Genomic DNA, 55,763 nt, shown 5'->3' on the forward strand with positions numbered 1-55,763 from the left:
CCAGGTCATCCCGGCTCATCAAGAGCGCCGCCACCAGCAACTCCAACTTGCGGCACTCACCCGCCATGGCCGCCAGCAATACCCGCGGCACGGTTGAAGCACACGCCAGTTGCAGGCGCTCCAGGGCACGCACTCGCAGGAAGTTGTCGAAGAACAGCCACTCGCTGGCCTGGCCGAAACGCCCCTGATGACGCAACAGCTCATTCCACAGGGGCATCAGAATGTCCTGGAACACCACGTCAAGTGGGTAGGTAGCCAGGACCTGCCCATACACACGCTCCAGTTGACGGTCATCGAAGTCGCTGACGGCCTGCATCAGCCGCGCCTGCCACTGCGGCCATTCGCTTTCCTCGACCGCATTGCGCTGCGCACGAACGGCTTCGGCCTGCTGATCGTCGCGAGCGAGGATCTTGCCCACTTTGCTTACGGCGACGCCGCGTTCGATCCAATCGAGAATACGATGGACTGTCTGTATATCGGCCTTGGAATAGAGGCGATGCCCGCTTTCAGTGCGCGTGGGCTGTATCAGCCCATAACGGCGCTCCCAGGCACGCAGGGTGACCGGGTTGACGCCTGTCAATCTCGAGACTTCACGGATCGGAAACAGCTCATCGGAATCAGTGGAATCCAGATGCGAAACACTTTCAAGCGGAGCAGTAATCACGGGCATTTTTGACCAAAAAACCAACGTTAACTGGGCGCTCATTTAACGCCTTTACACCTGTCTTTTTCAAGTTTCCCGCTTTTCGGACCAATGTCGCTGGTGTATTCGGGTAAAACAGGAATAATCCTTGCCTGCTTTTTACGCGTCGCTGCAACACCCCGCAGCTTCGTCTGTGCGCCACCTACACGGTCCAGTGCACCCGTACATTTGGAGATACACAATGTCTACCTCTCCCGTCACCTTGATGGTTGCGCGCCGCGTGGCCAAAGGGCGCTATGAAGAACTGATGGCCTGGCTGCGCGAAGGCGAGCAATTGGCCACCGACTTCCCCGGTTACCTGGGCTCCGGCGTGCTGGCCCCACCGCCCAATGACGATGAATTCCAGATCATTTTCCGCTTCGCCGATGAGAAGACCCTGCACGCCTGGGAGTTTTCCGCTTCACGCAGTGCGTGGTTGAGCCGTGGCAGCGATTTGTTCGCCGACCCGTCCGAGCACCGTGTACGGGGCATCGATGGCTGGTTTGGCGCAGCGGGTGCCCGTCCGCCACGCTGGAAGCAGGCGGTGGCGATCTGGCTGGCGTTTTTCCCGGTGTCGCTGCTGTTCAACTTCGTCCTGGGGCCGCTGCTCAGTGAACTCGAGCTGGGGCCACGGGTGCTGGTCAGCACAATGGCACTCACGCCCTTGATGGTGTACTGGTTCATTCCGCTGTCGACCCACCTGCTGGCGAACTGGCTGCACCCAGCGCCAGCCCCGCGCAAGGCCTCCGAAGCGGCGGCGTGAGTACAGGGGCGGCCCGTCGCTGGTATGATTTGCGCCTGCCAGCGACGCGAGCCTCCCATGACTGCAACGAACGCCCCGATCCTGATCACCGGCGCCGGCCAGCGCGTCGGCCTGCATTGCGCCGAGCGCCTGCTGGACGAAGGCCAGCCGGTGATTTTCAGCTACCGCAGCGAACGCCCCGGCGTGCAGGCCCTGCGTGAGCGTGGCGCAGTCGGCGTGTTTGCCGACTTTTCCACCGAAGCCGGGATTCTCGCGTTTATCGCTGAACTGAACAGCCACACCCAAAGCCTGCGTGCGATCATCCACAACGCTTCGGCTTGGGTCGCGGAGGCGCCGGGCGACGAAAGCCGTGCCTTTACCGACATGTTCAGCGTGCACATGCTTGCGCCATACCTGATCAACCTGCATTGTTCACCCTTGCTGCAACGCTCGACACCTGCCGACATCGTGCATATCAGCGATGACGTGGTACGCAAGGGCAGCCGCCAGCACATCGCCTACTGCGCCACCAAGGCCGGGCTCGACAGCCTCACGCTGTCGTTCGCCGCGCAGTTTGCGCCGCTGATCAAGGTCAACGGCATCGCCCCGGCGATGGTGATGTTCAACGAAGGCGACGACGCGGCCTATCGCACCAAGGTGCTGGCCAAGTCGGCCCTGGGCATCGAGCCTGGCCCCGAGGTGATCTACCAGAGTGTGCGTTACCTGCTGGACAACCCCTATGTCACCGGTACCACCCTGACCGTCAACGGCGGGCGGCATATCAAGTAAGCCGTTTGTGAGGATGTTGTATGACCTTATCCCTGCCCCACCATTACCGCGAGATCCTCAAGGGCCTGGGCGAAGACCCGGAACGCGAAGGCTTGCTCGACACCCCCAAGCGCGCCGCCAAGGCCATGCAGTACCTGTGTCATGGCTATGAACAGAACCTCGAGGAAATCGTCAACGGCGCACTGTTCGCCTCCGACAACGACGAGATGGTGATCCTCAAGGACATCGAGCTGTATTCGCTGTGCGAGCATCACCTGCTGCCCTTTATCGGCAAGGCCCACGTGGCCTATATTCCGACCGGCAGGGTACTGGGCCTGTCGAAGCTGGCGCGCATCGTCGACATGTTCGCCCGGCGCCTGCAGATCCAGGAAAACCTCACCCGGCAAATCGCCGATGCCATCCAGGACGTGACCCAGGCCGCTGGCGTGGCCGTGGTGATCGAAGCCAAGCACATGTGCATGATGATGCGCGGCGTGGAAAAACAGAATTCAACCATGAACACCTCGGTGATGCTCGGCGCGTTCCGCGAGTCGAACACCACGCGCATGGAGTTCCTGCAACTGATTGGACGGAGCAAGTAGCAATGCCACAACTTCAACCAGGCATGGCGCGCATCCGGGTCAAGGACCTGTGCCTGCGCACCTTCATCGGTATCAATGAGGACGAAATCCTCAACAAGCAGGATGTGCTGATCAACCTGACCATCCTGTATGCCGCCCAGGAAGCCGTGCGCGACAACGACATCGACCACGCGCTGAACTACCGCACCATCACCAAGGCCATCATCGCCCACGTGGAAGGCAACCGCTTTGCCTTGCTGGAGCGCCTGACCCAGGAACTGCTGGACCTGGTGATGAGCAACGAATCGGTGCTGTACGCCGAAGTCGAAGTGGACAAGCCCCATGCGCTGCGCTTTGCCGAGTCGGTGTCGATTACCCTGGCGGCCAGCCGCTAACCCCTGAATTGTCAGTGAGCCCTATGAACGATCAACAACGCCTCGAACTCGAAGCCGCCGCCTTCCGCCGCCTGGTGGCGCACCTGGACAGCCGCAAGGATGTGCAGAACATCGACCTGATGAACCTCGCCGGTTTCTGCCGTAACTGCCTGTCCAAGTGGTACAAGGCCGAGGCCGACGAGCGCCAGATCGAGCTGAGCCTCGATGACGCCCGTGAAGTGGTGTACGGCATGCCGTACGCCGAGTGGAAAGCCCAATACCAGCAAGAAGCCAGCGCCGAACAACAGGCGGCGTTCGCCAAAGGAAAAACCCATGACTGATTTGAACACCCTGCGCGCCAGCCTCGACAGCGGCGCACACGTTTTTGCCGACACCCTGGCGTTTATCGCTGCCGGTTACGATTACCAGCCGCAGCCCTTCACCAACGGCGATGTGGAAAACGCTGCCGGGCAGAACGAAGGTTCGTGCAAGACCTTGGGCCTGGCGCTGCTGGAAGGCTTGAGCGACCAGGAAGCGCTGCTGGCGTTTGGCGAGCATTACCGCTCGGTGGTGGCCACGCCTGAGGGCAGTGACCATGGCAATATCCGCGCGTTGATTGCCCATGGGTTGGCAGGTGTGAAATTCGCCGCCCAGCCACTGACCCGCAAATCCTGAGTCAGATGCAGATCAAAATGTGGGAGAGGGCTTGTCCCTCCCAGATTTAAATTGCACCCATAAAAAAACCGGCCTCGTAGCCGGTTTTTTTATTTCAACAATTTAGAACGCAGCGTCCTTCAAACCGTCGAGGTAACGCTCGGCGTCCAGGGCCGCCATGCAACCGGCGCCGGCCGAGGTGATGGCCTGGCGGTAAACGTGATCGGCCACGTCGCCGGCAGCGAAGATGCCTTCGATGTTGGTCGCGGTGGCGTTGCCTTCACGACCGCCTTGCACCACCAGGTAACCGTCTTTGGCTTCCAGCACGCCTTCGAACAACGACGTGTTCGGGGTGTGGCCGATGGCGATGAACACGCCGTCGACTTTCAGCTCGTCGAAGCTGCCGTCGTTGTTTTTCAGGCGAGCACCGGTCACACCCATGTTGTCGCCCAGGACTTCATCCAGAGTGGCGTTGAGCTTGAGGATGATCTTGCCTTCGGCGACACGGGCGTGCAGCTTGTCGATCAGGATCTTCTCGGCGCGGAACGTCTCGCGGCGGTGAACCAGGGTCACGGTGCTGGCGATGTTGGCCAGGTACAGCGCCTCTTCCACGGCCGTGTTGCCGCCACCGACCACGGCGACCGGCTTGTTGCGGTAGAAGAACCCGTCACAGGTGGCGCAAGCGGAAACACCCTTGCCCATGAACGCTTCTTCCGATGGCAGGCCCAGGTAGCGAGCGCTGGCACCGGTGGCGATGATCAGTGCATCGCAGGTGTAGACGCCGCTGTCGCCGGTCAGGCTGTAAGGCTTCTTGGAGAAGTCGACCTTGTTGATGTGATCAAACACGATCTCGGTTTCAAAGCGCTCGGCGTGCTCTTTCATACGCTCCATCAACACCGGGCCGGTCAGGCCGTGGACATCGCCCGGCCAGTTGTCGACTTCAGTGGTGGTGGTCAACTGACCGCCCGCCTGCATGCCGGTGATCAGCAGCGGCTTGAGGTTGGCCCGGGCAGCGTAGACGGCAGCGCTGTAACCGGCAGGGCCGGAACCGAGAATAATCACTCGCGAATGACGGGTATCAGACATGACTCACTCCTATCGACCGCCCGGACTACAAGACGGCTGGAATAAAAAAGGGACCACGAAGCACTTGGGGAAGGCTTTAACTCGCAGGCCCTGAAAAATAATGGGTGCAGCGTATCGAGGGGGGCAAGATTAAGGAAATACGCAATAACAATCCAGCTCATAGGCGGTCTCTATGCAGTCAGGCCGATTAATCGACGCCTTTGTTACCGTTGATGTCGTCACACCGACCACGCTTTCGCCTTGAAGGCAAAGCCGGTAAGGTCGGCGCGTTCGTCATCCTGCTCGGAGTTCTCCATGCCCGCCCCTGTTCTTTCCGGCCCGCAATACCTGCGTGAAGGCCTCAAACTGGTGCTGAGCCCCGGCCTGCGGCTGTTTGTGCTGCTGCCGCTGGCGATCAACCTGGTGCTGTTCGTCGGCTTGATCTACTTTGCCGGCCATCAGTTCAGCCTGTGGGTCGACCACTTGATGCCGACCCTGCCCGGCTGGCTGAGCTTTCTGAATTACCTGCTATGGCCGCTGTTTGTAGTGCTGGTGGTGCTGATGGTGTTTTTCACCTTCACCATGCTCGCCAATATCATCGCGGCACCGTTCAATGGCTTTCTTTCCGAGAAAGTCGAAGTGGTGGTACGGGGTACCGATGACTTCCCGGCCTTCAGCTGGGGCGAACTGATTGAAATGGTTCCGCGTACCCTGGCCCGGGAAATGCGCAAGCTGGGCTACTTCCTGCCACGGGCCATCGGCCTGTTTATCCTGTCTTTCATTCCGGTGGTCAACCTGATCGCCGCGCCACTGTGGCTGCTGTTCGGCGTGTGGATGATGGCGATCCAATACATCGACTACCCGGCCGATAACCACAAGCTGGGCTGGAACGAAATGCTCGCCTGGCTGCGCCAGAAGCGTTGGCAGAGCATGAGCTTCGGCGGCATCGTCTACCTGGTGCTGCTGGTGCCGGTGGTCAACCTGTTGATGATGCCGGCGGCAGTGGCCGGGGCGACGTTGTTCTGGGTGCGTGAACAGGGCGCCGAGGCCATGGCGACGCCGAAAGTGGCCAAGTCATAAATCCATCATCTGCATGACACAATGGCGACATGGCCCACGGCGACACTGTGGGTCATGACGACAGCTTCGCTCCACATCACTCTCATCACCGAAACCTTCCCGCCAGAGATCAACGGGGTGGCCAATACCCTTGGCCGCCTGTGCGAAGGTTTGCGCGCGCGCGGCCATCAAGTCGAACTGGTTCGCCCGCGCCAGGGCGCCGATGCAAGCCGGCCCAGCGATGATGGCTTGCTGCTCTGCCGTGGCTGGCCGCTGCCGGGTTACCCCGGCCTGCAATGGGGCCAGTCGTCGATGCACAAGTTGCTGCGCCGCTGGACCCGCCAGCGCCCCGACGTGCTCTACATCGCCACCGAGGGCCCGCTGGGGCTGTCGGCGCTGCGGGCGGCACGGCGCCTGGGAATCAGTGTGGTCAGCGGTTTTCACACCAATTTCCAGCAGTACTCCAACCAGTACGGCCTGAGCCTGTTAAGCCGCATGGTCACGCACTACCTGCGCTGGTTTCATAACCGTTCGACCTTGACCCTGGTGCCCAGCGCCAGCCAACGCCTGGAACTGGAGCGTCGGCATTTCGAGCGCCTGGGGATGCTGGCGCGCGGGGTGGACAGCCAGTTATTCCACCCGGCCAAGCGTGACAACGCACTGCGGGAAAGCTGGGGCCTGGAAAACGACGATATTGCCGTGCTGCACGTGGGGCGCCTGGCCCAGGAGAAAAACCTCGGGCTGCTCAAGCGCTGCTTTGACGCGCTGCTGGCAACTTATCCACAGCGTCGGCTGAAGCTGATCATCGTCGGCGATGGCCCGCAACGCCCGATGCTCGAGCGCGACCTGCCCGACGCGGTGTTCTGTGGCACCCAGCGCGGCGAAGAACTGGCGCGGCATTACGCATCAGGGGATGTGTTCCTGTTCCCCAGCCTGACCGAAACCTTCGGCAATGTGGTGCTCGAGGCCATGGCCTCCGGGCTGGGTGTGGTGGCGTACGACCAGGCGGCGGCGACCCAGCATATCCGCCATGGTTACAACGGTGTGCTGGCCATGCCGGGTGATGAGGACGCGTTTTGCGATGCGGCCAGATGGTTGCTGGAAGACAGCGAACATTTGCGCAGGGCCCGCCTCAATGCACGCCAACATGCGAGCCGCCAGGGCTGGCCGGCGATTATCGAGCAGTTCGAGAACCAGTTACGCGATGTGTGCGCAGAACATTCGGCAGCTCCAACACTGCCTGACATTCGTTGAACGCTCTACGAATGACGTAGGCCAATTCCCCGCCCTGCCTGCCTACCCATTGAATACTGGTTTCAACGGTAGGAATCCCTCCCTGAGACTGCCTGAATCGGTACGCCACAACAGGATATTTCCGGAACGTCGAGCGAATTATCACCACTGATATGACACCTGCCGTAAGAGGGGGTGTGTCCCTGTGAAACACACTCGAACGAGGCAGGTCATTCATGCTGAAAAACTAATAGAGAGCACTATGTCGACACTGATAAATGGATCAATGGCGCTGAGATTCCAACCATTCAACCCCTCCGCATGGGCATCCCCATCCGGAAGCGGTCACAACCACCAGAACCACGCAAACACTGGCTGGAACCGCCCGCAACCTTCGCGCCCGCAAAACAACTGGCAAACGGCGCAGAATGACTGGCAACGCCCACCGCACACCCCTGACAACCGCCCGCAGTCCACACGCCCGCAAAACGCCTGGCGGCCGGCGCAGAACGACTGGCAACGCCCACCGCACAACCCTGACAACCGCCCGCAGTCCACACGCCCGCAAAACGCCTGGCGGCCGGCGCAGAACGACTGGCAACGCCCACCGCACAACCCTGACAACCGCCCACAGTCCACACACCCGCAAAACGCCTGGCAACCGGCGCAGAACGCCTGGCAACGCCCGCAGCCCACTGACGGCCTCCCACGACCTGGCGGTACGCGCCCAAACCAGGAGCAATGTTCCGTCAGGCCACCTCAATGGGCACGTTCCGACCAGACGGACAGCACTTCTAGCTTTAACCAATATGGACCAAGGACAAGGCAATAAGCATTGAGGCGAATGATGGTCTGAACACAAGCGGAAGGCCGGGTACTCAATACCCGGCCTTTCGCCTGAAACAGCTAAACCTTCACGCTCAGCCGTCGATAGTGACCGCAGGCCTGGGCTCCCCCCTACACCAGGGTCGTCAACGCCTCGCGACTGAACGGCAGAATGTCGCCTTCACGACCTTCACGCACCTTCACGGCCCAATCCGGATCTACCAGCAGCGCACGGCCAACAGCGACCAGGTCGAACTCGTCGTTGTTCAAGCGCTCCAGCAGTTTTTCCAGACTGGCCGGTTGGGCGACCTTGTCGGTATTGACCATGAACTGCAGGAATTCGCCATCCAGGCCGACACTGCCCACGGTGATCGTCGGTTTACCCGTGAGTTGGCGGGTCCAGCCGGCGAGGTTGAGGTCGGAACCTTCGAACTCCGGCTCCCAGAAACGGCGGGTAGAGCAGTGGAAAATATCCACACCGGCATCAGACAACGGCTTGAGGAATTCACCCAACGCCTCGGGGGTTTGCACCAGGCGTGCGGTGTAGTCCTGCTGCTTCCATTGGGAGAAACGCAAGATGATCGGGAAGTCCGGGCCGACGGCGGCGCGGGTGGCCTGGATCAGTTCGATGGCAAAGCGCGACCGGTTGGCCAGGCTGCCGCCGTATTCGTCGGTGCGCTGGTTGCTGCCTTCCCAGAAGAACTGGTCGACCAGATAGCCATGGGCGCCATGGATTTCCACGCCGTCCATGCCGATGCGCTGGGCATCCTTGGCGGCCTGGGCAAACGCGGCAATCACCTCCTGGATGTCCTGGGCGGTCATGCCGTGGACGACCACGTTGCCATCCTTGAGTTTTTCCATCGGGCCGTAGGCCGGCACACTGGCGTCAGGCTCGGTACCGATGCGGCGCACACTGCCCACGTGCCAGAGTTGCGGGACAATCTTGCCACCTTCGGCGTGCACGGCATCGACGACCTTCTTCCAGCCGGCCAGCGCCGCCTCGCCGTAGAAATGCGGGACATTCGGGTAGCCATTGGAGGCCGGGTGACCGACCACGGTGCCTTCGGTAATGATCAGGCCCACGCCGGCAGCGGCACGGCGGCGGTAGTACTCGATGACCTTGGAATCAGGCACGCCACCTGGGGAAAACGAACGGGTCATCGGCGCCATGACCACACGGGTCGACAGCTGCAGTGCACCGAGCTGGAACGGTTTGAACAGGGCTTGGACAGGCATGGGAGCACTCCGCGGAAAACGAGGTTTATGATGCGGATAATATGGGGAGTGCAGCGTGCCGAATAGCACTATTGATTTGGGTGATTAAGGGGTATGAAAGCAGCGGCTAGCTGCAGGTTTAAAGCTGCAAGAGCCGCGCATGTGCTTCTACTTGCAGCTTCAAGCTTACAACTTGAAGCTGCACCGGCAGGTGTTCAACTCAGGGCTTTTTCGATGGCCTGCACGACCGTCGGATCATCCGGTGCAGTGCGCGGCGAGAATCGCGCGAGGACCCGGCCATCCTTGCCCAGCAGGAATTTCTCGAAATTCCAGGTGATATCCCCTGGAAACTCTGCACCCTCGCCCGCCAGCAAACGGTACAGTTGGTGACGCTCAGGGCCGTTCACATCGAGTTTGCTGCCCAGGGGGAAGGTCACGCCGTAGTTCAGGCTGCAGAACTCGCGGATTTCTTCCTCGGTGCCCGGTTCCTGGCCAGCAAACTGGTTGCACGGCAGGCCAAGCACGGTAAAACCCTGGTCCTTGTACTGCTGATAGAGGTTTTCCAACGCAGCGTACTGCGGGGTCAAGCCACATTTGGAGGCTACGTTGACCACCAGCACAACGTGCCCCTTGAAGGGCGCCAGCGGCAGCTCTTGTCCGTCCAAAGCTTTGAGTTTCAGGTCGTGGAAAGCACTCATGACGAACTCCAGATTTCCCATGTTCTTAGCAAAGCAGCGCTTCGAGATTACAACCCGCAAGCCTGCAATCATAGACGCCGATTGCAAAACTCGCCTGCGGATTACTGAGCGGTCGGCCACGGCAGAATAGGAATCGCCGTCACCGCGTTCTGCGGGCTGCCTTCGATCAAGCGGTCACTGTAGACCAGGTACACCAGGGTATTGCGCTTCTTGTCGAGGAAACGCACCACCTGCATGGTCTTGAACACCAGCGAGGTGCGCTCCTTGAACACTTCGTCGCCGTCCTTGAGCTCGCCCTTGAAGCGAATCGGGCCGACCTGACGGCAGGCGATCGAGGCTTCGGCACGGTCTTCGGCCAGGCCCAGGCCGCCTTTCACGCCACCGGTCTTGGCGCGCGACAAATAGCAGGTCACGCCGTCGACCTTGGGGTCATCGAACGCTTCGACCACAATCCGGTCGTTGGGGCCGACGAACTTGAACACCGTCGACACCTGGCCAACTTCTTCGGCCGAAGCCAGCAGCGGCAGGGCCAGCAGCAGGCCGAGCAATCCCTTCATCACGCGCATCGTGTATTCCCTTTGTTTAGACCAGGATCAGGTTATCGCGGTGAACCAGTTCCGGCTCCGCCATGTAACCCAAGAGTCCGACAATCGCGTCAGACGATTGTCCGATGATTTTCTGCGCTTCCAGGGCGCTGTAGTTGGCCAGGCCCCGGGCGATCTCACGACCGTCGGGCGCCACGCACACCACCATCTCGCCACGGCGGAAGCTGCCCTGCACCAACTTGACGCCCACCGGCAGCAGGCTCTTGTTGCCCTGGGACAACGCCGACACCGCGCCATCGTCGAGCACCAGGGTGCCACGGGTTTGCAGGTGCCCGGCCAGCCATTGCTTGCGCGCCGCGAGCATGCCGCGTTCGGGCGACAGCAGCGTACCGATGCGCTCACCCGCCTTGAGGCGATCCAGCACACGCTCCAGGCGCCCACCGACGATGATGGTGTGGGCCCCGGAACGTGCTGCCAGGCGTGCTGCGCGCAACTTGGTCTGCATGCCGCCACGCCCCAGGGCGCCGCCGACGCTGCCGGCCACGGCGTCGAGCGCCGGATCATCGGCGCGCGCTTCGTAGATCAGTTGGGCATCGGGGTTATGGCGTGGGTCAGCGTCGAACATGCCGTCGCGGTCAGTGAGGATCACCAGCAGGTCGGCCTCCACCAGGTTGGCCACCAGCGCGGCCAGGGTGTCGTTGTCGCCGAAACGGATTTCGTCGGTGACCACGGTGTCATTCTCGTTGATCACCGGGATGACCTTGAGCTCCACCAGCGCACGCAAGGTGCTGCGGGCGTTGAGGTAGCGCTTGCGGTCGGACAGGTCGTCGTGGGTCAGCAGGATCTGCGCCGTGTGGCGGCCGTGCTCGGCAAAGCTGGATTCCCAGGCTTGCACCAGGCCCATCTGGCCGATGGCGGCGGCGGCTTGCAGCTCATGCATCGCGCTGGGTCGCGCGGTCCAGCCGAGGCGGCTCATCCCGGCGGCAACTGCCCCGGACGACACCAGCACCAACTCGACACCTGCTTCATGCAAGGCCACCATCTGCTCGACCCAGACGCTCATGGCTGCACGATCCAGGCCTTTGCCATCTGCCGTCAGCAGCGCACTTCCGATCTTTACGACCCAGCGCTGCGCACCTGTCACTTTGCTCCGCATCATCTTCAACCTTAGATTGAGGGCCGCGCGACCCAGCGCCGCCCATAACGTTATACCCGGATACCAAAACGCCGCTCCTGGGAGCGGCGTTCAAGTTTATCGCAACGGATCAGTCGCGCACGTAAATGATTTCCGGACCGTCTTCGTCATCCACGTCTTCTTCGTCCCAATCATCGTCGCCAATGTCATGGACCGACTTCACGCCGCTGCGGCGCAGGGCACGCTGGTCGTCCAGGGCTTGCAACTGGGCACGGGCCTCGTCTTCGATCTGCTGATCGAGTTCGGCGAGTTCGGCCTTGAATACCGGGTCGGCCGCCAGACGGTCGGCACGGTCTTCCAGGTAGCGCATGATGTCGCGGGTCAGGCGCTCGGTGCCTTCTTTGGCGATCGCCGAGATCACGTAGACCGGACCGGTCCATTCCAGGCGATCGACGATTTCCTTGACGCGCTCCTCGTGCTCTTCCTCGAGGATCTGGTCGCACTTGTTCAGCACCAACCAGCGATCACGCTCGGCCAGGGCCGGGCTGAACTTGGTCAGCTCGCTGACGATCACTTCGGCGGCGTCCGGTGCACTGGTGTCATCCAAGGGCGCCATGTCGACGAGGTGCAGCAGCAAACGGGTGCGGGACAAATGCTTGAGGAAGCGAATCCCCAGGCCTGCGCCGTCGGAAGCCCCTTCGATCAGGCCGGGAATGTCGGCGATCACAAAGCTTTTCCAGCGGTCGACGCTGACCACGCCCAGGTTTGGCACCAGGGTGGTGAACGGGTAGTCGGCGACTTTCGGCTTGGCGGCCGACACCGAGCGGATGAAGGTACTTTTGCCGGCGTTCGGCAGGCCCAGCAGGCCCACGTCAGCCAGTACTTTCATTTCCAGCTTCAGGTCACGCTGCTCGCCCGGCTTGCCCGGCGTGGTCTGGCGCGGTGCACGGTTGGTACTGGACTTGAATCGGGTGTTACCCAGACCGTGCCAACCGCCCTGTACAACCATCAGTTTCTGGCCGGCCTTGGTCAGGTCGCCAATCACTTCCTGGGTCGCGGAGTCGATGATCGTGGTGCCGACCGGTACGCGCAGTACCAGGTCTTCGCCTTTTTTACCGGTGCAGTCTGTGCTGCCGCCGTTGGAGCCACGCTCGGCATCGAAATGCCGGGTGTAACGGTAGTCCACCAGGGTGTTGAGGTTTTCGTCGGCCATCATGTAGATGGAACCGCCGTCACCGCCGTCACCGCCGTTGGGGCCACCGTTTTCGATGAATTTTTCGCGACGGAAACTCATGCAACCGTTACCGCCGTCGCCTGCTTTTACTCGGATGGAAACTTCATCAACGAACTTCATAACAAAACGCCTCTCGCCGCACGGACGAGCTTAAGAAACCAAGACATAAGACTCTTGCAAAAATGAGCGCAGCGACCTCAATCAACAGCCGCAAATCCAGCTGCTTGAGCCCATTACAAACAGCTTTGCAAGAGACTCACTCCACAAACGAAAAAGCCCCGTCGCAAGACAGGGCTTTTCCAGCGATCGCGCAATTAAGCGGCGACAACGCTCACGTAACGGCGGTTGAACGCGCCTTTTACTTCAAACTTGATCACGCCTTCGATTTTCGCGAAGAGGGTGTGATCTTTACCCATGCCAACACCGTAACCGGCGTGGAATTGGGTGCCGCGCTGACGCACGATGATGTTGCCCGGAATGATTTTCTGGCCGCCATACATCTTAACGCCAAGGCGTTTGGCTTCTGAGTCGCGACCGTTACGGGTACTACCACCAGCTTTTTTGTGTGCCATGAGTCAATTCTCCTAGTGAGGAATTAGGCTGAAATTAAGCCTGAATACCGGTGATTTTGATCTCGGTGTACCACTGGCGGTGGCCCATACGCTTCATGTGGTGCTTACGACGACGGAACTTGATGATGCGGACTTTATCGTGACGACCTTGGGAGATCACTTCAGCCACAACGGTAGCGCCAGCAACAACTGGAGCGCCGATGTTCACGTCATCGCCATTGGCGACCAACAGAACGCGATCAAAGGTAACGGATTCGCCGGTAGCGATTTCCAGTTTTTCGATCTTCAGGTATTCACCTGGGGCGACCTTGTATTGCTTGCCACCAGTAACAATTACTGCGTACGACATGGTATTTCTCCGATAATCCTGCTCACCCAGCGCTTTATAAGAAGAGGTATTGGCTGGCATGGCTGCATGGGATGGACGTCCCGAATGCAATTGCGTAAGGCAGGTGCTGCCCAGGAAGTTCAGGGTGCGCGATTGTACGCAAGGTAAATGGGTGTTGCAAGTGGCCGTCTATCGCGCCTTGACACCCGGGGGTCAGGGTCCTAGCATGCCGCGCAACCCTTCTGGAGCGACTGTCGCTGATGCAACCCCAAGCTTTCTACCGCGCGGTCGCGGACGATTTTAGCGCCGTCGACGGCATCATCAAGCAGCAGCTGACGTCTAAAGTGCCGCTGGTCTCCAAAATTGGCGACTACATTACGTCGGCGGGCGGTAAACGCCTGCGTCCTTTATTAGTGCTGCTGTGTGGCAAGGCCCTGGGCCGCGAAGGCGATGACCTGCGCCTGCTGGCCGCCACCATCGAATTCCTGCACACCGCGACCCTGCTGCATGACGACGTGGTCGACATGTCCGGCATGCGCCGTGGCCGCGAGACCGCCAATGCGATGTGGGGCAATGCCCCGAGCGTGCTGGTGGGCGACTTCCTGTACTCGCGCTCGTTCGAAATGATGGTCGAGCTGGGCTCGATGCCGGTGATGAAGATTCTTTCCCAGGCCACGCGCATCATCGCTGAAGGCGAAGTGCTGCAGCTGTCCAAGGTTCGCGACGCCAGCACCACCGAAGAAACCTATATGGAAGTGATTCGCGGCAAGACCGCGATGCTCTTCGAAGCCTCCACACACAGTGCCGCCGCGCTCTGTGGCGCGACCGCCGAGCAGGCCGAAGCCCTGCGGACCTTCGGTGATCACCTGGGCGTGGCATTCCAGCTGGTGGACGACCTGCTCGACTACCGTGGCGATGCAGAAACCCTGGGCAAGAACGTCGGCGACGACCTGGCCGAAGGCAAACCGACCTTGCCGCTGATCTACACCATGCGCGAAGGCACGCCGGAACAGGCGGCCCTGGTGCGCAAGGCGATCCAGAAAGGCGGGATCGAAGACCTGGAGGCCATCCGCGCTGCCGTGGAAGCGTCCGGTTCCCTGGAGTACACCGCGCAACTGGCGCGTGACTACGTGGCCCGTGCGATCCAGTGCCTGCAAGCCCTGCCGGCCAGCGAGTACCGGGATGCCCTGGTTGAGCTGAGTGAGTTTGCGGTCGCGCGTACTCACTAAAACATACCTGCAAGACCAATGTGTGAGGGGGCTTGCTCCCGGATAGCGGTGGATCAGCCGGTCGATGTATCGACTGGAACACCGTCATCGGGGGCACGCCCCCTCCCACATTTGGATTTCATACAGCCTGCAACATCACAAAACCCTATATAATGTGCGACTTTTAGTCATCCCTGAATCTCAAGGAGCTTTAGTGAGCACGTTGCCACCCTGCCCGAAATGCAATTCCGAATACACCTATGAAGACGGCGCCCAGCTGATCTGCCCGGAATGCGCCCATGAGTGGTCCGCCAATGGCGAGGCCGAAGTGGCCGGCGATGAAACCGTGAAGAAAGACTCTGTGGGCAACGTCCTGCAGGACGGCGACACCATCACCGTGATCAAAGACCTCAAGGTCAAGGGTACGTCCCTGGTCGTGAAGGTCGGCACCAAGGTCAAGAACATCCGCCTGTGCGACGGCGACCACGATATCGATTGCAAGATCGACGGTATCGGCCCGATGAAACTCAAGTCCGAGTTCGTGCGCAAAGTCTGAACCTGCTGCATCCATCCCGCGCCCGCGCGGGATGGCGTTTTGCCCTCCCCGTTGACCCCTCGCAATATCCACACAGAAAAACCAGGAAACTGCCAATAGGCACTTGCTATTCTACGAATAAGAATTATTCTCATTGAAACCCATCAAGGAGATGTACCCATGACTTATTTGATAGATGCCTGGCTCGACCGCCCACACCCTTACCTGCGCATCCTTCATCGGGAAACCGGCGAAGTCTGTGCGGTGCTGGAAGAAGAAGCGCTGAATGAATTGCAGGATCAGGGTGACCTGGACGTCAACGGCCTGAGTTCGAGTGAACCAGGAGTGCTCAAGGAAGTGGTGCGTAATCTGTTTCTGTTCTGCTATGCCCGAGCGTTGCGCCCGGCGACGGAGCTCAATGGCAAGTTCCATCCATGAACACACCGGCAAAACACTGTGGGAACGAACGACCCCGTTCCCACAGGTAACCAGCAGGTCTTACAGAACGTCGAGCAGTTCGACGTCGAATACCAGCACGCTGTGCGGCGGAATGCTGCCAACGCCTTGAGCGCCGTAAGCCAACTCGCTCGGCACGTACAGGCGCCATTTGCTGCCGGCATTCATCAGTTGCAGGGCTTCGGTCCAGCCGGCGATCACGCCGCCTACCGGGAATTCTGCAGGCTGGCCACGCTCGTAGGAGCTGTCGAACACAGTGCCGTCGATCAAGGTGCCGTGGTAGTGAGTACGAACCTGGTCTTCACGGGTCGGCTTGGCGCCGTCACCAGCGGTCAGCACTTCAAATTGCAGGCCGGAAGCCAGGGTGGTGATGCCATCACGCTTGGCGTTTTCAGCCAGGAACGCCAGGCCAGCGCCAGCGGCGGCTTCAGCCTTGGCAGCAGCCTCGGCTTGCATGATTTCGCGGATGACCTTGAAGCTGGCGGCCATTTGCTCCTGGTCAACACGGCTTGGTTTGCCGGCGAATGCATCGGTCAGGCCAGCCAGGATCGCGTCCAGGCTCACACCCGGTGGTGGGTTGTCGCGCAGTTGGTCGCCCAACTGACGGCCGATACCGTAGCTGACGCGGGTTTCGTCGGTGGACAGATTAACTTCGGACATGAAGAGGCTCCGCTGTAGGGCAGCACTGGAAACAGTGATGTGCGCGCCGCCCTGAACTAAAAGGGCCAGCAGACTAGCACACAAGACCTGCTGGTGATGAGCCCCCCACCGCGGCACGGCACCGGGATCGCGACCCTTCGTCGCACGCGCAATAAAAGCGCTTCAGATTCAACCCTCCCCGCCGATACAGCGCTACACACTTTGGCTGGCTCAAACAACAACACCGTCCAGCAGACAAAAAATCACCTTCGCGGAGCATTCGATGAACAGCTGGTTCGGTAACATCAGCGTCAACCTCAAACTGGGCCTGGGCTTCGGCCTGGTACTGGTTCTCACCTCAATCCTGGCCTTCACCGGCTGGACCAGCCTGGGCAGCCTGATCGACCGTAGTAACTGGATGAGCGATATCACCCAGCTCAACGCGTCGCTGACCAAACTGCGCATCGTGCGCCTGCAATACATGTTGGCCAACGGTGATGAAGCCGTGGCGCAGAACGTGCAGACCAGCCTGGATGCCTTTGCTGCCCAGCAACAGAAACTCCTGGACAGCTTCAAGAGCCCGGAAAACGTCAAGCTGCTCAACGAGCAGAAAGCCATCATCACGGCTTATCAGCAATCCCTGAACAAAATGCGTGAGGCTTACCGTAACGGCAACGCTGCTCGCCAGGTCATGGGGGACAAGGCCGATATCGCCAACGCCCAGATCGATGCGCTGGACACCAGCGTGCAGCAGATACCCGACAGCCCGGAGCGCTTCACTCAGTTCCAGGCGGTGACCAACGCCAAGCAGGCGTTCCAGTTGGCCCGCTACGAAGTGCGTGGCTACACCAACAACGTCAACCCGGACACCGAAGCCCGCGCTGCGGCACAAATCGAGAAAGCCATCGGCGGCTTGAAAGGCCTCAGTGTCGCATTCGGCGCCAGCCAGCAAAGCGCGCTGAGCGCCCTGGAAACCGCCCTGGGCGCCTATCGCACAGCCGTTCAAAACTACAAGACGGCCAACGCCAATATCGTGGCTGCCCGTGCCGAAATGACCACCCAAGGCGCCGATATCGTCACCATCAGCGACAAGCTCTACGACATCCAGCTGGATCGTCGCGACGCCGAAAGTGCCCAGGCCCGTAGCCTGCAGTTGATCAGCACGCTGCTGGCACTGCTGGTCGGTATCATCGCGGCACTGGTGATCACCCGCCAGATCACCCGTCCACTGCAGGAAACCCTGGCTGTGGTTGAGCGCATCGCCTCCGGCGACCTGAGCCACAATATCCAGGTCACCCGTCGCGATGAACTGGGCGTACTGCAACAAGGCATCCAGCGCATGGGCACCACCTTGCGTGAACTGATCAGCGGGATTCGCGACGGCGTGACCCAGATCGCCAGTGCCGCCGAAGAGTTGTCGGCCGTCACCGAGCAGACCAGCGCCGGTGTGAACAGCCAGAAGATCGAGACCGATCAGGTCGCCACGGCAATGCACGAAATGACCGCCACCGTGCAGGAAGTCGCACGCAACGCCGAGCAAGCCTCTCTGGCTGCCGCCGACGCTGACGGCCAGGCCCGCGCAGGCGATAAAGTGGTAGCCGAGGCCATCGCCCAGATCGAACGCCTGGCCGCCGAAGTGGAACGTTCCACCGATGCCATGGCGCACCTGCAACAAGAGAGCAACAAGATCGGCAGCGTGATGGACGTGATCAAGGCGGTGGCCGAACAGACCAACTTGCTCGCCCTCAACGCAGCGATCGAAGCGGCGCGTGCCGGTGAAGCCGGTCGTGGCTTTGCCGTGGTCGCCGACGAAGTGCGTGGCCTGGCCCAGCGCACGCAGAAATCCACCGAGGAAATCGAAGGCCTGGTCGCCGGTTTGCAGAACGGCACCCAGCAAGTTGCCAACGTGATGAACAACAGCCGCAGCCTCACCGACAGCAGTGTCGAACTGACGCGCAAGGCCGGTGTGTCCCTGGAAAACATCACCCGCACGGTGTCGAACATCCAGTCGATGAACCAGCAGATCGCCGCCGCTGCCGAACAACAAAGCGCCGTGGCCGAAGAGATCAGCCGCAGCATCGTGAATGTGCGTGATGTGTCCGAGCAGACCGCCACCGCGAGCAATGAAACGGCGAAATCGAGCGTGGAACTGGCGCGTTTGGGTAGCCAGTTGCAGCAGATGGTCAGTCACTTCCGGGTGTAAGAAATCAAAAAGCCGCCTCGGCATATACCGAGGCGGCTCCACCTCTCAGACGTTAGCAGTCATCGAAGCTGTCCCGCAGGAACTTCCATACGTGATAAGCACGTAGGCAGTTCACTACGAGGTTCCATGTACGTCGTGCAAACCTAGACATACTCGGCCCTCCGTGAGTTGGGCCTTACCTCCAGCACACTTACCGGAACATGTGGGCCTTAGGATGCTGGTCATAGCTTCCGATGAGGCGGCCGGGCTTTGGTTCCTCCCGCATAAATCCGGCACGGATTACTAGCCCGTGGCGTTCGGTCCATAATTCCGCGCGCATACCCAGCCACCTACAAAACGACATACTTGGAACGGGGTGATACTAACCAACATCCTCATCGAAGGTGTGACGGGAGATGAGAAAACCCTCCGCGGAGGTCCGCTAATTTATTGCCAATTCTTGCCACCGTTTTTTATAACATTCAGTGAAATGCGTGAAAACCGTCGGCCTTGGCCAGTCCTTGCGGGGCGCGACAATCGGCAGTAGTATTCTTCTCGCTGGTCATAGCTTCCGCTGAATATGCAACCCCAGCTACTAACCGGGATTGCAATAAAAAACCGCCTACCAAGGCGGTTTTTTATTGCCTGCGATTTACCTCTCAGCCCTCACCTTCCTCAACAAACACCACCCGATTCCCAAACGGATCCTTGATGCTCATCTCCCGCGATCCCCAAGGCGTTTGCTCAACCCCAGGCTTGGCGTAACGGTAATCCTTGCCCGCCAACTGCTGCTGGTACGTGTCCACCCCTTGCGCCTGGATCCGCACCGCCGCGCCCGGCGAAGCATCGCCATGATGTTCGGACAGGTGCAGCACACAATCGCCCAGCGAAACCTGCAGATAGAGTGGATAGTTCGCCTCGAAACGATGCTGCCAATCGACCTTGAACCCCAGAAAGTCGACGTAGAACTCCAAGGCCTTGGCCTCATCGAAAATCCGCAGGATGGGGGTGACTTTTCCTAAGTGCATGACAATCGCTCCGTGTATGAAAGCGCCCACTATAGAGTCGAAAACCCACCACGCAAATCCCCACTGCGCGCCAGGAAGCGCCCCGGTCGCTGACCGTTCGCTTGGCCATCGCTGTAGCTCAATACGCCGTTGACCCACACGCCGTCAATGCCTTGCGCCGCCCGCTGTGGCTCATTGAAATCCGCCACATCCCGCACCCGCAACGGGTCGAACAACACCAGGTCGGCCCAGTGCCCTTCACGAATTTCACCACGCTCGGATAACCCAAAACGCGCTGCCGACAAGCCGGTCATCTTGTGCACGGCGGTGTGCAACGGGAACAACCCGACATCCCGGCTGAAATGTCCCAGCACCCGTGGAAACGCCCCCCACAAGCGTGGGTGTGGAAACGGATCTTCGGGCAACCCATCAGACCCCACCATCGACAATGGATGCGCAAGGATGCGTCGCACATCCGCTTCATCCATCCCGTAGTACACCGCCCCCGCAGGCTGTAGACGACGAGCGGCGTCCATCAACGAGACGTCCCATTCGCCGGCAATGTCCTGCAAGTCGCGCCCTCCCACTTCCGGGTGCGGCGTCGACCAGGTAATCGTGATGCGAAACGCGTCGGTCACCTGCTTGAGGTCCAGGGTCGAAGAACTGGCCGCGTAGGGATAACAATCACACCCCACCGGGTGGGTGTTCGCCGCTGATTCCAACGCTGCCAACAGCTGCGGACTACGCCCCCAGTTCCCCGCGCCCGCACATTTGAGGTGGGAAATAATCACCGGTACCTGTGCGTGCCGGCCGATCAGAAAAGCCTCGTCCATGGCCTCCAGCACCGGTTCGAATTCGCTGCGCAAATGGGTGGTGTAAACCGCACCGAAGGCCGTGAGTTCTTCACTCAGTTGCAGCACCTCATCGGTCTCGGCATTGAACGCGCTGGCGTAGGCCAGGCCGGTGGATAAACCGAGGGCGCCGGCCTCGAGACTCTCGTGCAACTGCACACGCATGGCGGCGATTTCATCCGGTGTGGCGGTGCGATGCAGGTCGTCCATGTGGTTACTGCGCAGCGCCGTGTGACCGATCAATGCCGCGACGTTGACCGCTGGATGAGCGCTTTCAACGGCGCTGCGATAGTCGCTGAACCGGGGATAAACAAACGCCGCAGCGCTGCCCAACAAGTTCATCGGGTCCGGCGGATCGCTGCGCAAACTCACCGGTGAGGCGCTGATGCCACAGTTGCCGACAATCACAGTGGTCACACCCTGGCTGAGCTTGGGCAGCATCTGCGGCTGGCGGATGACCACCGTGTCGTCGTGGGTGTGGACATCGATAAAGCCTGGCGCCAGTACACGGCCAGTCCCATCGATTTCATGCAAGGCCACCGCCGTCGACAAGTCACCGATCGTCTCGATGCGCCCGTCACGCAGCCCCACATCGGCGACAAACCCTTCGGTGTTGCTGCCATCGATGATCAGCGCCTGGCGAATCAGCGTGTCGTACGTCATGTCAATCTCCAAGCGGCAGGCGGTCAGGGCCGCCGCGATAATCGTCGAGGGCCAGCTTGATCCGGCGCAAGCGTTCCTGGTTGTCGTCGGGCAGGGCCAGCGCCAGTTCGGTGGCGAGCAGGTCGATGGCCAGCAGCATGCCGTAGCGCGCCGCCGTGGGTTTGTAGATAAAACTGGTTTCGGCCGGTTGCAGCGGCAGCAGCACATCCGCCAACTGCGCCAGGGGTGAGTCGGCCAGGGTGATGGCGACGATGCGCGCGTCGTAGTTGCGTGCCAGCGCCACCACATCGAGCAACTCAGGGGTGAGGCCCGTGAGCGAGCAGACAATCAGCGCGTGTTCCGGCCCCAGGGTTGCCGCCGTGACACGCATCATCACCGGGTCGTGGCTGGCGGCAATCGGGTAGCCCAGGCGAACCAGGCGCACCTGCAATTCATCGCTGCACAAACTCGACGGCCCGCCCATGCCGAACGCGTGGATCATCCGCGCCTTGCCCAGCAGGTTGACCGCATCGACAAAGCTGGCCTGGTTGAAACCCGACAAGTGCTGGCGCAACGTCGCTTCGATATCGCCGAGAATCTGCCGATGAAATGCCGACTGTTCAGGCAGCCCCGCCGGGTCCAGGAAGCGGCTGCCGACGCCGCTGGCCTGGGCCAGTTGCAGGCGCAGGTCGCGCAAATCCCGGCAACCGACACTGCGGGCAAACCGCGACAACGTCGCGGTACTGACCTCGGCCCGTTGGGACAGCTCTTCCAGGCTGGCCGAGGCGGCAAAGCCCACATCCTCCAGCATCAGCCTGGCGATACGCCCTTCGCCGGCGCTGAAGGAATCCTGACGGGCGCGGATCTGGTAGAGGATGTCCATGAAGGCTCCGGGTTACAAAATACAGGACAGACCGTAAGTCAGACCGAAGGCAACCACAGAGATCAGCGTCTCCAATACGGTCCAGGTCTTGAAGGTCTGGATCACCGTCATATTGAAGTATTCCTTGATCAGCCAGAAGCCGCCGTCGTTAACGTGGGAAAAGATCACCGAACCCGCGCCAGTCGCCAACACCAGCAATTCCGGGTGTGGATAACCCAGGCCCAGGGCGACCGGCGCAACCACGCCGGATGCGGTAGTCATGGCCACCGTGGCCGAACCTGTGGCGATGCGCATCAAGGCCGCAAACAGCCACCCCATCACCAGCGGCGACAACTGAAACGCGTGGGCCAGGCCGAGGATCTCATGAGTGACGCCTGCATCCACGAGGATCCGGTTCAGGCCACCGCCCGCGCCCACCAGCAAGGTGATGCTCGCGGTCGGCGCCAGGCATTCATTGGTGAACCTGAGGATCGACTCACGGTTGAAGCCCTGCGCCAGGCCCAGGGTCCAGAAACTCACCAGGGTTGCCACTAGCAGCGCAATCACCGAGTTGCCGATAAACAGCAGAAACTGATTGAAGCCGCTGCCCGGGGTGGAGATCACGTTGGCCCAACCGCCGATCATCATCAGCACCACCGGCAACAGGATGGTGCCCATGGTCAGCGTAAAGCTCGGCAAACGCTCACGAGGTTCACGCTCGATAAACTGGCGTTCCAGCGGGTTTTCCGCCGGCAGGTGAATACGCGGCACGATGAATTTGGCGTACACCGGGCCGGCGATGATCGCCGTGGGTATACCGATGAGGATCGCATAGAGCACGGTCTGCCCCACCGACGCGTTATACGCCAGCACGGCCATCATCGCCGCCGGGTGCGGCGGCACCAGCGCATGCACCACCGACAGGCCGGCAACCATCGGCAGGCCGACCATCAGGATCGACACCCCCACGCGCCGCGCCACGGTAAAGGCGATTGGCACCAGCAGCACAAAGCCCACTTCGAAAAACAGCGGCAGCCCCACCAGGAAGGCGATGCACACCATGGCCCAATGGGCATTACGTTCGCCGAAACGGTTGATCAGGGTGCGCGCCACCTGCTCGGCGCCACCGGACTCGGCCATCATCTTGCCGAGCATGGTGCCCAGCGCCACGACCAGGGCGATATGCCCCAATGTTTTGCCGACGCCCGCCTCGTAGGAGCCCATGATGGTGTCAGCCGGCATCCCGGCCATCAGCGCCAAGCCGATGGACACCAGGGTGATGACGATAAACGGGTTGAGCCGGTAACGTGCGATCAGCACGATCAAAGCAATGATGGCGATGGCAGCGTATGCCAACAGCCCGAAGCCCGGTGATGCGGCCATGCGGTACTCCTCGGAAAGGGTCACGTCGAATTGGTTGTGAAACTCATAAATCATTACCGAGGAGCATTTTCAAATTTTATGAAAGTAACTTTCGCCCACGGATAAGCGCTGTCGCGTTGGGGTATGCCCAAGGGCCGTGCATGAAAATCCGGGGGGTGTTCTTACATGAAGATCAGAGAAGGCTGGAAACTCAACGAATACCCTTGAGTCATAGAATGCACATCCACCGTTGCCAGGAAAATCGAGCATGATTCGTACGACACTCGCCGCCGGCGCCCTGCTTCTCGCCGTGTGCGGCACTGCCGCCGCCGCCGACAACCCGGCGCTGAAAAAATGCATGGACGGCGCCAACACCACTGCCGACATGGTCAGCTGCAACATCAAGGAAACCAAGGTGCAGGACACGCGCCTGAACAAAGCCTACAAAACCGCCCTCGCCGCCCAGGAAGGCAACCGCAGGCAGCAACTGCAGGACCTGCAGCGCCTGTGGATCAAGTACCGTGACGCCAATTGTGCCTTCGCCGGCTCGGCTACTGGCGGCACCATCGACCAGGTCAACGGCACCGGCTGCGTGCTGGACATGACCCAGACCCGCGCCCAGGAACTGGAAGACCTGGTCGGGCCATAAAATCAGTCGTGATGCACCCTCGCACGCTTGAGCAGCTTCTTGCAGCGTTCGGACAAATGCAGCACGCGCAAATGCTTGCCGGCCTTGCTGTAGCGCTCGCGCAGGGTCATCAGCGCGGCAATCGCCGAGTAGTCGACAAAGCTCAGGTGACGACAATCCAGCGTCACCTGGGCGGGGTCGTTGGCCGGGTCGAACTGGTTCAGGAACGGCGTCGTCGAGGCAAAGAACAGCGTGCCGTGCAGGCGATAGAGCTTGCTGCCATCCGCTTCCAAATGCGCATCGGCGTACAGCTCACGGGCCTGTTGCCAGGCAAAGTTCAGTGCTGCGATCACGATGCCGCACAGCACGGCGGTGGCCAGGTCGGTGAACACCGTGATCACGGTCACTGCGATGATCACCAGCACATCATTGAGCGGCACCTTGTTGATCACCCGCAGGGACGCCCAGGCGAAGGTCTGCTGGGACACCACGAACATCACCCCCACCAGCGCCGCCAGCGGGATCCGCTCGATCAGCGGTGACAGAAACAAAATAAACAGCAGGATCATCACCCCGGCGAACACCCCGGAGAAACGTCCGCGCCCGCCGGAGCTGAGGTTGATCACGGTTTGCCCGATCATCGCGCAACCGCCCATGCCGCCGAACAGGCCCGAGAGCATATTCGCCGCGCCCAGGGCCACGCTCTCGCGGTCAGGATAGCCACGGGTCTCGGTGATTTCGTCGGTGAGGTTCAGGGTCAGCAGGGTTTCCAGCAGGCCGACCATGGCCATCAGGAACGCATAAGGGGCGATGATGCCGAGGGTTTCCAGGGTCCAGGGGATCTGCGGCAGCGCGAAGGCCGGCAGGCCGCCGGCGATGTGGGCCATGTCGCCGAGGGTACGGGTCGGCAGGCCGAGCAGGTACACGGCCAGGCCCACGCCAAGGATCGCCACCAGGGCTGGCGGCACCGCACGGGTGATGCGCGGCAGCAGGTAGACGATGGCCATGGTCACCAGCACCAGGCCCGTCATCACGTACAACGGCATGCCGCTGAGCCAGCGTTCACCGTTCTTGAAATGTTCCAACTGGGCCAGGGCAATGATGATCGCCAGGCCGTTGACGAACCCCAGCATCACCGGGTGCGGCACCATGCGCACCAGCTTGCCCAGGCGCAACAGGCCGAACGCAACCATGATCAGCCCGCCCAGCAGCACCGTGGCCAGCAGGTATTCCACGCCGTGCTGCACCACCAGCGCGACGATCACCACCGCCATCGAGCCTGCCGCCCCGGACACCATGCCCGGCCGGCCGCCGAACAAGGCGGTGAGGGTGCAAATGATAAAGGCGCCGTACAGCCCCATCAGCGGGTTGAGGTGAGCCACCAGGGCAAAGGCGATGCACTCGGGCAGCAGCGCGAAAGACGTGGTGAGGCCGGCCAGGGCATCGGCGCGCAGACGGGTGAGGTTCATGAGGTACCAGGGCATTGCGGGGGATAAGGCGGGGAATGGTACGGAATTGAGCGCGGTGGGGCCAGATTTTTAAGGCAAGCACACACCCTGTAGTGAGCGGGCTTGCCCCGCGTTGGGCTGCGAAGCAGCCCCAAAACCATTCACCGTATTTCTGTCTGAATGTATGCGATTACTGACAGGGGGCCGCTTCGCAGCCCGACGCGGGCAGGCCCGCTGGCCACAACTAAACGGCGGAAAACTTAGACCATCTCCTGACGAATCCACTCCACCACCGACGTACGCTTCGGCGCCCAGCCCAGCAACTCCCGGGCATGCCTGCCACGCACGCGGCTGTTGGAGCCCAGGCCATAGTTGGCCATTTCATAGCCCCACTCGGCCTCAGCCTCGGCCAATGGCCAATCCTGCGGCCGGCCCAGGTTCAGGGCTTGGGCAATCGCCGTGGTCATGTCGATAAACGAGGCCTCGCCGCTTTCCACAAAGTAGAAGGTGCCCGGCACGTTGCGGGTCAGTGCCAGCAGGTACAGCGCCACCACGTCTTCAATGTGCACGTTGGACCAGATGTTCTGCCCGGCGCCCACATGGCGCACCACGCCGCTCTTGCGTGCCTGCTTGAGCAAGCGCGGCAGTTGCACGCTGTCGCGCTTCACACCGAGGCTGTGGCCGTAGATCAGGGTGTTGCAGATCACTGCTGAGTTCACGCCGTCTTTTGCGGCCGCCAGGATCAGGTTGTCGATGGCCACGCGGGCAGCCTTGTCGACGGTCGGCTCCGGCAGGCTGTCTTCGAAATAGATGACATCGCTGGACTTACCGCCCGACGCATCCCCCACGATGCTCGAACCGCTGGTGTGCAGGAATGGCTTGTCCGAACCTTTCAGTGCGGCCAGCAGGGTTTCCACCGCGGCACGATGGTCGCTGCTCGCGGCATTGATCACTGCATCGGCTTTGTGCGCTTGCTCGGTCAACACAGCAGCATCGTCGAGGGTGCCGATCACCGGGTTGATGCCCAGGGCAGTCATTTCAGCCGCTTGCCCGGCGCTGCGTACCAGGCCGGTAACCGTGTGACCAGCCTTGACCAGGCCGGTGGCGATGGAACCGCCGATAAAACCGGCTGCGCCGGTAATGAATACGTTCATGGAGAGTGCTCCTGACGGGGTAAGTGATGGGTCCATTGTTACGGACTCATCCCTGACGAATAAGCCCGCACCGCCCAATTCACTCTTGCGTGAGGGTCACGAATCAGCAGGCATACCGCGCCAGCTTGGCCTGGATAAAGTCCAGGAAGCACTGGATGCGCAGCGCCAATTGCGAGTTGCGGTAGAACACCGCGTGGATCGGTTGGCGATACCCGCTGTTGAACGCCTCCAGCACCGGCACCAGGCGCCCGGCATTGATGTCTTCGACGGTCATGAAGTTCGACAGGCAACAAATGCCCTGCCCTTCCAACGCCAACTGGCGCAGGGTTTCACCACTGGACGCGGCCACGCTGGGCTCGATCAGCCAGCGGTCACCTTCCACATGGCGCAGCGGCCAGTGGTTGAGGGTTTCGGTCTGGGTAAAGCCCAGCAGGGTATGGTCAGCCAACTCGGCGACCGTCGTCGGCGTGCCGTACTGCTTGAGGTAGTCGGGGCTGGCGAGGATATGCAGCGGCGTACAGCCCAAGGATCGCGCATGCAGGGTGGAGTCGGCCAGGGCACCGATGCGAATCGCAATATCGGTGCTCTGTTCCAGCAGGTCGATGATCAGGTCATCGCTGTTCAACTCCAGCTGGATCTGCGGGTACAAACGGCGGAATTCGGCGATGTAGGGCACGATCCCATGCAGCATGAACGGCACGGCGGCATTGATGCGCAGGCGCCCGGCGGGGTTTTTCTGGCGTGACGACAGGCGCTCTTCCAGCTCGTCCATCTGCGCCAGGATCAGCTTGGCCTGCTCGAAGAAGTACTTGCCCTCCTCGGTCAGGTCCATGCGCCGCGTGGTGCGGTTGATCAGCGTGGTCTCAAGCTTGGCTTCCAGGCGCGACAGGGTGCGGCTGACCGCCGACGGCGTCTGCCCGACCTGCTCCGCGGCGGCGGAAATCGAGCCGCACTCAATCACGCTGACGAAGATCTGTAGCTCATCGGATCGGGCTTTCACGGGCGGTCCTCGTTATCGGTGTACCGCAGCTTACACCGAGAGGTTGAACACCCGCGCCAGATGCTGTTCGTAGCGCGCCACATCCACCTCGATGGCCGGGCGTTTCATCACGTCCACGCACAGGAAGGTCGGCAGGCCGGTCATGCCGAGGAACTCGTTGGCTTTGTGGAACGGGAAGTACACCGCATCCACGCCCTTGGCTTCGAAGAAGTCGGTCGGATCGTCGAAGGCTTGCTGCGGTGCATTCCAGGTCAGTGACAGCATGTAGTGCTTGCCCTGGACCAGGCCACCGCTGCCGTATTTCTGCGAGGCGTCGGAACGGGTGCGACCATCGCTGGCATACAGGCTGCCGTGGCCTTCGGTGAAGACTTCGTCGATGTACTTCTTGACGATCCAGGGCGCGCCCATCCACCACCCGGGCATCTGGTAGATGATCACATCGGCCCAGAGGAATTTGGCGACCTCTTCGGCCACGTCGTAGCCTTCGTCGATATGGGTGACCTTGACGTCGATACCGCCTCGGTCCAACACCGCCAAGGCGGTGTCATGCAGGGTGGCGTTATAGCGGCCGTCGGAGTGGGCGAATTTTTTACCGCCGTTGAGCAGGAGTACTTTTTTCATGGGAGGCATCCAGAAGGTTGAAAATGTCTGGACGCAGACTATCCACCTCGGCCCTTCGGAATAAGCGGTCACCGGGCAAAATACCTTTGACCACAAGGAACGAATGGATCGCTAATTGTTAACCGCCGATCAGCAAATGCCCGCCCAGCAGTGCCATGCCGATAAAAAATACCCGCTTGAACAGCACCGCACTGATGCACTGGCGCACCACCTGGCCCAGCCACATGCCCAGCAGCGCCGGCACCAAGGCCAGCAACGAGGCGTTGATTGCACCAGCGCCCAAGGTGCCGCGCCAGGCCAGACCGGCGGCCAGGGCCAGGGTCGATACCGTGAACGACAACCCCAACGCCTGCACCAGTTGATCGCGATTCAAACCCAGCGCCTGCAGGTACGGCACGGCAGGAATCACAAACACACCGGTGGCCGAGGTGATAAGGCCGGTGATCAGCCCGCACACCAGTCCCAGCCAACGCTCGGTCCGGGCCTTGACCTTGAACGTGGGCAGGAACAGTCCGCTCAGTGCATACACCAGCAACGCGGCGCCCAGTGCGCGCACCACCCATTGCCCGCCGTCCATCCCCAGCCACACCGTGCCCAGCCCGGTGCCGAGGAAAATCAGCAGCAACATCGGCCAAAGGCGCTTGAGCAAAGCACTCAGGTGCCCGCCAAATGCCAATTGCCACAGGTTGGTGACGATCGAAGGGATGATCAGCAATGCCGCAGCCTGCGCCGGTAACATAGCCAGGCCGAGCATGCCCATGGCGACAGTGGGCAGCCCCAAACCGATGATACCCTTGACCGTACCGGCCAGCAGGAAGGTGCCGATCACCAGCAAGGTAAGGGCGGGGCCGAGGTTCTGGTAAAATGCGAGAAAGGTATTCATGGGCAGAGTGTGCGACTTTTCGATGCGCTCTAAAATTCGCCATATACTGAGGCAGCCTCTTGTTTTGCGTGACCCTGAGGCCAGTCCAGTCACCCGAGCCATCAGCCATGCACTTTGACCTGATCGACCTGCGCCTCTACCTGCACACCCTCGACACCGGCAACATCACCGCCGGCGCGGCCCGCAGCCATTTATCCCTGGCCGCCGCCAGTGCCCGCATCCGGGCGATGGAGGCATCGTTGGGCATCGAGTTTCTCGAGCGTGGGCGTCGCGGCGTCACCCCCACACCGGCGGGCAAGGCCCTGGCCCGTCACGCCCGCCTGTTGTTGCAACAGGCCGAGCACCTGCAACAGGACCTGGCGGAATACGCCAACGGCGTCAAAGGCCAGGTGCGCCTGCTGTGCAACACCACTGCGCTCAGCGAATACCTGCCGGAACTGCTTGCGGACTTTCTGCGCGAACACCCCAACCTCGATATCGACCTGCAGGAATTGCCCAGCCTGCGCATCACCCAGGCCTTGCGCCAGGGCACGGCGGAGTTGGGGATCATCTCCGACGCCGTGGACACCCACGGCTTGCAGACCTTGCCCTTTCGCGACGACCCGCTGGCGCTGATCATGCCGCACGACCATCCCCTGGCGGGCGGCACGGTGAGCTTTGTCGACAGCCTGCAATACGACTACGTGGGTCTGGCCGCCGCCAGCGCCCTCGCGGTGTACTTGGAAGAACAGGCACTGCACGCGGGCTTTCGTGTGCAGACGCGTATCCGCGCCGAGGGTTTTGACGGGCTGATTCGCATGGTGGCCCGCGGCGCCGGCCTGGGCATCGTGCCCCTGGCGGCGTTGGCGCGCTGGCCAGCGCCGCGCCGCTTCATCGCCCAACCGTTGCAGGAAGAGTGGGCTTGCCGAACGCTGCTGTTATGCGCGCGTTCGTTCGAACAATTGCCGGGTTACGCCAGGGCCTTGTTCGATGCCTTGGTCCTGCCCTTGCGGAAAAACCCGTAATACACCGCCGACAGGATCAGCAGGAACGGCACGCCAAACACCAGGGTCATCTTGAACGCTTCGGTGAAGTACGTGGTGATCATCACCGCGCCCATCAGCACCAACCCCAATAACGTGCTGTAGGGAAACAGGCGCAACTGGAACGACAGCTTCGCGCCGCCATGACGCTTGCGATAGCGCCGGAAGAACAGGTGCGTGAGGAAGATCATGAACCAGGTGAAGATCGCGCCAAACATCGAGATCGCCATCATCAGGGTGAACGAACTTTCCGGGTACACCAGGTTCAACAGCGTCGCCAGGGCGATGCCCGAGCTGGACAACAGCAAGGCATTGAGCGGAATGCCGCTCTTGCTCAAGGCCCCCATGGACCTGGGCGCAAAGCCGGCGCGGGACAGGCTGAACATCATGCGCGTGGTGATGTAGAGCTGGCTGTTCATCGCCGACAAGGCCGCGATCAGGATCACGAAATTCATCACCCCGGTGGCGCCGGGAATGCCGATGGTCTGCATCACCGTGACGAACGGGCTCTGGGCCTGGCCGGCCTGGTTCCACGGCACGATGGCGAGCATCAGCGCCAGGGTCAGCAGGTAAAACACCACCAGCCGCACGATGGTCGCGCGAAAGGCTTTCTTCACGGCCTGCTCCGGGTCCGCCGCTTCACCGGCGGCCACGGCGATCATCTCGACGCTCAAGTAGCTGAAGATCGACACGATCACGGCAATCCACATGCCGCTCACGCCATGGGGGAAAAACCCGTCGTGGGCCGTGTAGTTCTGCACCCCGTATTGTGGGTTGCCGGAGCCGAACACCACGTACACCGCGAGGATGATGAAGCCGACGATGGCGCTGATCTTGATCGTCGAAAACCAGTATTCGAAGTTGCCGAAAGTCTTGACGCTGATGGCGTTGAGCAGGATCAGCACGCTGGAAAACGACACGATCCACACCCATTCCGGCACGTGGGCGAACCAGTACTTCATGTACATCGCCACCGCCGTGACCTCGGCCCCCACCGCCAGCACAATCGCCGCCCAGTAGGCATAACGCACCAGAAACCCGGCCAGCGGGCTGATGTAGAACTCGGCATAGGCGCCGAAAGAGCCCGAGGTGGAATGGGCCACCGTCATCTCGGCCAGGCAGCCCATCAGCAGCAAGGTGATCAACGCGCCGATCGCGTAGCTCACCAGCACGCTGGGCCCGGCGTAGCCGATGGCATAGGCGCTGCCCATGAACAGCCCGGTGCCGATGGCGCCACCGATGGCGATCATGCTCATCTGGCCGGAAGTGAGCTGGCGCCTCAGGCCCAGTTCGCGGTGGGTGATCTCGGCAAAGCCGTGGTCGGGTGTGCTCACGTGGTGTGCCCCTTTATTATTGTGGTTGTACTGTCTAACCGTTGTCACAGATCCCCTGTGGGAGGGGGCTTGCCCCCGATAGCGGTGGATCAGCAAAAATTTAAGTAACTGACAAACCGCCATCGGGGGCAAGCCCCCTCCCACATTTTCTCCGGCGTTTATTCAGGTGACGCTGTGGCGGACCTTGAATTGCGGCTGGTCCCAGGTGATGTTATCGAGAATCTCACCGAGGATTTCCACCGCATCCCACACCTCGGTAAAACTCGTGTACAGCGGCGTAAACCCAAAACGCATGATGCGCGGCTCGCGGTAATCACCGATCACGCCACGTGCGATCAGGGCCTGGATCACCGCATAGCCTTCCGGGTGTTTGAAGCTCACATGGCTGCCACGCCGAGCGTGTTCACGCGGCGTGATGAGCACAAGGTTGTGGGCGGCGCAGCGGCTTTCGACCAACTCGATAAACAGGTCGGTCAGCGCCAGGGATTTGCTGCGCAGGCGGGCCATGTCGGTCTGTTCAAAAACTTCCAGGCCGCATTCCACCATCGCCAGCGACGTGATCGGCTGGGTGCCGCACAGGTAGCGGGCGATGCCAGCGCTCGGCGCATAGCTGGATTCCATGGCGAACTGCCGGGTATGCCCGAACCAGCCCGACAGCGGCTGGTGCACCAGGTCCACCAACGCCGGGTTGACCCACACGAACGCCTGGGAACCGGGGCCGCCGTTGAGGTATTTGTAAGTGCAGCCAATCGCATAGTCAGCACCGGCCCCGTGCAGGTCGATGGGCACCGCGCCGGCCGAATGCGCCAGGTCCCAGATGCTCAGCGCGCCGCATTCATGGCTCAAGGCGGTGAGCGCCTGCATGTCGTACATGTAGCCGGTCTTGTAGTTGACGTGGGTGAGCATCACCACCGCCACGTCGCCGTCGATGGCCCGGGGCAGTTCATCCGGGCTGTTGACCAGGCGCAGGGAATAGCCCTGTTGCAGCAACTCGGCGAGGCCCTGGGCGATGTACAAATCGGTGGGGAAGTTGCTCGCTTCGCTGACGATCACCTTGCGCGCCGGCTCACGTTGGCGCTGCACGCTCAAGGCGGCGCTGAGCACCTTGAACAGGTTGATCGAGGTGGTATCGGTGATCACCACCTCTGCGTCCCGCGCCCCGATCAGCGGCGCCAGGCGGTTGCCCAGGCGCTGGGACAAGTCGGCCCAGCCGGCGCTGTTCCAACTGCGGATCAAGCCATTGCCCCACTCTTGCGCGATGACCGCCTGCGCCCGCGCCAACGCCGCCACCGGACGCGCACCGAGGGAGTTGCCGTCCAGGTAGATAACGTCCTGCGGCAAGGCGAACTGCTGACGTAGCGGCGCCAGCGGGTCCTGGGTGTCGAGGGCTTGGCAATGGCTGCGAGGGGTCATGGGCTGTCCTGGTTTTTGTCAGTGAGGATGCAGCAAATAATGAACGAAGATTTAAAGAATTTTCGTGCAAAGTGGTGGGTAACAGGCTAATTAAGCTGTAGGAAATTCGAATTTAACCCCTAAATACGCGGATTTATTCTAACCATGATCCTTGACGCCACCGACCTGCGCCTCCTGCATTTCCTGCAACAGGATGGCCGTATCAGCAACCAGGAACTGGCGGAAAAAGTCGCGTTGTCGCCCTCTGCCTGCCTGCGTCGTCTACGCCTGCTGGAGAGCGAAGGGATTATCAGCGGCTACCGTGCGGTGTTGAATGCCGAGCAGTTGGGGATTGAACTGGAGGCCATCGTCCACCTGTCATTGCGCCAGGATGTGGAGGATTGGCATGAGACGTTTATCAAGAAGGTGCAAGGCTGGCCGGAAGTGGCCAGCGCCTACGTGATCACCGGCGCCAGCAACTATGTGCTGCGGGTGCAGGCACGCAACCTCAAGCACTTTTCGGACTTTATCGTGAACCACCTGAACCGCACGGCGGGGGTGATGGATATCCGCTCGGAGATTGTGCTGCAGAAGATCAAGGATCGGGATGAGGTGCTTGATCTGGTGGTACGCAAATAGGAGCAGCGCCATCGGTAAAATGTGGGGGGCAAGCCCCCTCCCACATTTTTGACCGCATTTAGTCTTCGAGGGCGCGAACCCGCTGCATGCGTTTTTGCTCTACCGGCGCTGCGGCGGTTTGCAACTCAAAGTCAAAATCAATCTGCGCAAACCGCCCTTCCACGCCAAACTCCCGCGCCAGTTGCTGATCGTCACTGAAGCGAATCTCGGCAATCAACTCATCCCGCGTCGCGTAGGCAAAATCATCGTGCAGGTACGGGTCATCCGACAGGTTGATCTGGGTGGTCAGGTGCCGATGCCCCGGCGCCGAGATAAAGAAGTGGATATGCGCCGGGCGCTGCCCGTGGCGCCCCAGTTGATCGAGCAACTGCTGGGTCGGCCCGGTCGGCGGGCAGCCGTAGCCCGACGGCACGATGCTGCGAAAGCGGTAGTTGCCCTGGGCGTCGGTCTCGATACGCCGACGCAGGTTGAATTCGGATTGCGTCGGGTCGAACCACGAATACGTACCGCCGGTATTGGCCTGCCACACATCGACAATCGCCCCGGCCAACGGCTTGCCGTCGGTGTCGCGCACCTGCCCGCGCATAAACAGCGGCACCGCGTCGTCCTTGCCATCGTCCAGCCGCGCCTCGTACTTCGACAGCGGCGCGCCGGCCACATACAGCGGGCCTTCGATGGTGCGCGGGGTACCACCGGACTTGCCGGCTTCCTCGTCGGCGGCGTCCATCAGCATATCCAGGTAATGCTCCAGGCCGAGCCCGGCGGCGAGCAGTCCGGCCTCCTGGTGCTTGCCCAGTTCGTTGAGGTAGTTGACCGCCTTCCAGAACTCTTCCGGGGTCACGTCCAGGTCTTCGATGATGTTTACCGTATCGCGCAGGATCCGGTAGATCAGCGCCTTGGCGCGCGGGTTGCCGCCGTCAGTGAGGTTGCCGCTGGCTTCTTCGAGAAACCGTTGGGCGTGGGCAGTCTGGGACAGTCGGATGGACATGGTGCGTTCCTCATCTTGTAGTTATCAGAGTGAAAACCGGCCTAGCGGTCGTCTTCATGGATCGACGAAGGGTGCCGGCACAAGGCATTCACTTCGATGGCCATGTAGGGGTAAAGCGGCAGTTGCATCAGCAGGTCATGCAGTTCTTGCACGCTGTCGACGTCGAACACGCTGTAGTTGGCGTAGAGCCCGGCGATGCGCCATAAGTGGCGCCATTTGCCCTGGTGCTGCAGACGCTGGGCAAAGGCCTTTTCGTCGGCCTTGAGGCTGGCGGCGCGCTCGGGGTGCATGTCGACGGGCAGGTTCACGGTCATTTTTACGTGGAACAACATGGGCGGCGCCTCTTAGTGTTTGTCACGACGGAAGAACGCAAGGCGCTCCTCATCGATGGCCAGGCCCAGGCCCGGCAAGTGGGAGACATGCAGCTGGAAATCGCGGTACAGCGGCGGCTCGGCAAGAATGTCTTCGGTCAGCAACAGCGGGCCGAACAACTCGGTACCCCATGCCAGCCTGTTCAGCGTGAGGAAGGCATGCGCCGACGCCAGGGTGCCGATCCCCCCTTCCAGCATGGTGCCGCCGTACAGGCCGATACCGGCGGCCTCGGCAATCGCGGCGGTGCGCAATACCGCGCGGGGGCCGCCGTTCTTGGCGATCTTCAGGGCGAACACCGAGGCCGCGCCTTCACGGGCCAGGTTGAAGGCCTCTTCGACACACTCGATGGATTCGTCGGCCATGATCGGCGCCGGGCTCGACAGGTTGAGCCGGGCCATGCCGCCACGGTTGTTACGCGAGATCGGCTGTTCGATCAGGTCGATGCCGTGGTCGCCGAGCACCTTGCACGCCCGCAGGGCCACGGCTTCGTCCCAGGCCTGGTTGACGTCGACGCGCACGCTGGCACGTTCGCCCAGGGCCTGTTTGATCGCGATGACATGGGCCAGGTCCTCGCCCACTTCACCGGCACCGATCTTCAATTTGAAGATGCGGTGGCGGCGCAGGTCGAGCATCTTTTCGGCCTCGGCAATGTCCTGGGCGGTATTGCCGCTGGCGAGGGTCCAGGCCACCGGCAGTGCATCGCGCACACGCCCACCGAGCAGTTCGCTGACCGGCAGGTTCAGGCGCTTGCCGAGGGCGTCGAGCAAGGCGCTTTCGATACCGGATTTGGCAAAGGTGTTGCCGCGAATGCTGCGCTCCAGGCGCAACATGGCCGCGTTGATATTGCTGGCGTCCTGGCCAATCAGCAGTGGGGCGAAGTGACGGTCGATGTTGACCTTGATGCTCTCGGGGCTCTCGTTGCCGTAGCTCAGGCCGCCGATGGTGGTGGATTCACCGATGCCTTCGATGCCGTCGGCGCAGCGCACGCGGATGATCACCAGGGTCTGGTTTTGCAGGGTGTGCATCGCCAGCTTGTGCGGGCGAAGGGTGGGAAGGTCGACGATAATGGTCTCGATCGACTCGATGGCGCAAATCGGCATGGCAATACCCGCTGGGTTCTTTATAGATTTACGTCGATTCTGTGCCGCATTCTTCCTGGCTTCCAATATAGAATTGGTCTCGATCAATACCCTCAAGGTATGAAAGGAGCCGTTATGGAACTGCGTCATCTGCGCTACTTCCAGGTGCTGGGGCAGACCCTCAACTTCACCCGTGCTGCCGAACGCCTGCACATCGCCCAGCCGCCGTTGAGCCGGCAGATCCAGCAATTGGAAGAGGAATTGGGCGTGATCCTGCTGGAGCGTGGCCGACCGCTGCGGCTGACCGAGGCCGGGCGGTTTTTCTATGAGCACGCCAATGTGTTGCTCGAACAATTGGCCACGGTCTGCGACAACACCCGCCGCATCGGCCAGGGCGAGAAGACCTGGCTGGGCATCGGCTTTGCGCCGTCGACCTTGTATGGCGTGCTGCCGGAATTGATCCGGCGGTTGCGCAGCCATGAGGCGTTGGAACTGGAGTTGGGGTTGTCGGAGATGACCACCTTGCAGCAGGTCGAGGCGCTCAAGGCCGGACGTATCGACGTGGGCTTCGGGCGCATTCGCATCGACGACCCGGCCATCGTCCAGCGTGTGCTGGTGGAGGATCGGTTGGTGGCCGTGCTGCCCGCCGGCCACCCATTGCTCGATGCACCCGCGACCCTCGCCCAACTGGCCGCCGAGCCGTTTGTGCTCTACCCCGGCAACCCGCGCCCCAGCTATGCCGACCATGTGATCGCACTGTTCGACGCCCACGGCCTGAGCCTCAAGGTGGCGCAGTGGACCAACGAACTGCAGACCGCCATCGGCCTGGTCGGTGCGGGCATGGGCGTGACACTGGTGCCGGCGTCGGTGCAGGTGCTGCATCGCGCGGATATCGGCTACACGCCGGTTGTGGAAGCGACGGCGACCTCGCCGATCATTCTCAGCCGACGGGTGAATGATCAGTCGCCGGGGCTCAGTCATTGCCTGCAGTTGGTTGAAGAACTGATCTGAAATCGCCCAGGCACCGCCCCTCCCACAGGTTGATCTTCATCAGCTTCAAGTACTGCGCATACGCATGCGTTGCAGCGTCTGGCTGGGGGATTCATCGAACAGTTTTCGATACTCCGCCGAGAACCGCCCCAGGTGGGTAAAGCCCCAGCCGAAGGCGATCTCGGAGATGGTGCGGATCGATCCATGCTCGAGGATTTCCTGGCGCACCGCACTCAGCCGGTGCTTCTTCAGGTAGGCCATGGGTGACAGGGCAAAGTACTTGCGAAACGCATCGAACAGCTTGAACCGCGACACCCCGGCAGCAGTTTCCAGGTCTTCCAGGTGCAGCGCCTCGCGGGCGTTGTCGTGAATGTACTGGCGCGCACGGATCAGGTAATGGGGCAGTTTCACCCCCAATACGTCGCGCAGTTCTTCCGAGTAGTTGTTCGGCTGGGCGAGGATCAGGCCCTTGATCAATGAGCTTTCCAGGTCACGGGTGAACGCCGCCTGTTCATACAATTCGCTACGGCGCTCCAGCTCCGCGATGAAGTAGCGCGCCATGCGCCACCACGACGCCGACGCCCCCTCCACCGCATCCATCACCGGTTCAAATTGCAGTGGCGCCTCGATCGGCCGTTGCAGCAAGCCCTCCAGCGACTCGCTCATCGCCGCCCGCGTGATCACCACCTGCAACTTGCGGCAGTCACCGGAAATCGCCAGCACCTGATGCTCGTTGGGCGCGATGATCACGCCCTGGTCGCGGTTGGAACTCAGGCGTTGGCCGTTCTTGCTCAGCTCCTGCTCCCCCACCAACGGCAGCGTGAGGCTGTAGCTGCTGAAGTGCTCGGCGTCTTCGATATCGATGGTCACGTCGGTGCCGTACTCGATCACCCCCAGGGTGGTGGCGCGGGACTTGAACACGTTGGCACTGTGATGAAAGCGCAGGCGCTCGGGCGTGCTCGTCACCAGGCGGTGCGGTCCGCAAATGCCGGACATCCAGCTGCGGGCGCCTTCGAGGTCGAAGCGTTGGACATGGATATCGCGTGTAGGACTATTCATCAGTGTGCACCCACGGCGGTCAGGCGGTTGCGCGCTCTGGCGGCGCGTCGTTGTGGTTCCACAGCAAGTTCTACGCCACGCCGGCCCGATTGCAACCGGGTGGATAGCAACGGCCGACTATGTGGATAAACCACAGGTTTTGCCGCCCCTGGCCGCACCGGACAGTGGCGCGTTGCGTCACCGCCCCGCACCGCCGTGGGTATTTGCTGCCCAACTTTGCGGCCCACCTTCCCCCATTAAGCGGATAGCCCGCCACCTTGTCGCAGCCTCCTAATGGCTCACCTGTTCAGCCATTATCAAAAGGTGCCTCCCATGAGTGGTGCAAGAAGCGTCGAGCAATGGAAAAGCTTTATCGAGAGCTGCCTGGATTTTCGCCCGGCAGACGCCGTGTTCCGCATCGCCCGCGACATGTTCACCGAGCCGGAACTGTTCGATCTTGAGATGGAGCTGATCTTCGAGAAGAACTGGATCTACGCCTGCCATGAAAGCGAACTGGCCAATAACCACGACTTCGTGACGATGCGCGCCGGGCGCCAGCCGATGATCATTACCCGTGATGGCGAGGGCCGGCTCAATGCGCTGGTCAACGCCTGCCAGCATCGCGGCACCACCCTCACCCGGGTCGGCAAAGGCAACCAGTCCACCTTCACCTGTCCGTTCCACGCCTGGTGCTACAAGAGCGATGGCCGGCTGGTGAAGGTCAAGGCGCCGGGGGAATATCCGGAAAGTTTCGACAAGGCAACACGCGGCCTGAAAAAGGCCCGCATCGAGAGCTACAAGGGTTTTGTCTTCATCAGCCTGGACGTGAATGGCCGTGACAGCCTGGACGACTTCCTCGGCGATGCCAAAGTGTTCTTCGACATGATGGTCGCGCAGTCGGCCACCGGTGAGTTGGAGGTGCTGCCGGGCAAGTCGGCCTACACCTACGACGGCAACTGGAAACTGCAAAACGAAAACGGCCTGGACGGGTATCACGTCAGCACCGTGCACTACAACTACGTGGCCACGGTGCAGCATCGCCAGCAGGTGAATACCGAGAACGGCAGCGGGTCCGCCAGCACCCTGGACTACAGCAAGCTCGGCGCCGGCGACGCCAACACCGATGACGGCTGGTTCGCCTTCAACAATGGCCACAGCGTGCTGTTCAGCGACATGCCCAACCCCAGCGTGCGCTCCGGCTACGCCACCATCATGCCGCGCCTGGTGCAAGAGCACGGCCAGCAGAAGGCCGAGTGGATGATGCACCGCCTGCGCAACCTGAATATCTACCCGAGCCTGTTCTTCCTCGACCAGATCAGCTCGCAGCTGCGCATCATCCGCCCGGTGGCGTGGAACAAGACCGAGATCATCAGCCAGTGCCTGGGGGTGAAAGGCGAATCCGATGCCGACCGCGAAAACCGTATTCGCCAGTTCGAGGACTTCTTCAACGTCTCGGGCATGGGCACACCGGACGACCTGGTGGAGTTCCGCGAAGCCCAACGTGGTTTCCAGGGCCGCCTGGAACGCTGGAGCGATATTTCACGCGGCAGCCATCGCTGGGAAACCGGGCCGACGCCGAACAGCGAAGCCATCGGCATTCAACCGGCCATGACCGGCACCGAGTTCACCCATGAAGGCCTGTACGTCAACCAGCACCGCAACTGGCAGCAGTTCCTGCTCAAGGGTCTGGACCAACAAGCGCTGACACTGCGGGAGGTGAAGTGATGAATGCGCCATTGCAGTACCGGATCGAGCAGTTTTTCTACCGCAAGTCCGAGCTGTGCGACGCCCAGGACTGGGACGCCTATGTGCAGTTGTTCGACCCGCACAGCGAATTCCACCTGCCGCAATGGGACTCGGAGCACGTCTACACCCGCGACCCCAAGCGCGAGATGTCGCTGATCTACTACGCCAATCGTTCGGGCCTGGAAGACCGCGTGTTTCGCCTGCGCACTGGCAAGGCAGCATCCGCTACACCGATGCCGCGCACCTTGCACCTGATCAACAACGTACGCATTGCCGAGCAGGCGGACGGCACGCTGGAGGTCCGGTTGAACTGGCACACGCTGTTCTATCGGCTGGCCACATCGGAGCAGTTCTACGGGCATGCCACCTATCGCCTCAAGCCCCATGGCGACAGTTGGCTGATCACTCGCAAGCATGCGCTGCTGCTTAACGACACCATCAATTCGGTGCTGGATTTCTATCACCTTTGAAGCACATCACATCTTGTGGCGAGGGAGCTTGCTCCCTCACCACAGGTGATGTGCCAGCCCTACACGCGTGGAGTTTCCGTGAATGAATCACAAAGTGGCCTTCAGTTTTGCCGACGGCAAGACCCTGTTTTTCCCGGTGGGCGCAAATGAAATCCTGTTGGATGCGGCACTGCGCAATGGCATCAAGATCCCCCTGGACTGCCGCGAAGGCGTGTGCGGCACCTGCCAGGGCCGGTGTGAATCGGGGGATTACACCCAGGACTATGTGGACGAGGAAGCCCTGTCCAGCCTCGACCTGCAACAGCGCAAGATGCTCAGTTGCCAGACCCGGGTGAAGTCCGACGCGGCGTTCTACTTCGACTTCGATTCGAGCCTGTGCAATGCGCCGGGGCCGGTGCAGGTGCGTGGCACGGTAAGCGAGGTGCAGCAGGTGTCGGCCAGTACGGCGATCTTGACGGTGCGGTTGGACACGGCGCTGGATTTCCTGCCGGGCCAATATGCGCGCATCTCGGTACCCGGCACCGACTGTTGGCGTGCCTACTCGTTCGCCAACCTGCCGGGCAACCGGCTGCAATTCCTGATCCGCCTGCTGCCGGATGGGGTAATGAGCAATTACCTGCGGGAACGTTGCCACGTCGGCGATGGGTTGCTGATGGAGGCGCCGCTGGGTGCGTTCTACCTGCGCCATGTCAGCAAACCGCTGGTGCTGGTGGCCGGCGGCACCGGATTGTCGGCGTTACTGGGCATGCTCGATGAACTGGCCGCCACGGGCTGCGAGCAACTGGTGCACCTGTACTACGGCGTGCGCGGGGCCGAGGATTTATGTGAAGCGCAGCGTATCCATCAATACGCCTCGACAATCCGCGGCTTTCGCTACACCGAAGTGCTGAGCGCACCGTCACCTGAATGGCCCGGCAAGCGCGGCTACCTCACCGAGCATTTCGACCTGGCCGAATTGCGCGACGGATTGGCGGATATGTACGTGTGCGGCCCTCCGCCAATGGTCGAATCCATCCAACAATGGCTGGCGGATCAGGCACTTGATGGCGTTCAGCTGTATTACGAAAAGTTTACGCAGAGTAATATCTGACTCCTCAGCACTTCTGAGGGGTTCTACCCCGAGAAAAACAAGTAGAAGGGAATGTTAATGGCGGATGACATGGTTAACCCGGCAGGCCTCAAGCGTGGCCTGAAGAACCGGCATATTCAGTTGATCGCCTTGGGCGGGGCGATAGGCACGGGGCTGTTCCTCGGTTCGGCCGGGGTACTCAAGTCGGCGGGGCCGTCGATGATCCTGGGCTACGCGATCGCCGGTTTCATCGCGTTCCTGATCATGCGCCAGCTCGGCGAGATGATCGTCGAAGAACCGGTGGCCGGCTCGTTCAGCCACTTCGCGCACAAATACTGGGGCGGTTACGCGGGCTTCCTGGCCGGCTGGAACTACTGGGTACTCTACGTGCTGGTGGGCATGGCCGAGCTGACTGCGGTGGGCAAGTACATCCAGTTCTGGTGGCCGCAGATCCCGACCTGGGTCAGCGCACTGGTGTTCTTTGTCGCGGTGAACCTGATCAACACTCTTAACGTGAAGTTCTTCGGTGAAGCCGAGTTCTGGTTTGCGATCATCAAGGTGGTGGCGATTGTCGGCATGATCGTGCTCGGCTGCTACCTGCTGTTCAGCGGCACCGGCGGCCCGCAAGCGTCGGTCAGCAACCTGTGGAGCCACGGCGGATTCTTCCCGAATGGCGGCATGGGCCTGTTGATGTCCATGGCCTTCATCATGTTCTCGTTCGGCGGCCTGGAGCTGGTGGGTATCACCGCTGCCGAGGCCAGCGAGCCACGCAAGGTGATCCCCAAGGCGATCAACCAGGTGGTGTACCGGATCCTGATTTTCTACGTCGGCGCATTGACCGTGCTGCTGTCGCTGTACCCATGGGATCAACTGCTGCAAACCCTCGGCGCGTCGGGCGATGCCTACAGCGGCAGCCCGTTTGTGCAGATCTTCTCGCTGATCGGCAACGACACCGCCGCCCACATCCTCAACTTCGTGGTGCTGACCGCGGCGCTGTCGGTGTACAACAGCGGCGTGTACTGCAACAGCCGCATGCTGTTCGGCCTGGCCGAGCAAGGCGATGCGCCGAAAGCGCTGATGAAGCTCAACAAGCAAGGCGTACCGCTGCGGGCCCTGGCGATCTCGGCGCTGGTGACGATGCTGTGCGTGGTGGTCAACTACGTGGCACCGCAAAGTGCCCTGGAGCTGCTGTTCGCGCTGGTGGTTGCCTCGCTGATGATCAACTGGGCGCTGATCAGCATCACCCATATCAAGTTCCGCAAGGCCATGGGCGAGCAAGGCGTGACGCCGTCGTTCAAGACCTTCTGGTTCCCGTTCAGCAACTACCTGTGCCTGGCGTTCATGCTGATGATCATCAGCGTGATGCTGGCGATCCCGGGGATTCGCGAGTCGGTGTATGCGATGCCGGTTTGGGTGGGGGTTATCTATGTGGCCTACCGGTTGCGAGTGAGTAAGACGAAAGCGGTTGCCGCTGCGCAGTAATATCCATGTGGGAGGGGGCTTGCCCCCGATAGCAGTGTGTCAGTCACTTATGTGTCCACTGACCCTCCGCCATCGGGGGCAAGCCCCCTCCCATATTTGATTGCGTTTACAGCGTGGAGCGCACTCGCCACAGCTCGGGGAACAGCACGGTGTCGAGCATCTTGCGCAGGTAACCCACGCCCTCGGTGCCGCCGGTGCCGGGCTGGAAGCCGATAATCCGCTCCACCGTGGTCACATGCCGGAAGCGCCATTGGCGGAACGAATCCTCCAGGTCGATAAACTTCTCGGCCAACTGGTACAAGTCCCAATACCGGCTCGGATCGCGATACACCTCGCGCCACGCCGCCTCCACCGACTCATCGTGCACGGTCGCCGCCGTCGGGTCGCGCTCGGCACGCTTGGGGTCAATCGCCAGCCCCGCCTTGACCATCAGGTTGATCGCCTCGTCATACAGCGACGGCGTGGCAATCGCCACCTGCAACGCCTGCAACAACTCGGGCCGATGGGCATGGGGGCGCAACAGCGCCGGGCTCTTGTTGCCGAGGATAAATTCGATCTCGCGGTACTGGAACGACTGGAACCCGGAGGACTGCCCCAGGAACGGGCGAATCGCCTTGTATTCCGACGGCGTCATGGTCGCCAGCACAGCCCAGGCGTGCACCAGTTGATCGAAGATTCGCGACACCCGCGCCAGCATCTTGAATGCCGGCGGCAACTCGCCCAGGCGCACGTGTTCGCGGGCGGCCTTGAGTTCGTGGAGCATCAACTTCATCCACAGCTCGGAGGTCTGGTGCTGGATGATGAAGAGCATTTCGTTATGGTCCGGCGACAGCGGGTGCTGGGCGCTGAGCACTTTGCCCAGGTCCAGGTAGTCGCCGTAGCTCATGGACTCGGAAAAATTCAGTTCGGCGTTATGCCATTCTTCCGGTGGCTGGTAGTCGGCAGAGAAAGGACATTGGCTCATCGCGTGGGCTCCTTGAGCGGGCGGAGAATGGCACGGACCGGGCTGGCGTCCAGGTTGGCGAAACGCAGCGGCAGGGCGATCAGTTCGTAGTCGCCCTCCGGTACGTCGTCGAGCACGATGCCTTCGAGAATCGCCATGCCATGCCGCGCCACGGCGTTGTGGGCATCCATGGTCTTGGACTGTTGCGGGTCCAGGGAGGGCGTGTCGATCCCGATCAGGCGCACACCCAGGCTGGCCAGCAGTTCAATGGTCTGCGGGGCGATGGCGGTGAAGTTCGCATCCCATTCGGTCAGCGGTGCTTGTGGATAAGTACGCAACAGCACGCGCTCCGGCAGGTTATCCACACGCCCGTCCAACTGATGGGGCTGGACCAGCGCACCGCTGTCCAGGCAATGCAGTACCCGGCACGGGCCCATGTACACCTCCAGCGGCACCTCGCCAATCGGCGCTCCGTCGGCGCTGTAATGCAGCGGCGCATCCACATGGGCGCCGGTGTGCGGCGACAGGGTAATGCGCCCGACATTCACCGGGCACTCCGGGCCGAACTGCCACACACGCTCTTCCTGGAACGGCGTATCGCCCGGCCAGGTCGGGGTTGCCGTGCTCAAGGGCGGGCTGATGTCCCACCACGTTTTTATTGAGGTCATTTGAAGGCTCTCGGCGGTTACTGGGGTGAATGATACGAGGGCCAGACGTGAATTTTCTTGCGAATTCGTGCGCCGAGGGGAAAATCTTTCGCACTTACTGCGAGGAAATGGCTGATTCACGCTCAAAAGTGTCGGCTAGAGAGGATTAATGTGGGAGGGGGCTTGCCCCCGATGGCAGTGGGTCCGTTTACACAGGTGCCAACTGACCCACCGCTATCGGGGGCAAGCCCCCTCCCACACTGATTCGCGATGCCCCGACAATCGTGTTCGCCTGCGCTTCTGGGCATCCCGATGTCGAGTTCAGACCACTGGCGCAACGTCCCAGGCCTTAGGGTGCATCTTTCCATTCCCTGCCTCGGAGTCATCATGTCCAAGCCCATCACCGTACTGCGCGACACCCATCCCCTGCCGGTCCTGGATGCCTGCAAATGGGAAAAGCTCGAAGGCGACCCGCACACCGTCAACCTCAACGCCTACACCAGCGAAGACGGCAGCAAGATCATGGGCACCTGGATCTGCACGCCGGGCAAGTGGTATGTCGAATACGTGAAATGGGAATACTGCCATTTCCAGGAAGGCTACTGCGTGATCACGCCTGAGGGGATGGAGCCGATTCACTTGCGGGCTGGGGATATCTTTGTGGTGGAGCCAGGGATGAAGGGGACGTGGGAAGTGGTCGAGACGGTACGTAAGTATTTTGTGTTTGCTTGAGCCGCCTCTTCCAGTGAACTGATTTTTTGTGGTGAGCGGGACAAGCCCGCTCGCCACCGTCAGTTTATTCGGGTTTGCGATAGCTGTTGATGATCGCCGAAAAGTCCTTGCCCCCTTCGCCGCGCTGACTCATCGATTGATATAACTGCTGGGCCACGGCGCCCAGAATCACCGGTTGCTTGGCCTGGCGCGCCGCTTCGGTGGCCAGCCCCAGGTCCTTGAGCATCAAATCGGCGCCGAACCCGCCGGTATAGCCACGGGACGACGGCGCGGTTTCGATCACGCCCGGCCATGGGTTGTAGGTGTCGGAACTCCAGCAGCGCCCGGTGGAGCTGTTGATGATCCCGGCCAGCACCTGGGTGTCGATGCCCAGCGCGTCGCCCAAGGCCATGGCTTCGCTGACGCCGACCATGCTGATGCCGAGCAGCAGGTTGTTACAGATCTTGGCGATTTGCCCGGTGCCCACATCGCCGCAGTGCACGATGTTGCGGCCCATCTGTGCCAGCACCGGTTGCAGGGTGGCGAACAGTTCCGGGGTGGCGCCGACCATGAAGGTCAGGGTCCCGGCCTGCGCCCCGCCGGTGCCGCCGGAGACCGGTGCGTCGGCCATCACCACGCCTTGCTTGGCGGCAGCAGCGGCGACGTCGCGCGCGGTCTGTGGGTCGATGGTGCTGCAATCCACCGCGGGCACGCCGTTGCCGATCCCCGCCAGTACACCGTCTTCATTCAGCCAGACACTGCGCACATGGGCGGCGGCGGGCAGCATGGTGATCACCAGCTCGGCGCCTTGGGCAGCGTCACGCGGCGAGTCGCTGATGCTGCCGCCCAATTCGGCGAGTTCCTTGAGCACCGTCTGGTTCAGGTCGAACAGGTTCAGCCCATGGCCGGCCTTGATCAGGTTGCGGGCCATCGGTGCGCCCATGTTACCCAAGCCGATAAATGCAATCTTCATGGTCGTCTCCCGAATCAGCGCAGGTTGATGGTGGTGTTGACGCCATCGTTGACCGTGTCGTCGTCGAACCAGCGGCTGGTGACGGTCTTGGTCTGGGTGTAGAACTGCACCACTTGCTTGCCGTACGGGCCGAGGTCGCCGAGCTTGGAGCCACGGGAACCGGTGAAGCTGAAGAACGGCACCGGCACCGGGATCGGGATGTTGATACCGACCTGGCCCACATCGATTTCGCTCTGGAATTTACGCGCCGCCGCCCCGCTCTGGGTGAACAGGCCGGTGCCGTTACCGAACGGGTTGGCGTTGACCAGCGCAATGGCCTGGTCGAGGGTGTCGACTTCCAGCACCACCAGCACCGGGCCGAAGATTTCCTGGGTGTAGATCTGCATATCGGTGGTCACGCCCGAGAACAAGGTCGGGCCGACGAAGTTACCGTGCTCGAAACCCGGCACCTTGATGTCGCGGCCGTCCAGCTCGAGCTTGGCGCCTTCTTTCACGCCGCTTTCAATCAGCTCCAGGATGCGGGCCTTGGCGCGCTTGGAGATCACCGGGCCGACATCCGTGCCCGCTTCGCTGCCGGCGTTGACCTTGAGCTTTTGCGCCAGCGCTTTCAGATCCGGCAGCCATTGCTTGGCCGCCCCCACCAGCACCACCACCGAGGTGGCCATGCAACGCTGGCCCGCCGCGCCGAAACCGGCACCGACCAGGGCATTGAGGGTGTGTTCACGGTTGGCATCCGGCAGTACCACGGCGTGGTTCTTGGCGCCCATCATCGATTGCACGCGCTTGCCGTGCTTGCCGGCCAGGTCGTAGACATGAGTGCCGACGGCAGTCGAACCGACGAAGGACACCGCCTTGATGTCTTTATGGGTGCACAGCGCATCCACCACATCCTTGCCGCCGTGCACCACGTTGAGCACACCCGCCGGTACGCCGGCTTCCAGCGCCAGCTCCACCAGCAGCAGGGTCGACAGTGGGTCCTGTTCGGACGGCTTGAGAACGAAGGTGTTACCGCAGGCGATGGCCATGGGGAACATCCACAGCGGAATCATCGCCGGGAAGTTGAACGGGGTAATGCCGGCACACACGCCGATGGGTTGGCGCAGGGTGTAGGTATCGACGCCACCGGCGACGTTCTCGGCGAACTCACCCATTTGCAGGGTGCCGATGGAACAGGCGTGCTCCACCACTTCCAGGCCACGGAAAATATCGCCCTCGGCATCGGCAATGGTCTTGCCCTGCTCGGCGCTGAGGACCACCGCGATACGCTTGGAGTGTTCGCGGATCAGGGCTTGCAGCTTGAGCATGATGCGCATGCGCGCGCCGATCGGCGTCAGCTTCCAGGTCTGGAAGGCTTGATGGGCGGCGTCGATTGCAGCATTGACTTCATCGGCCGTGGCGAACGGGACTTTGGCCAGCACTTGCTGGGTGGCCGGGTTGACGATGTCTTGCCAATGGGTGGTCCTGGACTCGACCCACTCACCATTGATCAGCAACTTGACCTGTTGCACGGAAATATCGGCGGATGCGTTCATGTGGTCTCCAACTCTTATATTTATACAGAGACAAGGCGCTTGAATCGCCTTGAAGAATGAGGCGTTCGGACTGTTTTTGGAGTATAGATGTGCAAATCTCTAATAAGAACGCACATAAAAGCCGGTCCAATATGCAAAAAAACATCACATCACTGGGCTCCCTGAATTGGGATGACCTGAAGTTTTTCCTCGAAGTGGCCCGCACCCGCAAGGCCAGCGTCGCCGCCAAGCGCCTGGCGGTGGACTACACCACCGTGTCGCGGCGCATCAGCTCATTGGAAGTGTCCCTCGGTACGCTGCTGTTTGAAAAATCCCGGACCAACGGCTTCGTCCTCACCCCCGAAGGCCAGCGTTTGCTGGGCTACGCCGAGTCCATCGAAAGCACCCTGCACATGGCCTGCGAACAGGTGTCCGGCTCCGGCGTGGCGCTGTCCGGCCATGTGCGCATGGGCTGCACCGAAGGCTTCGGCAGCTTCTTCGTCACCCCGCAGTTGAGCCACTTCGTCGACACCTACCCCGCCATCTCGGTCGATATCCTGCCCCTGCCCCACTTCATCAGCCTGTCCAAGCGCGAAGCCGACATCGTCATCGCCCTGGAACGCCCGGAACACGGGCCTTACGTATGCTGCAAACTGTGCGACTACAAACTGCAGCTGTACGCGACCCAGGAATACCTCGACCAACACCCGCCTATCCACAAACCGGCAGATTTGGCCGAGCATCCGTTTATCAGCTATGTGGATGATCTGGCCTTCAGCTCGGAGCTGCTGTACCTGGCCAACGTCGTGCCCGGCGCCAGCGCCAGCCTGCGCAGTACCAGCGTGATTGCGCAGTACGTGGCGACGCAGCAAGGGCGATCGATGGCGATCTTGCCGTGCTTTCTGGCGGCGCAGGATCCACGGTTGCTGCCGGTGCTGGGGGAGCAGATTGCGATTACCCGGCAGTTTTGGATGTATTGCCGTGAGGATCTGAGGAAGTTGAAGCGGATTACGTTGCTGTGGGATTACATCCGGGAAGTGACGGAGCAGAACCAAGGGTTGTTGATGGGGGAGACGCGGGAGATGCGGTTTGCGGATTAAAGGGCTGGGCTGCGCGGTGTCTCTGAGAGATGGGCAAGGCCGTGGTGGGGGACTTGACGCAGGCGATGACGCCGGGCAGTTAAGCGAACATCGTTCAAATGTGGGAGGGGGCTTGCCCCCGATAGCGGAGTGACAGAACCAGATGGACTGGCTGACACACTGCTATCGGGGGCAAGCCCCCTCCCACATTTTGATTGGATTTCAGATTGAAATCAGGCTGCCGGCTCAGTCCGCGATCACCACAATCGACACCCGCCGATTCTCGGTACGCCCTGCCGCCGTGTCGTTGGCGGCCACCGGTTTACTGCTGCCCAGACCACGCAACTGAATGTTTTCCTCTTTCATGCCCACGCCCTGCAGCACCGTGGCCACACTTTTCGCGCGGCGCAGGGACAGTTGCTGGTTGTAGGTTTCCTTGCCCGAGCCGTCGGTGTGGCCATCGACGCGTACGCGCTCGATGCCTACACCCAGCAGGGCCTTGCCGATGCGCTGGACGATGTCGGTGCTGGGTTGGTTAAGGGTTTCGACGTCACTGCCAAACAGCACTTTGCCGGACAGGCCGAACGCCCAGCCGTCATCGGTAAGCTCGAAGCCCTGTTGCTTGAGGACGGCGACTTGCGCCGGGGTCAGGCCTTTGGAAGGCGCCGTCTGGCAACCGCCCAGGGCGAGCAGCGCCACCAGCAGGGTGATAAACATAAAACGCGCGGTCGAGAACAAGGAATCAACTCCTGTGTTGAACGTTGACGACGGGGCTCTCCGGCTCCGCCGTTTGCTGGCCCCCCGAGGACAAACGCTTGGCCTGGTACATCGCCGCATCAGCGGCATTGAGCAAGGTGCCGGGTGTGACGCCATGTTCGGGGTAGATGGCGATCCCGATACTGAGGGAGGTCAATACCTGGGTGCTGCCGGGCACGGCAATCGGCATGTCCATGCTGGCGATGATTTTTTCGGCGATGCGCTGGGCGTCTTCGACCTTGTGCAGCGGCGCCAGCAGGATGGCGAACTCGTCACCGCCCAGGCGCGCTACCAGGTCATCTTCACGCAATTGCGCACGCACCCGTTCGGCGACGGCCACCAGCACGGCATCACCGGCGGCATGGCCGAAGCTGTCATTGATCTCTTTGAACCGGTCACTGTCGAGGTACAGCACGGCCACCTGTTCCTTGGCCTTGGCGGCGCTGCGCAGCGCGCGAATCAGGCGGCCTTCGAAGTACGCGCGGTTGGGCAGACCGGTAAGGCTGTCGTGGTTGGCCTTGTGGGCGAGGGTTTCGTTTTCGCTTTGCAGATGGTTTTGCCAGGCTTCCATCTCGCCGAGCAGGGCATTGAAGTCGCTGCCCAGGCTATCGAGTTCGGCGATGCGGGCCGGCGGCACGCGGCGGTCGAAGTCACGCTCGCTGCGGGCGGCGTGGGCCACGGCGGCGAGGCTTTGCAGCGGCTCCGTAATGCCGCGCAACAGACGCCGCGCCAAGTGCAGGGCGACCCAGGCACTGAGGACGGTGCAGATCAGGATCCCCGCCAGGCCGCTGAGCAGGAAGCGCAGCAGGCTACCGCCGTGGCCGGTCAGGTGAATGCTGCCGATGGTGCGCCCCTGGTGGAGGATCGGTTGGCTGATGGGCTGTTCGAGCAGGGTATGCGCCAGCGCCAGTTCAACCCGGGAGAGCATGCCGGTTTCCGGGCGTTCCCAGTGCGCCAACAGCCGGCCACTGCTATCGAACACGTCAGCCTGGGCGACTTCTTCGGTGGAGGCAATCAGGCTGAGGGCTTCGGTGGCGGCGCTGCGGTCGTTGAACACCACGGCCGCTTCCACGGTGTAGTTGATGGAACGGGCGATCAGGTGCAGGTTGTGTTCGGCGTAGACCCGCAGCGCCAACACGCCGAGCAGGGTCAGGGAGACACTGGCCAGCGTCACCGCCACCAGCGCCAGGATCATGTGCCCCCGGCCGATGACGGAACGCAGGGTAGGTCGTACGTTCGCCGCTTTCATGTGGTGGGCGCCCGGCGCCGGGACAGTTGCAACACGCTGGGATGAATGCGCACGCCGCTGCGCGCCACCGAGTCGAGGTTGACCTCAAACGACACTTGCTCATCGCCCACCCGCAGGCAGAACAGGCTGCCCACGGTGCATTGGTCGCCGCCTTCACTGATGCTGAGCACCGGGTGGCCGATCAACGAGGCAAACAGGCGGCTGCGTTCGTCATTGCTGAGTTTGCCGATGTACACGGCGTCGCAGGCGTTGACGATATCGGGATGGTCGGCCAGCAGGCGCCGCACCACGACCGGACGGCCGGTGGCCTGGATGGTGCCTTTGATCAGGTCGTCGGTGTATTGGGTCGGGCCGACGATGCACAGGCGCAGTTGCGCAGGCTCTACTGGCCAACGGGCATAGCTGAGGATACCGAGTACCACCTGGGTGACCGCCTGGGCGCGCTGGTCAGCCGGGCCTGGGGCCTCGGCAAATACCCGGGGCGCCAGCAGGCATAGAATCGCCACCAGCAGCAAGCGTCTCCAGCTCGAACTAAGCTCTGTGGGCGAGACAGCCAGGTTCATGCAACGATTCTCTCAGGTGTTTTCGGGGTGATGCCGCAACGATAGCACAGCGTCAGATATTTCTGACTCCTGACCCAACTCCAGCATCAACCCACTCAAGCGTTTGACCTTGCGGCGCACGGCCTCTTCAAACACCCCGCCCCGGGGTTCGATCAGGCTGAACCAGCGCTTGGCGCGGGTGATGCCGGTGTAGATCAACTCTTTGGTGAGCACCGGGTTCAGCGCGTCCGGCAGGATCAATGCGGTGTGGGTGAACTCCGAGCCCTGGGATTTGTGCACGGTCATGGCGTACACGGTTTCCACATCATTGAGACGGCTGGGCAGGACAAAGCGCACGCCACCCTGGCCATCGTTACGTGGGAAAGCCACCCGCAGCACCTGGGGGCCGCCGTCGCTTTCAGGCAGTTTGAGGGCAATGCCGATATCGCCGTTCATCAAGCCCAGGCCGTAATCGTTGCGCGTCATCAACACCGGACGGCCTTCGTACCATTGCTCATCCCCCTCGATCAGCCGCACTTTGCGCAAGGCGGCCGTGATGCGCAGGTTCAGGCCTTCCACACCCCAAGGCCCCTTGCGCACGGCGCAGAGCAGTTGGAACGCATCGAAGGCTTGCAGCAGTTGCTGGGCCCAGTGGGTCCAGGCAAGGTCATCGCGCGGGGTGTCGACGGCGGGGCGTGCGCTGTGCAGCAGGTTGAGGTAATAGCGATAACCCTGGGCGCCGTCGCCCTGCCCGTCCAGCACCAGGCGCTCCAGGGCGTGGTCGTGCTCGCCTTTGAGGCTGACGCAGAACAGGTCGCTGTGGCTGCGCGCGGCCAGCAGCTTGCGCGCCTCGTCGGCGTTTTGCTGGTTGACCCAGCGCGCCAGTTGGCCGATGCCGCTGCCTTCGCCGAAACGCCGCGAGTAGCGCAGCATCACCACTTGCTGAGCCAAGGGATGGCTGCCATCGAGGTCTTCGTGCAGGCCACTGGCGCTGAGGTCTTCGCCGCTGACGGTTTGCAGCCATTGGCGGGTGTCGGGGCTGTACCAGCCGGCTTCGGCGTCGCGGCACAAATCACCGAGTACGGCGCCGGCCTCCACCGAGGCGAGTTGGTCCTTGTCACCCAGCAGCACCAGGCGCGCGTGGGGCGGCAACGCATCCAGCAGGTTAGCCATCATTTCCAGGTCGATCATCGAGGCTTCGTCCACCACCAGCACATCCAGGGGCAACGGATTGCCAAGGTGATGGCGGAAGTGCCGAGTCCCTGGGCGACTGCCCAGCAAGCGATGAACCGTGGTGACCTGGGTCGGGATCTTTTCCTTCACGCTTTGCGGCACTGTCAGCGACAGCACTTGCTGGCTGATGGATTCGGTCAAACGCGCGGCGGCCTTACCGGTCGGCGCGGCCAAGCGGATGCGCAGTGGGCTGCCGGACTCAACGGCAGGCGCCTGCAACAGCGCGAGCAGGCGTACCACGGTGGTGGTCTTGCCGGTGCCGGGGCCGCCGGTGACAATGCTGAATGCACCGCGGGTGGCCAGGGCGCAGGCGAGTTTCTGCCAGTCGATCACGCCATCGGGCGCCGGTTGGTCAAACAAGCCATTCAAGCGCTGGGGCAAATCGGCGGCGACACTTTCCTGGGTGGCAAGACGCAGGCGCAAGGCGCTGTCGATACGTCGTTCGTAAGTCCAGTAACGGCGCAGGTACAGGCGTTTGCCCGACAGTACCAAGGGACGACTGTGTGCCGATTCGCTGCCGTCCAGCGCCAGGGCGACCAACGGGCTGGCGGCCAGGGCGTGGCACCAGCGGGCGCCATCAAGGCCGTCGAGCAACTGCGACGGCAGCAGCATGGCGCCGCTTTGCAGGTCGCCTTCGGGCGGCAGGGACAGGGCAAAATCCGGCGCGTTGAGGGTTTCGAACAGGTCCAGGCACACATGGCCGTGGCCGAGTTGATGGCTGGTCAGCGCCGCCGCCAGTAGCACCAAGGGGTCGGCGTGTGGATCGAGCTCGTGCAGGAAGCCTACGAACGCCTTGTCCAACGCCCGCAGCCACCCCCGGTCAACCCAACGCTCCAGCAGGCTCACCAGGTCGGCGGCGCGGCTCAAGGGCGCTAACGCCTCAAGCGGTAACGGCGACAGGCTCATAACAACACTCCTTGTTCCCAGGCAGGCTCAGCCTTGGGCGGGATGGGCTTGCCCTGGAACAGCAGGTCCAGGCCCTCGATCAGGTCCCGTGGCGGCCGGGTGAAAAACGCCCCTCGGCTGACAGCCTGGGTGCCGCGCAGGAACAGGTACAGCGCGCCGCCGACATGACGGTCGTAGTCATAGTCCGGCAGGCGCGCCTTGAGTTGGCGATGCAGGGCGAGCAGGTAAAGCACGTATTGCAGGTCGTACCGATGTTCGAGGATCGACTGTTCCATGGCGTCCTGGGTGTAGGCCGAATCGTCGGGACCGAGCCAGTTGGATTTGTAGTCGGCCACGTAGTAGCGGCCGTCATGTTCGAAGGTAAGGTCGATAAAACCCTTGAACATGCCGTTGAGCAGCACTGCTTCGGCGGCGACGCGGGACACACCGTTGTGGGTGTACTGGCACACCAGCTTGTCGAGGGCGAGCACGTCGACTTTATGGCTGGCGAACCAGAACTCCATTTCAATCTGGTAGTGCTGCAGGTTGCTCAGGGCGACCTGGTCGTTATCCACCGGCAGCGGCGTGTGCAGCAGATGGCCCAGCCAGTCGCTGAGGGTGACGATCCAGCCTTCCCAGTTGCGGCGATTGCAGCGCGCGCCTACGGCTTGTTCGATCGCTTGCGAGGTCACGTTGAAGCCTTCTTCCCCGGCCCACTCCAGCAGGCCGTGAAGGAAGGTGCCGGGGTTCGGACCGCGTGGGAAACGGTGAATGTCCGCGCCGGACGCTGCCACTTCACGCGGTGCGTCGGGATCGAGGCGTTCGTCATCGAACAGCTTTTGCGCCTGTGGGCTTTCGGGCGCTTCAAGGTGGGCGACGCTCATGCTGTCGCCAATGCGCAAGGCACTGTAGGACGCGATCCACCAGTTCTCGGCGGCCTTGCGCTTAGGTAACAAGGGCGCGAGCAAGTGGGCAGTGTTGCGCGGCGGGTGGAACAGGATGTCCTGGGCGTCGGGCACTGGGGCGTAGTGGATGGCCGGGCAGCCGTCCTGCAGATCCAACAGCCAACGCGCGAGGCCGGCGGATTCACTCAACGACGCACCGGCGCCGAGCAGGTAACCCAGCGCCGACAGGTGCAGTACCGAGCTGCTGCTGTTGCCACGCTTGAGGTCGGCAACGCCGAGCCAGCAGGCATGTTTGGCGCGGGTCAGGGCTACGTAGAACAAACGCAGGTCTTCGGCCAGGCGCTCATCGTCGGCCTGGGCGATCAACTCGGCGGTCGGGCGCAGGCTGACGTGGGATTTGCCGTGTTCATCGTGGTAATGCAGCGGCAGGCGACTGCCGTCGACCGGCTTGGCCGAGCAGATGAAAGGCAGGAAGACCAGGTCGTACTCCAGGCCCTTGGATTTGTGAATGGTCACCACCTTGACCAGTTGCTCGTCACTTTCCAGGCGCAGGATTTGCTCTTCGCCGGCCTGGCCGGACAACGCCAGATGTTCGGCCAGGTGGCGGATCAACGCCTGTTCGCCGTCCAGTTCCGACGCGGCTTGCTGCAACAACTCGCTGAGGTGCAACAGGTTGGTCAGCACACGTTCGCCGTCGCTGCGGGCGATCAGGGTTTGCGGCAGTTTGAAGTCGTGCAGCAGGCGACGCAGCATCGGCAACACGCCTTGGGTGCGCCAGATCGTGCGGTAGCCTCGGAACTGCATCACGCGGCTTTCCCACGCCAGTTCGTCCTGGTTCAGACGCTCCAGTTCCGGCAGTGACAGGTTCAAGGTGACGCAAGCCAGGGCAGCCCGCAGCGGCCGCTCGACGTCCGGCTCGGCACAGGCCTTGAGCCAGGCGAGCAGGTCGTGGGCTTCCTGGGCGGCGAAGACAGAGTCCTTGTCGGACAGGTACACGCTACGCACGCCACGGGCGGCCAACTCGGCGCGCACGGCCTGGGCTTCCTTGCCGTCGCGCACGAGGATGGCGATGTCCGACGGCAGTACGCCTTTGAAGCTGTCGTCCGCTTGCAGGAAACCGGCCGTACCTTGCTGCCCGCCGTTGAGCAGCTCGACAATCCGGGTGGCACAGGCACCGGCCAGTTGTTGGCGGTACACCGCGTTGGAAACCGGCTGGTCGGTGGGCAGGTGCCACAGGTTCATTGCCGGCAACGTTTGGCCGTCGACCTGCAGTTTTTCCTTACGGCCTTGGGATAGCACCGGATGGAACGGCACCGGGTTGTCGCCGTTCGACTCCCGGAACAGGAACGCGCCGCGGCCGGTTTCCGCGCGCAGGAACACGTGGTTCACCGCGTCGACCATCGCATGGCTGGAACGGAAGTTGGTGCCCAGGGTGTGATGACGGCCGAGCGTGGATTTGCGCGCACGCAGGTAGGTGTAGATATCGGCGCCGCGGAAGGCGTAGATGGCTTGCTTGGGGT

General features: G+C 61.7%; 55 protein-coding genes and 2 pseudogenes (2 of these 57 only partly in view). 23 read left to right on the forward strand and 34 right to left on the reverse strand.

The features are described 5' to 3' along the window. On the reverse strand, positions 1-670 hold the 5' portion of the coding sequence (locus BLQ09_RS27765; protein WP_092359307.1) for a MerR family transcriptional regulator. Its footprint begins 290 nt before the window's first position; 670 of the gene's 960 nt are visible here — the first part of the coding sequence; it begins with the start codon at positions 668-670; the stop codon falls past the left edge of the window. A 214-nt stretch (positions 671-884) separates the two neighbouring features. Here BLQ09_RS27765 and BLQ09_RS27770 point away from each other — a divergent pair, with 214 nt between their 5' ends. Genes BLQ09_RS27770 through BLQ09_RS27795 form a run of 6 tightly spaced genes read left to right on the forward strand, consistent with a single transcriptional unit; the run spans position 885 to position 3,822 of the window. Continuing rightward, positions 885-1,445: an antibiotic biosynthesis monooxygenase gene (locus BLQ09_RS27770; protein WP_065939011.1), complete on the forward strand. Its 561-nt coding sequence runs from the start codon at positions 885-887 to the stop codon at positions 1,443-1,445. A 57-nt stretch (positions 1,446-1,502) separates the two neighbouring features. Next, positions 1,503-2,213, forward strand: a complete 711-nt coding sequence (gene folM / locus BLQ09_RS27775; RefSeq protein WP_027607642.1) for a dihydromonapterin reductase — start codon at positions 1,503-1,505, stop codon at positions 2,211-2,213. A gap of 20 nt (positions 2,214-2,233) precedes the next feature. Continuing rightward, positions 2,234-2,794: a GTP cyclohydrolase I FolE gene (gene folE / locus BLQ09_RS27780; protein WP_027607643.1), complete on the forward strand. Its 561-nt coding sequence runs from the start codon at positions 2,234-2,236 to the stop codon at positions 2,792-2,794. Between the two features lie 2 nt (positions 2,795-2,796). After that, positions 2,797-3,168, forward strand: a complete 372-nt coding sequence (gene folX, locus BLQ09_RS27785; RefSeq protein ID WP_003194073.1) for a dihydroneopterin triphosphate 2'-epimerase — start codon at positions 2,797-2,799, stop codon at positions 3,166-3,168. 23 nt (positions 3,169-3,191) lie between these two features. Continuing rightward, positions 3,192-3,488, forward strand: a complete 297-nt coding sequence (locus tag BLQ09_RS27790; RefSeq protein ID WP_027607644.1) for a DUF1244 domain-containing protein — start codon at positions 3,192-3,194, stop codon at positions 3,486-3,488. Beyond that, a complete protein-coding gene (locus BLQ09_RS27795; protein WP_175472334.1) occupies positions 3,481-3,822 on the forward strand; it encodes a HopJ type III effector protein in 342 nt (113 codons plus the stop codon). The genes BLQ09_RS27790 and BLQ09_RS27795 overlap by 8 nt, the downstream gene beginning before the upstream one ends. A gap of 102 nt (positions 3,823-3,924) precedes the next feature. Here the strand turns inward: BLQ09_RS27795 and trxB are convergent, their stop codons facing one another. Continuing rightward, positions 3,925-4,887 carry a thioredoxin-disulfide reductase gene (trxB, locus tag BLQ09_RS27800; protein ID WP_025858049.1) on the reverse strand — a complete coding sequence of 321 codons (963 nt, stop codon included), beginning with the start codon at positions 4,885-4,887 and terminating at the stop codon, positions 3,925-3,927. Between the two features lie 294 nt (positions 4,888-5,181). On the opposite strand from trxB, the gene cysZ reads away from it, so the two are divergent. Next, the gene (gene cysZ, locus BLQ09_RS27810; protein ID WP_027607646.1) at positions 5,182-5,946 is read left to right on the forward strand and encodes a sulfate transporter CysZ; all 765 of its coding nucleotides are present in this window, start codon (positions 5,182-5,184) and stop codon (positions 5,944-5,946) included. Positions 5,947-6,000: 54 nt separating this feature from the next. Further along, positions 6,001-7,179 carry a glycosyltransferase family 4 protein gene (locus BLQ09_RS27815; protein ID WP_092359313.1) on the forward strand — a complete coding sequence of 393 codons (1,179 nt, stop codon included), beginning with the start codon at positions 6,001-6,003 and terminating at the stop codon, positions 7,177-7,179. Between the two features lie 936 nt (positions 7,180-8,115). On the opposite strand, the gene BLQ09_RS27820 is transcribed toward BLQ09_RS27815, so the two are convergent. The 7 genes from BLQ09_RS27820 to rplU form a co-directional block, all read right to left on the reverse strand. Then, positions 8,116-9,219, reverse strand: coding sequence for an NADH:flavin oxidoreductase (locus tag BLQ09_RS27820; protein WP_092359315.1), 1,104 nt, complete (start codon positions 9,217-9,219; stop codon positions 8,116-8,118). Positions 9,220-9,413: 194 nt separating this feature from the next. Next, on the reverse strand, positions 9,414-9,896 hold the full coding sequence (locus tag BLQ09_RS27825; protein ID WP_027607649.1) for a glutathione peroxidase: 483 nt from the start codon (positions 9,894-9,896) through the stop codon (positions 9,414-9,416). Positions 9,897-9,997: 101 nt separating this feature from the next. Beyond that, complete coding sequence (locus BLQ09_RS27830; RefSeq protein WP_027607650.1) at positions 9,998-10,462, reverse strand: CreA family protein; 465 nt, start codon at positions 10,460-10,462, stop codon at positions 9,998-10,000. Between the two features lie 16 nt (positions 10,463-10,478). Then, complete coding sequence (gene proB / locus BLQ09_RS27835; protein ID WP_065939004.1) at positions 10,479-11,597, reverse strand: glutamate 5-kinase; 1,119 nt, start codon at positions 11,595-11,597, stop codon at positions 10,479-10,481. A 109-nt stretch (positions 11,598-11,706) separates the two neighbouring features. Beyond that, the gene (cgtA, locus tag BLQ09_RS27840) at positions 11,707-12,930 is read right to left on the reverse strand and encodes an Obg family GTPase CgtA (RefSeq protein WP_015885843.1); all 1,224 of its coding nucleotides are present in this window, start codon (positions 12,928-12,930) and stop codon (positions 11,707-11,709) included. 194 nt (positions 12,931-13,124) lie between these two features. Further along, positions 13,125-13,382, reverse strand: coding sequence for a 50S ribosomal protein L27 (rpmA, locus tag BLQ09_RS27845; protein WP_003176049.1), 258 nt, complete (start codon positions 13,380-13,382; stop codon positions 13,125-13,127). Positions 13,383-13,416: 34 nt separating this feature from the next. Continuing rightward, positions 13,417-13,731 carry a 50S ribosomal protein L21 gene (gene rplU, locus BLQ09_RS27850; RefSeq protein ID WP_003176051.1) on the reverse strand — a complete coding sequence of 105 codons (315 nt, stop codon included), beginning with the start codon at positions 13,729-13,731 and terminating at the stop codon, positions 13,417-13,419. Between the two features lie 239 nt (positions 13,732-13,970). Here rplU and BLQ09_RS27855 point away from each other — a divergent pair, with 239 nt between their 5' ends. The 3 genes from BLQ09_RS27855 to BLQ09_RS27865 all read left to right on the forward strand — a co-directional run bounded on the left by BLQ09_RS27855 (position 13,971) and on the right by BLQ09_RS27865 (position 15,891). Then, the gene (locus BLQ09_RS27855; RefSeq protein ID WP_027607652.1) at positions 13,971-14,939 is read left to right on the forward strand and encodes a polyprenyl synthetase family protein; all 969 of its coding nucleotides are present in this window, start codon (positions 13,971-13,973) and stop codon (positions 14,937-14,939) included. Positions 14,940-15,132: 193 nt separating this feature from the next. Further along, positions 15,133-15,474, forward strand: coding sequence for a zinc ribbon domain-containing protein YjdM (locus tag BLQ09_RS27860; RefSeq protein ID WP_003230858.1), 342 nt, complete (start codon positions 15,133-15,135; stop codon positions 15,472-15,474). Between the two features lie 159 nt (positions 15,475-15,633). Then, positions 15,634-15,891, forward strand: a complete 258-nt coding sequence (locus BLQ09_RS27865; RefSeq protein ID WP_003194088.1) for a PA4570 family protein — start codon at positions 15,634-15,636, stop codon at positions 15,889-15,891. Positions 15,892-15,951: 60 nt separating this feature from the next. Here the strand turns inward: BLQ09_RS27865 and BLQ09_RS27870 are convergent, their stop codons facing one another. Next, on the reverse strand, positions 15,952-16,569 hold the full coding sequence (locus BLQ09_RS27870) for a BamJ family beta-barrel-assembly machinery protein (RefSeq protein WP_003176055.1): 618 nt from the start codon (positions 16,567-16,569) through the stop codon (positions 15,952-15,954). Positions 16,570-16,831: 262 nt separating this feature from the next. Between BLQ09_RS27870 and BLQ09_RS32065 the strand changes: the two are divergent. Both BLQ09_RS32065 and BLQ09_RS32070 read left to right on the forward strand, forming a co-directional pair. Continuing rightward, positions 16,832-17,896: pseudogene (locus tag BLQ09_RS32065) on the forward strand (methyl-accepting chemotaxis protein); the annotation flags it as partial. A 261-nt stretch (positions 17,897-18,157) separates the two neighbouring features. Further along, positions 18,158-18,751: pseudogene (locus tag BLQ09_RS32070) on the forward strand (methyl-accepting chemotaxis protein); the annotation flags it as partial. Positions 18,752-19,389: 638 nt separating this feature from the next. Here the strand turns inward: BLQ09_RS32070 and BLQ09_RS27880 are convergent. From BLQ09_RS27880 to BLQ09_RS27895, 4 genes are read right to left on the reverse strand one after another with little or no spacing between them, the layout of a single operon-like run. Beyond that, positions 19,390-19,758 (reverse strand): glyoxalase superfamily protein, encoded by a 369-nt coding sequence (locus BLQ09_RS27880; RefSeq protein ID WP_065939002.1) that lies wholly within the window; start codon positions 19,756-19,758, stop codon positions 19,390-19,392. Positions 19,759-19,787: 29 nt separating this feature from the next. Continuing rightward, positions 19,788-21,251, reverse strand: a complete 1,464-nt coding sequence (locus tag BLQ09_RS27885) for an N-acyl-D-amino-acid deacylase family protein (protein WP_092359317.1) — start codon at positions 21,249-21,251, stop codon at positions 19,788-19,790. A 1-nt stretch (position 21,252) separates the two neighbouring features. After that, a complete protein-coding gene (locus BLQ09_RS27890) occupies positions 21,253-22,113 on the reverse strand; it encodes a MurR/RpiR family transcriptional regulator (RefSeq protein WP_027607656.1) in 861 nt (286 codons plus the stop codon). A 12-nt stretch (positions 22,114-22,125) separates the two neighbouring features. After that, complete coding sequence (locus BLQ09_RS27895; RefSeq protein WP_223841626.1) at positions 22,126-23,475, reverse strand: GntT/GntP/DsdX family permease; 1,350 nt, start codon at positions 23,473-23,475, stop codon at positions 22,126-22,128. Positions 23,476-23,722: 247 nt separating this feature from the next. On the opposite strand from BLQ09_RS27895, the gene BLQ09_RS27900 reads away from it, so the two are divergent. Then, a complete protein-coding gene (locus BLQ09_RS27900) occupies positions 23,723-24,103 on the forward strand; it encodes a lysozyme inhibitor LprI family protein (RefSeq protein WP_092359319.1) in 381 nt (126 codons plus the stop codon). Positions 24,104-24,105: 2 nt separating this feature from the next. Here BLQ09_RS27900 and BLQ09_RS27905 read toward each other — a convergent pair whose 3' ends face one another. The 5 genes from BLQ09_RS27905 to BLQ09_RS27925 form a co-directional block, all read right to left on the reverse strand. Next, a complete protein-coding gene (locus BLQ09_RS27905; protein ID WP_092359321.1) occupies positions 24,106-25,551 on the reverse strand; it encodes a SulP family inorganic anion transporter in 1,446 nt (481 codons plus the stop codon). A 239-nt stretch (positions 25,552-25,790) separates the two neighbouring features. Continuing rightward, positions 25,791-26,684 carry an NAD-dependent epimerase/dehydratase family protein gene (locus BLQ09_RS27910; protein WP_092359323.1) on the reverse strand — a complete coding sequence of 298 codons (894 nt, stop codon included), beginning with the start codon at positions 26,682-26,684 and terminating at the stop codon, positions 25,791-25,793. Between the two features lie 103 nt (positions 26,685-26,787). Next, entirely contained in the window at positions 26,788-27,684 is an 897-nt protein-coding gene (locus BLQ09_RS27915; RefSeq protein ID WP_065947220.1) for a LysR family transcriptional regulator, read from the reverse strand. A 30-nt stretch (positions 27,685-27,714) separates the two neighbouring features. Continuing rightward, positions 27,715-28,305 carry an NADPH:quinone oxidoreductase MdaB gene (locus BLQ09_RS27920; protein WP_027607662.1) on the reverse strand — a complete coding sequence of 197 codons (591 nt, stop codon included), beginning with the start codon at positions 28,303-28,305 and terminating at the stop codon, positions 27,715-27,717. 118 nt (positions 28,306-28,423) lie between these two features. Next, a complete protein-coding gene (locus tag BLQ09_RS27925; RefSeq protein ID WP_092359326.1) occupies positions 28,424-29,188 on the reverse strand; it encodes a sulfite exporter TauE/SafE family protein in 765 nt (254 codons plus the stop codon). A 107-nt stretch (positions 29,189-29,295) separates the two neighbouring features. On the opposite strand from BLQ09_RS27925, the gene BLQ09_RS27930 reads away from it, so the two are divergent. Beyond that, positions 29,296-30,192, forward strand: a complete 897-nt coding sequence (locus BLQ09_RS27930; RefSeq protein WP_092359328.1) for a LysR substrate-binding domain-containing protein — start codon at positions 29,296-29,298, stop codon at positions 30,190-30,192. Here the strand turns inward: BLQ09_RS27930 and BLQ09_RS27935 are convergent. Further along, positions 30,138-31,544: an amino acid permease gene (locus BLQ09_RS27935; protein WP_027607665.1), complete on the reverse strand. Its 1,407-nt coding sequence runs from the start codon at positions 31,542-31,544 to the stop codon at positions 30,138-30,140. The genes BLQ09_RS27930 and BLQ09_RS27935 overlap by 55 nt on opposite strands. A 162-nt stretch (positions 31,545-31,706) precedes the next feature. Further along, positions 31,707-32,957, reverse strand: coding sequence for a kynureninase (gene kynU, locus BLQ09_RS27940; protein ID WP_092359330.1), 1,251 nt, complete (start codon positions 32,955-32,957; stop codon positions 31,707-31,709). A 144-nt stretch (positions 32,958-33,101) separates the two neighbouring features. On the opposite strand from kynU, the gene BLQ09_RS27945 reads away from it, so the two are divergent. Continuing rightward, the gene (locus BLQ09_RS27945) at positions 33,102-33,575 is read left to right on the forward strand and encodes an Lrp/AsnC family transcriptional regulator (protein WP_003176072.1); all 474 of its coding nucleotides are present in this window, start codon (positions 33,102-33,104) and stop codon (positions 33,573-33,575) included. Positions 33,576-33,633: 58 nt separating this feature from the next. Here BLQ09_RS27945 and catA read toward each other — a convergent pair whose 3' ends face one another. Genes catA through BLQ09_RS27960 form a run of 3 tightly spaced genes read right to left on the reverse strand, consistent with a single transcriptional unit; the run spans position 33,634 to position 36,035 of the window. Continuing rightward, positions 33,634-34,563, reverse strand: coding sequence for a catechol 1,2-dioxygenase (catA, locus tag BLQ09_RS27950; protein ID WP_027607667.1), 930 nt, complete (start codon positions 34,561-34,563; stop codon positions 33,634-33,636). Positions 34,564-34,604: 41 nt separating this feature from the next. Next, entirely contained in the window at positions 34,605-34,895 is a 291-nt protein-coding gene (gene catC / locus BLQ09_RS27955; RefSeq protein ID WP_027607668.1) for a muconolactone Delta-isomerase, read from the reverse strand. A gap of 12 nt (positions 34,896-34,907) precedes the next feature. Further along, positions 34,908-36,035, reverse strand: coding sequence for a muconate cycloisomerase family protein (locus BLQ09_RS27960; RefSeq protein WP_092359332.1), 1,128 nt, complete (start codon positions 36,033-36,035; stop codon positions 34,908-34,910). A gap of 114 nt (positions 36,036-36,149) precedes the next feature. On the opposite strand from BLQ09_RS27960, the gene BLQ09_RS27965 reads away from it, so the two are divergent. After that, entirely contained in the window at positions 36,150-37,025 is an 876-nt protein-coding gene (locus tag BLQ09_RS27965; RefSeq protein WP_092359334.1) for a LysR family transcriptional regulator, read from the forward strand. A 45-nt stretch (positions 37,026-37,070) separates the two neighbouring features. Here BLQ09_RS27965 and BLQ09_RS27970 read toward each other — a convergent pair whose 3' ends face one another. Then, a complete protein-coding gene (locus BLQ09_RS27970) occupies positions 37,071-38,063 on the reverse strand; it encodes an AraC family transcriptional regulator (protein ID WP_027607671.1) in 993 nt (330 codons plus the stop codon). Between the two features lie 312 nt (positions 38,064-38,375). On the opposite strand from BLQ09_RS27970, the gene antA reads away from it, so the two are divergent. The 4 genes from antA (at position 38,376) to BLQ09_RS27990 (ending at position 42,809) form a co-directional block, all read left to right on the forward strand. Next, the gene (gene antA, locus BLQ09_RS27975; protein ID WP_092359337.1) at positions 38,376-39,767 is read left to right on the forward strand and encodes an anthranilate 1,2-dioxygenase large subunit; all 1,392 of its coding nucleotides are present in this window, start codon (positions 38,376-38,378) and stop codon (positions 39,765-39,767) included. Further along, entirely contained in the window at positions 39,767-40,258 is a 492-nt protein-coding gene (gene antB, locus BLQ09_RS27980) for an anthranilate 1,2-dioxygenase small subunit (protein ID WP_027607673.1), read from the forward strand. Before antA ends, antB begins: the two co-directional genes overlap by 1 nt. An 82-nt stretch (positions 40,259-40,340) precedes the next feature. Continuing rightward, the gene (gene antC / locus BLQ09_RS27985; RefSeq protein ID WP_092359341.1) at positions 40,341-41,348 is read left to right on the forward strand and encodes an anthranilate 1,2-dioxygenase electron transfer component AntC; all 1,008 of its coding nucleotides are present in this window, start codon (positions 40,341-40,343) and stop codon (positions 41,346-41,348) included. A gap of 57 nt (positions 41,349-41,405) precedes the next feature. Further along, on the forward strand, positions 41,406-42,809 hold the full coding sequence (locus tag BLQ09_RS27990; protein WP_027607675.1) for an amino acid permease: 1,404 nt from the start codon (positions 41,406-41,408) through the stop codon (positions 42,807-42,809). Between the two features lie 106 nt (positions 42,810-42,915). Here BLQ09_RS27990 and kynA read toward each other — a convergent pair whose 3' ends face one another. Next, complete coding sequence (kynA, locus tag BLQ09_RS27995) at positions 42,916-43,773, reverse strand: tryptophan 2,3-dioxygenase (protein ID WP_027607676.1); 858 nt, start codon at positions 43,771-43,773, stop codon at positions 42,916-42,918. Next, positions 43,770-44,420 (reverse strand): arylformamidase, encoded by a 651-nt coding sequence (gene kynB, locus BLQ09_RS28000; RefSeq protein ID WP_092359343.1) that lies wholly within the window; start codon positions 44,418-44,420, stop codon positions 43,770-43,772. Before kynB ends, kynA begins: the two co-directional genes overlap by 4 nt. 366 nt (positions 44,421-44,786) lie before the next feature. Here kynB and BLQ09_RS28005 point away from each other — a divergent pair, with 366 nt between their 5' ends. Further along, entirely contained in the window at positions 44,787-45,131 is a 345-nt protein-coding gene (locus tag BLQ09_RS28005) for a cupin domain-containing protein (RefSeq protein ID WP_003230905.1), read from the forward strand. A 64-nt stretch (positions 45,132-45,195) separates the two neighbouring features. On the opposite strand, the gene mmsB is transcribed toward BLQ09_RS28005, so the two are convergent. After that, positions 45,196-46,083: a 3-hydroxyisobutyrate dehydrogenase gene (gene mmsB, locus BLQ09_RS28010; protein WP_092359345.1), complete on the reverse strand. Its 888-nt coding sequence runs from the start codon at positions 46,081-46,083 to the stop codon at positions 45,196-45,198. A 14-nt stretch (positions 46,084-46,097) separates the two neighbouring features. Further along, positions 46,098-47,615: a CoA-acylating methylmalonate-semialdehyde dehydrogenase gene (locus tag BLQ09_RS28015; RefSeq protein ID WP_027607679.1), complete on the reverse strand. Its 1,518-nt coding sequence runs from the start codon at positions 47,613-47,615 to the stop codon at positions 46,098-46,100. Positions 47,616-47,746: 131 nt separating this feature from the next. On the opposite strand from BLQ09_RS28015, the gene BLQ09_RS28020 reads away from it, so the two are divergent. Beyond that, a complete protein-coding gene (locus BLQ09_RS28020) occupies positions 47,747-48,694 on the forward strand; it encodes a LysR family transcriptional regulator (RefSeq protein ID WP_092359347.1) in 948 nt (315 codons plus the stop codon). Positions 48,695-48,919: 225 nt separating this feature from the next. On the opposite strand, the gene BLQ09_RS28025 is transcribed toward BLQ09_RS28020, so the two are convergent. The 5 genes in view from BLQ09_RS28025 to recB are tightly spaced (at most 12 nt apart) and all read right to left on the reverse strand, a layout consistent with a single transcriptional unit that may run on beyond the window. Beyond that, positions 48,920-49,411, reverse strand: a complete 492-nt coding sequence (locus BLQ09_RS28025; protein WP_027607681.1) for an outer membrane lipoprotein YfiB — start codon at positions 49,409-49,411, stop codon at positions 48,920-48,922. A gap of 4 nt (positions 49,412-49,415) precedes the next feature. Then, on the reverse strand, positions 49,416-50,678 hold the full coding sequence (locus BLQ09_RS28030; RefSeq protein ID WP_092359350.1) for a diguanylate cyclase DgcN/YfiN: 1,263 nt from the start codon (positions 50,676-50,678) through the stop codon (positions 49,416-49,418). Continuing rightward, on the reverse strand, positions 50,675-51,241 hold the full coding sequence (locus BLQ09_RS28035) for a regulatory sequestration protein YfiR (RefSeq protein WP_027607683.1): 567 nt from the start codon (positions 51,239-51,241) through the stop codon (positions 50,675-50,677). The genes BLQ09_RS28030 and BLQ09_RS28035 overlap by 4 nt, the downstream gene beginning before the upstream one ends. Positions 51,242-51,253: 12 nt before the next feature. Further along, positions 51,254-53,359 carry an exodeoxyribonuclease V subunit alpha gene (gene recD, locus BLQ09_RS28040; protein WP_027607684.1) on the reverse strand — a complete coding sequence of 702 codons (2,106 nt, stop codon included), beginning with the start codon at positions 53,357-53,359 and terminating at the stop codon, positions 51,254-51,256. Further along, a protein-coding gene (gene recB, locus BLQ09_RS28045; protein ID WP_092359352.1) for an exodeoxyribonuclease V subunit beta crosses the window boundary here: on the reverse strand, positions 53,356-55,763 show its 3' portion. It continues 1,267 nt past the right edge of the window; only the last 2,408 of its 3,675 coding nucleotides appear in the window; its start codon lies beyond the right edge, outside the window; its stop codon occupies positions 53,356-53,358. Before recB ends, recD begins: the two co-directional genes overlap by 4 nt.

It is taken from the genome of Pseudomonas sp. NFACC25 (assembly GCF_900100935.1).
Lineage (GTDB): Bacteria > Pseudomonadota > Gammaproteobacteria > Pseudomonadales > Pseudomonadaceae > Aquipseudomonas > Aquipseudomonas marginalis.

What these genes read in the sequence shown, in the direction of transcription:
- kynU (WP_092359330.1), bottom strand. Translation starts at nt 32,957, where the DNA reads ATGACCCCTCGCAGCCATTGCCAAGCCCTCGACACCCAGGACCCGCTG.
- BLQ09_RS27910 (WP_092359323.1), bottom strand. Translation starts at nt 26,684, where the DNA reads ATGAACGTATTCATTACCGGCGCAGCCGGTTTTATCGGCGGTTCCATC.
- catA (WP_027607667.1), bottom strand. Translation starts at nt 34,563, where the DNA reads ATGTCCATCCGACTGTCCCAGACTGCCCACGCCCAACGGTTTCTCGAA.
- BLQ09_RS27900 (WP_092359319.1), top strand. Translation starts at nt 23,723, where the DNA reads ATGATTCGTACGACACTCGCCGCCGGCGCCCTGCTTCTCGCCGTGTGC.
- BLQ09_RS27960 (WP_092359332.1), bottom strand. Translation starts at nt 36,035, where the DNA reads ATGCCGATTTGCGCCATCGAGTCGATCGAGACCATTATCGTCGACCTT.
- BLQ09_RS28005 (WP_003230905.1), top strand. Translation starts at nt 44,787, where the DNA reads ATGTCCAAGCCCATCACCGTACTGCGCGACACCCATCCCCTGCCGGTC.
- BLQ09_RS28020 (WP_092359347.1), top strand. Translation starts at nt 47,747, where the DNA reads ATGCAAAAAAACATCACATCACTGGGCTCCCTGAATTGGGATGACCTG.
- BLQ09_RS27970 (WP_027607671.1), bottom strand. Translation starts at nt 38,063, where the DNA reads ATGAATAGTCCTACACGCGATATCCATGTCCAACGCTTCGACCTCGAA.
- BLQ09_RS27895 (WP_223841626.1), bottom strand. Translation starts at nt 23,475, where the DNA reads ATGGCCGCATCACCGGGCTTCGGGCTGTTGGCATACGCTGCCATCGCC.
- BLQ09_RS27965 (WP_092359334.1), top strand. Translation starts at nt 36,150, where the DNA reads ATGGAACTGCGTCATCTGCGCTACTTCCAGGTGCTGGGGCAGACCCTC.
- kynA (WP_027607676.1), bottom strand. Translation starts at nt 43,773, where the DNA reads ATGAGCCAATGTCCTTTCTCTGCCGACTACCAGCCACCGGAAGAATGG.
- BLQ09_RS28035 (WP_027607683.1), bottom strand. Translation starts at nt 51,241, where the DNA reads ATGAACCTGGCTGTCTCGCCCACAGAGCTTAGTTCGAGCTGGAGACGC.
- BLQ09_RS27830 (WP_027607650.1), bottom strand. Translation starts at nt 10,462, where the DNA reads ATGCGCGTGATGAAGGGATTGCTCGGCCTGCTGCTGGCCCTGCCGCTG.
- BLQ09_RS27905 (WP_092359321.1), bottom strand. Translation starts at nt 25,551, where the DNA reads ATGAACCTCACCCGTCTGCGCGCCGATGCCCTGGCCGGCCTCACCACG.
- rpmA (WP_003176049.1), bottom strand. Translation starts at nt 13,382, where the DNA reads ATGGCACACAAAAAAGCTGGTGGTAGTACCCGTAACGGTCGCGACTCA.
- mmsB (WP_092359345.1), bottom strand. Translation starts at nt 46,083, where the DNA reads ATGAAGATTGCATTTATCGGCTTGGGTAACATGGGCGCACCGATGGCC.
- catC (WP_027607668.1), bottom strand. Translation starts at nt 34,895, where the DNA reads ATGTTGTTCCACGTAAAAATGACCGTGAACCTGCCCGTCGACATGCAC.
- BLQ09_RS27820 (WP_092359315.1), bottom strand. Translation starts at nt 9,219, where the DNA reads ATGCCTGTCCAAGCCCTGTTCAAACCGTTCCAGCTCGGTGCACTGCAG.
- BLQ09_RS27865 (WP_003194088.1), top strand. Translation starts at nt 15,634, where the DNA reads ATGACTTATTTGATAGATGCCTGGCTCGACCGCCCACACCCTTACCTG.
- BLQ09_RS27920 (WP_027607662.1), bottom strand. Translation starts at nt 28,305, where the DNA reads ATGAAAAAAGTACTCCTGCTCAACGGCGGTAAAAAATTCGCCCACTCC.
- cgtA (WP_015885843.1), bottom strand. Translation starts at nt 12,930, where the DNA reads ATGAAGTTCGTTGATGAAGTTTCCATCCGAGTAAAAGCAGGCGACGGC.
- BLQ09_RS27880 (WP_065939002.1), bottom strand. Translation starts at nt 19,758, where the DNA reads ATGCACTTAGGAAAAGTCACCCCCATCCTGCGGATTTTCGATGAGGCC.
- folM (WP_027607642.1), top strand. Translation starts at nt 1,503, where the DNA reads ATGACTGCAACGAACGCCCCGATCCTGATCACCGGCGCCGGCCAGCGC.
- antC (WP_092359341.1), top strand. Translation starts at nt 40,341, where the DNA reads ATGAATCACAAAGTGGCCTTCAGTTTTGCCGACGGCAAGACCCTGTTT.
- antA (WP_092359337.1), top strand. Translation starts at nt 38,376, where the DNA reads ATGAGTGGTGCAAGAAGCGTCGAGCAATGGAAAAGCTTTATCGAGAGC.
- BLQ09_RS27790 (WP_027607644.1), top strand. Translation starts at nt 3,192, where the DNA reads ATGAACGATCAACAACGCCTCGAACTCGAAGCCGCCGCCTTCCGCCGC.
- BLQ09_RS27870 (WP_003176055.1), bottom strand. Translation starts at nt 16,569, where the DNA reads ATGTCCGAAGTTAATCTGTCCACCGACGAAACCCGCGTCAGCTACGGT.
- folE (WP_027607643.1), top strand. Translation starts at nt 2,234, where the DNA reads ATGACCTTATCCCTGCCCCACCATTACCGCGAGATCCTCAAGGGCCTG.
- trxB (WP_025858049.1), bottom strand. Translation starts at nt 4,887, where the DNA reads ATGTCTGATACCCGTCATTCGCGAGTGATTATTCTCGGTTCCGGCCCT.
- BLQ09_RS28030 (WP_092359350.1), bottom strand. Translation starts at nt 50,678, where the DNA reads ATGAAAGCGGCGAACGTACGACCTACCCTGCGTTCCGTCATCGGCCGG.
- recD (WP_027607684.1), bottom strand. Translation starts at nt 53,359, where the DNA reads ATGAGCCTGTCGCCGTTACCGCTTGAGGCGTTAGCGCCCTTGAGCCGC.
- antB (WP_027607673.1), top strand. Translation starts at nt 39,767, where the DNA reads ATGAATGCGCCATTGCAGTACCGGATCGAGCAGTTTTTCTACCGCAAG.
- cysZ (WP_027607646.1), top strand. Translation starts at nt 5,182, where the DNA reads ATGCCCGCCCCTGTTCTTTCCGGCCCGCAATACCTGCGTGAAGGCCTC.
- folX (WP_003194073.1), top strand. Translation starts at nt 2,797, where the DNA reads ATGCCACAACTTCAACCAGGCATGGCGCGCATCCGGGTCAAGGACCTG.
- rplU (WP_003176051.1), bottom strand. Translation starts at nt 13,731, where the DNA reads ATGTCGTACGCAGTAATTGTTACTGGTGGCAAGCAATACAAGGTCGCC.
- kynB (WP_092359343.1), bottom strand. Translation starts at nt 44,420, where the DNA reads ATGACCTCAATAAAAACGTGGTGGGACATCAGCCCGCCCTTGAGCACG.
- BLQ09_RS27855 (WP_027607652.1), top strand. Translation starts at nt 13,971, where the DNA reads ATGCAACCCCAAGCTTTCTACCGCGCGGTCGCGGACGATTTTAGCGCC.
- BLQ09_RS27890 (WP_027607656.1), bottom strand. Translation starts at nt 22,113, where the DNA reads ATGGACATCCTCTACCAGATCCGCGCCCGTCAGGATTCCTTCAGCGCC.
- proB (WP_065939004.1), bottom strand. Translation starts at nt 11,597, where the DNA reads ATGCGGAGCAAAGTGACAGGTGCGCAGCGCTGGGTCGTAAAGATCGGA.
- BLQ09_RS27990 (WP_027607675.1), top strand. Translation starts at nt 41,406, where the DNA reads ATGGCGGATGACATGGTTAACCCGGCAGGCCTCAAGCGTGGCCTGAAG.
- BLQ09_RS27930 (WP_092359328.1), top strand. Translation starts at nt 29,296, where the DNA reads ATGCACTTTGACCTGATCGACCTGCGCCTCTACCTGCACACCCTCGAC.
- BLQ09_RS27795 (WP_175472334.1), top strand. Translation starts at nt 3,481, where the DNA reads ATGACTGATTTGAACACCCTGCGCGCCAGCCTCGACAGCGGCGCACAC.
- BLQ09_RS27885 (WP_092359317.1), bottom strand. Translation starts at nt 21,251, where the DNA reads ATGACGTACGACACGCTGATTCGCCAGGCGCTGATCATCGATGGCAGC.
- BLQ09_RS27825 (WP_027607649.1), bottom strand. Translation starts at nt 9,896, where the DNA reads ATGAGTGCTTTCCACGACCTGAAACTCAAAGCTTTGGACGGACAAGAG.
- BLQ09_RS27815 (WP_092359313.1), top strand. Translation starts at nt 6,001, where the DNA reads ATGACGACAGCTTCGCTCCACATCACTCTCATCACCGAAACCTTCCCG.
- BLQ09_RS27770 (WP_065939011.1), top strand. Translation starts at nt 885, where the DNA reads ATGTCTACCTCTCCCGTCACCTTGATGGTTGCGCGCCGCGTGGCCAAA.
- BLQ09_RS28015 (WP_027607679.1), bottom strand. Translation starts at nt 47,615, where the DNA reads ATGAACGCATCCGCCGATATTTCCGTGCAACAGGTCAAGTTGCTGATC.
- BLQ09_RS27925 (WP_092359326.1), bottom strand. Translation starts at nt 29,188, where the DNA reads ATGAATACCTTTCTCGCATTTTACCAGAACCTCGGCCCCGCCCTTACC.
- BLQ09_RS27945 (WP_003176072.1), top strand. Translation starts at nt 33,102, where the DNA reads ATGATCCTTGACGCCACCGACCTGCGCCTCCTGCATTTCCTGCAACAG.